48 protein-coding genes and 1 tRNA gene are annotated in these 45035 nt (G+C 32.0%); 15 read left to right on the forward strand and 34 right to left on the reverse strand.

Features of this window, described 5'->3' with window-relative positions; translation table 11 throughout:
* Window positions 1–175 precede the first annotated feature (175 nt).
* The gene (gene ade / locus IAI56_RS06595) at window positions 176–1798 is read right to left on the reverse strand and encodes an adenine deaminase (protein ID WP_187657128.1); all 1623 of its coding nucleotides are present in this window, start codon (window positions 1796–1798) and stop codon (window positions 176–178) included.
* A 123-nt stretch (window positions 1799–1921) separates the two neighbouring features.
* Here ade and IAI56_RS06600 point away from each other — a divergent pair, with 123 nt between their 5' ends.
* Both IAI56_RS06600 and recJ read left to right on the forward strand, forming a co-directional pair.
* Entirely contained in the window at window positions 1922–2230 is a 309-nt protein-coding gene (locus tag IAI56_RS06600) for a hypothetical protein (RefSeq protein ID WP_187657129.1), read from the forward strand.
* Window positions 2231–2250: 20 nt separating this feature from the next.
* Window positions 2251–3939 (forward strand): single-stranded-DNA-specific exonuclease RecJ, encoded by a 1689-nt coding sequence (gene recJ / locus IAI56_RS06605; RefSeq protein ID WP_187657130.1) that lies wholly within the window; start codon window positions 2251–2253, stop codon window positions 3937–3939.
* 57 nt (window positions 3940–3996) lie between these two features.
* Here the strand turns inward: recJ and IAI56_RS06610 are convergent, their stop codons facing one another.
* The 4 genes from IAI56_RS06610 to IAI56_RS06625 are packed head-to-tail and all read right to left on the reverse strand — an operon-like array spanning window position 3997 to window position 6195.
* Complete coding sequence (locus IAI56_RS06610) at window positions 3997–4752, reverse strand: UDP-2,3-diacylglucosamine diphosphatase (protein ID WP_187657131.1); 756 nt, start codon at window positions 4750–4752, stop codon at window positions 3997–3999.
* A 9-nt stretch (window positions 4753–4761) separates the two neighbouring features.
* Window positions 4762–5214: a 6-pyruvoyl trahydropterin synthase family protein gene (locus tag IAI56_RS06615; protein WP_187657132.1), complete on the reverse strand. Its 453-nt coding sequence runs from the start codon at window positions 5212–5214 to the stop codon at window positions 4762–4764.
* 39 nt (window positions 5215–5253) lie between these two features.
* On the reverse strand, window positions 5254–5427 hold the full coding sequence (locus IAI56_RS06620) for a hypothetical protein (RefSeq protein WP_187657133.1): 174 nt from the start codon (window positions 5425–5427) through the stop codon (window positions 5254–5256).
* A gap of 3 nt (window positions 5428–5430) precedes the next feature.
* A complete protein-coding gene (locus IAI56_RS06625; RefSeq protein ID WP_187657134.1) occupies window positions 5431–6195 on the reverse strand; it encodes an enoyl-CoA hydratase/isomerase family protein in 765 nt (254 codons plus the stop codon).
* 101 nt (window positions 6196–6296) lie between these two features.
* Between IAI56_RS06625 and IAI56_RS06630 the strand changes: the two genes are divergently transcribed.
* The 7 genes from IAI56_RS06630 to IAI56_RS06660 all read left to right on the forward strand — a co-directional run bounded on the left by IAI56_RS06630 (window position 6297) and on the right by IAI56_RS06660 (window position 11960).
* Window positions 6297–6370, forward strand: a tRNA-Ala gene (locus tag IAI56_RS06630).
* A 251-nt stretch (window positions 6371–6621) separates the two neighbouring features.
* Window positions 6622–7878: a site-specific integrase gene (locus tag IAI56_RS06635; protein WP_187657135.1), complete on the forward strand. Its 1257-nt coding sequence runs from the start codon at window positions 6622–6624 to the stop codon at window positions 7876–7878.
* A gap of 85 nt (window positions 7879–7963) precedes the next feature.
* Window positions 7964–8803: an RteC domain-containing protein gene (locus IAI56_RS06640; RefSeq protein ID WP_187657136.1), complete on the forward strand. Its 840-nt coding sequence runs from the start codon at window positions 7964–7966 to the stop codon at window positions 8801–8803.
* 116 nt (window positions 8804–8919) lie between these two features.
* Entirely contained in the window at window positions 8920–9222 is a 303-nt protein-coding gene (locus IAI56_RS06645) for a helix-turn-helix domain-containing protein (protein ID WP_187657137.1), read from the forward strand.
* A gap of 296 nt (window positions 9223–9518) precedes the next feature.
* Complete coding sequence (locus IAI56_RS06650) at window positions 9519–10400, forward strand: transcriptional regulator (RefSeq protein WP_187657138.1); 882 nt, start codon at window positions 9519–9521, stop codon at window positions 10398–10400.
* Window positions 10384–11043 (forward strand): ATPase, encoded by a 660-nt coding sequence (locus IAI56_RS06655; RefSeq protein ID WP_187657139.1) that lies wholly within the window; start codon window positions 10384–10386, stop codon window positions 11041–11043. The genes IAI56_RS06650 and IAI56_RS06655 overlap by 17 nt, the downstream gene beginning before the upstream one ends.
* 254 nt (window positions 11044–11297) lie before the next feature.
* A complete protein-coding gene (locus IAI56_RS06660) occupies window positions 11298–11960 on the forward strand; it encodes a hypothetical protein (RefSeq protein ID WP_187657140.1) in 663 nt (220 codons plus the stop codon).
* 242 nt (window positions 11961–12202) lie between these two features.
* Here the strand turns inward: IAI56_RS06660 and IAI56_RS06665 are convergent, their stop codons facing one another.
* From IAI56_RS06665 to IAI56_RS06685, 5 genes are all read right to left on the reverse strand, one after another.
* Window positions 12203–15319: a TonB-dependent receptor gene (locus IAI56_RS06665; protein WP_187657141.1), complete on the reverse strand. Its 3117-nt coding sequence runs from the start codon at window positions 15317–15319 to the stop codon at window positions 12203–12205.
* A 109-nt stretch (window positions 15320–15428) separates the two neighbouring features.
* Window positions 15429–16112, reverse strand: a complete 684-nt coding sequence (locus IAI56_RS06670) for a peroxiredoxin-like family protein (RefSeq protein ID WP_094485805.1) — start codon at window positions 16110–16112, stop codon at window positions 15429–15431.
* Window positions 16113–16130: 18 nt separating this feature from the next.
* On the reverse strand, window positions 16131–16736 hold the full coding sequence (locus IAI56_RS06675; protein WP_187657142.1) for a hypothetical protein: 606 nt from the start codon (window positions 16734–16736) through the stop codon (window positions 16131–16133).
* Window positions 16737–16839: 103 nt separating this feature from the next.
* Window positions 16840–17310 carry a thioredoxin family protein gene (locus IAI56_RS06680; RefSeq protein ID WP_187657143.1) on the reverse strand — a complete coding sequence of 157 codons (471 nt, stop codon included), beginning with the start codon at window positions 17308–17310 and terminating at the stop codon, window positions 16840–16842.
* A gap of 81 nt (window positions 17311–17391) precedes the next feature.
* Window positions 17392–17817 (reverse strand): OsmC family protein, encoded by a 426-nt coding sequence (locus IAI56_RS06685; protein WP_187657144.1) that lies wholly within the window; start codon window positions 17815–17817, stop codon window positions 17392–17394.
* A gap of 522 nt (window positions 17818–18339) precedes the next feature.
* Here IAI56_RS06685 and IAI56_RS06690 point away from each other — a divergent pair.
* The 4 genes from IAI56_RS06690 to IAI56_RS06705 all read left to right on the forward strand — a co-directional run bounded on the left by IAI56_RS06690 (window position 18340) and on the right by IAI56_RS06705 (window position 20917).
* Window positions 18340–18939 carry a carboxymuconolactone decarboxylase family protein gene (locus IAI56_RS06690; RefSeq protein ID WP_187657145.1) on the forward strand — a complete coding sequence of 200 codons (600 nt, stop codon included), beginning with the start codon at window positions 18340–18342 and terminating at the stop codon, window positions 18937–18939.
* A gap of 197 nt (window positions 18940–19136) precedes the next feature.
* Window positions 19137–19832, forward strand: coding sequence for a helix-turn-helix domain-containing protein (locus IAI56_RS06695; protein WP_342354538.1), 696 nt, complete (start codon window positions 19137–19139; stop codon window positions 19830–19832).
* A 105-nt stretch (window positions 19833–19937) separates the two neighbouring features.
* Window positions 19938–20474: a carboxymuconolactone decarboxylase family protein gene (locus IAI56_RS06700; protein ID WP_094484993.1), complete on the forward strand. Its 537-nt coding sequence runs from the start codon at window positions 19938–19940 to the stop codon at window positions 20472–20474.
* 44 nt (window positions 20475–20518) lie between these two features.
* A complete protein-coding gene (locus IAI56_RS06705; RefSeq protein WP_094414344.1) occupies window positions 20519–20917 on the forward strand; it encodes a hypothetical protein in 399 nt (132 codons plus the stop codon).
* Window positions 20918–20961: 44 nt separating this feature from the next.
* Here IAI56_RS06705 and IAI56_RS06710 read toward each other — a convergent pair whose 3' ends face one another.
* The 12 genes from IAI56_RS06710 to IAI56_RS06765 all read right to left on the reverse strand — a co-directional run bounded on the left by IAI56_RS06710 (window position 20962) and on the right by IAI56_RS06765 (window position 32011).
* Entirely contained in the window at window positions 20962–21645 is a 684-nt protein-coding gene (locus IAI56_RS06710; RefSeq protein WP_129583031.1) for a hypothetical protein, read from the reverse strand.
* A 60-nt stretch (window positions 21646–21705) separates the two neighbouring features.
* Entirely contained in the window at window positions 21706–21987 is a 282-nt protein-coding gene (locus IAI56_RS06715) for a hypothetical protein (RefSeq protein WP_187657147.1), read from the reverse strand.
* Window positions 21969–22520: an RNA polymerase sigma factor gene (locus IAI56_RS06720; protein WP_094414350.1), complete on the reverse strand. Its 552-nt coding sequence runs from the start codon at window positions 22518–22520 to the stop codon at window positions 21969–21971. Before IAI56_RS06720 ends, IAI56_RS06715 begins: the two co-directional genes overlap by 19 nt.
* Window positions 22513–23835, reverse strand: a complete 1323-nt coding sequence (gene mptB, locus IAI56_RS06725) for a polyprenol phosphomannose-dependent alpha 1,6 mannosyltransferase MptB (protein WP_187657148.1) — start codon at window positions 23833–23835, stop codon at window positions 22513–22515. The genes IAI56_RS06720 and mptB overlap by 8 nt, the downstream gene beginning before the upstream one ends.
* A 2-nt stretch (window positions 23836–23837) precedes the next feature.
* Window positions 23838–25319: a cellulose synthase family protein gene (locus IAI56_RS06730; protein WP_187657149.1), complete on the reverse strand. Its 1482-nt coding sequence runs from the start codon at window positions 25317–25319 to the stop codon at window positions 23838–23840.
* Window position 25320: 1 nt separating this feature from the next.
* Window positions 25321–26010, reverse strand: coding sequence for a glycosyltransferase family 2 protein (locus IAI56_RS06735; RefSeq protein WP_094484987.1), 690 nt, complete (start codon window positions 26008–26010; stop codon window positions 25321–25323).
* Window positions 26010–26402 (reverse strand): toxin-antitoxin system YwqK family antitoxin, encoded by a 393-nt coding sequence (locus IAI56_RS06740; protein WP_094414357.1) that lies wholly within the window; start codon window positions 26400–26402, stop codon window positions 26010–26012. The genes IAI56_RS06735 and IAI56_RS06740 overlap by 1 nt, the downstream gene beginning before the upstream one ends.
* A gap of 37 nt (window positions 26403–26439) precedes the next feature.
* Entirely contained in the window at window positions 26440–28029 is a 1590-nt protein-coding gene (locus IAI56_RS06745; protein ID WP_187657150.1) for a 4Fe-4S binding protein, read from the reverse strand.
* A gap of 1 nt (window position 28030) precedes the next feature.
* Window positions 28031–29335, reverse strand: coding sequence for an NAD(P)/FAD-dependent oxidoreductase (locus IAI56_RS06750; protein ID WP_187657151.1), 1305 nt, complete (start codon window positions 29333–29335; stop codon window positions 28031–28033).
* Window positions 29336–29375: 40 nt separating this feature from the next.
* A complete protein-coding gene (locus tag IAI56_RS06755) occupies window positions 29376–30254 on the reverse strand; it encodes a transporter family protein (protein ID WP_187657152.1) in 879 nt (292 codons plus the stop codon).
* A 21-nt stretch (window positions 30255–30275) separates the two neighbouring features.
* Entirely contained in the window at window positions 30276–30986 is a 711-nt protein-coding gene (locus IAI56_RS06760; RefSeq protein WP_187657153.1) for a DUF547 domain-containing protein, read from the reverse strand.
* Window positions 30987–31156: 170 nt separating this feature from the next.
* Window positions 31157–32011: an anti-sigma factor gene (locus IAI56_RS06765; protein ID WP_187657154.1), complete on the reverse strand. Its 855-nt coding sequence runs from the start codon at window positions 32009–32011 to the stop codon at window positions 31157–31159.
* Between the two features lie 153 nt (window positions 32012–32164).
* Here IAI56_RS06765 and IAI56_RS06770 point away from each other — a divergent pair, with 153 nt between their 5' ends.
* The gene (locus tag IAI56_RS06770) at window positions 32165–33421 is read left to right on the forward strand and encodes a BamA/TamA family outer membrane protein (protein ID WP_094414367.1); all 1257 of its coding nucleotides are present in this window, start codon (window positions 32165–32167) and stop codon (window positions 33419–33421) included.
* Window positions 33422–33610: 189 nt separating this feature from the next.
* Here IAI56_RS06770 and IAI56_RS06775 read toward each other — a convergent pair whose 3' ends face one another.
* The 12 genes from IAI56_RS06775 to IAI56_RS06830 all read right to left on the reverse strand — a co-directional run bounded on the left by IAI56_RS06775 (window position 33611) and on the right by IAI56_RS06830 (window position 43036).
* The gene (locus IAI56_RS06775) at window positions 33611–34333 is read right to left on the reverse strand and encodes a DM13 domain-containing protein (RefSeq protein ID WP_094414369.1); all 723 of its coding nucleotides are present in this window, start codon (window positions 34331–34333) and stop codon (window positions 33611–33613) included.
* Between the two features lie 61 nt (window positions 34334–34394).
* On the reverse strand, window positions 34395–35234 hold the full coding sequence (locus tag IAI56_RS06780) for an AraC family transcriptional regulator (protein ID WP_094414371.1): 840 nt from the start codon (window positions 35232–35234) through the stop codon (window positions 34395–34397).
* On the reverse strand, window positions 35235–35927 hold the full coding sequence (locus IAI56_RS06785) for a TIGR04283 family arsenosugar biosynthesis glycosyltransferase (RefSeq protein ID WP_094414373.1): 693 nt from the start codon (window positions 35925–35927) through the stop codon (window positions 35235–35237).
* Entirely contained in the window at window positions 35920–36675 is a 756-nt protein-coding gene (locus IAI56_RS06790; protein ID WP_094414375.1) for a DUF547 domain-containing protein, read from the reverse strand. Before IAI56_RS06790 ends, IAI56_RS06785 begins: the two co-directional genes overlap by 8 nt.
* A gap of 54 nt (window positions 36676–36729) precedes the next feature.
* Window positions 36730–37602 carry a sterol desaturase family protein gene (locus IAI56_RS06795; RefSeq protein WP_187657155.1) on the reverse strand — a complete coding sequence of 291 codons (873 nt, stop codon included), beginning with the start codon at window positions 37600–37602 and terminating at the stop codon, window positions 36730–36732.
* A gap of 5 nt (window positions 37603–37607) precedes the next feature.
* Window positions 37608–38714: an inorganic phosphate transporter gene (locus IAI56_RS06800; RefSeq protein ID WP_187657156.1), complete on the reverse strand. Its 1107-nt coding sequence runs from the start codon at window positions 38712–38714 to the stop codon at window positions 37608–37610.
* 18 nt (window positions 38715–38732) lie between these two features.
* Window positions 38733–39701: an arsenosugar biosynthesis arsenite methyltransferase ArsM gene (gene arsM / locus IAI56_RS06805; protein WP_187657157.1), complete on the reverse strand. Its 969-nt coding sequence runs from the start codon at window positions 39699–39701 to the stop codon at window positions 38733–38735.
* A gap of 12 nt (window positions 39702–39713) precedes the next feature.
* Window positions 39714–40529, reverse strand: coding sequence for a purine-nucleoside phosphorylase (locus IAI56_RS06810; RefSeq protein WP_187657158.1), 816 nt, complete (start codon window positions 40527–40529; stop codon window positions 39714–39716).
* A 2-nt stretch (window positions 40530–40531) separates the two neighbouring features.
* A complete protein-coding gene (locus tag IAI56_RS06815; RefSeq protein ID WP_094414383.1) occupies window positions 40532–41131 on the reverse strand; it encodes a TIGR04282 family arsenosugar biosynthesis glycosyltransferase in 600 nt (199 codons plus the stop codon).
* A gap of 2 nt (window positions 41132–41133) precedes the next feature.
* Window positions 41134–42189 (reverse strand): arsenosugar biosynthesis radical SAM (seleno)protein ArsS, encoded by a 1056-nt coding sequence (gene arsS, locus IAI56_RS06820; RefSeq protein ID WP_187657159.1) that lies wholly within the window; start codon window positions 42187–42189, stop codon window positions 41134–41136.
* Between the two features lie 14 nt (window positions 42190–42203).
* Complete coding sequence (locus IAI56_RS06825) at window positions 42204–42539, reverse strand: arsenosugar biosynthesis-associated peroxidase-like protein (RefSeq protein WP_094414387.1); 336 nt, start codon at window positions 42537–42539, stop codon at window positions 42204–42206.
* An 11-nt stretch (window positions 42540–42550) separates the two neighbouring features.
* On the reverse strand, window positions 42551–43036 hold the full coding sequence (locus IAI56_RS06830) for a rhodanese-like domain-containing protein (RefSeq protein ID WP_094414389.1): 486 nt from the start codon (window positions 43034–43036) through the stop codon (window positions 42551–42553).
* Window positions 43037–44318: 1282 nt separating this feature from the next.
* Here IAI56_RS06830 and IAI56_RS06835 point away from each other — a divergent pair.
* Window positions 44319–44741, forward strand: coding sequence for a DUF6943 family protein (locus IAI56_RS06835; RefSeq protein ID WP_187657160.1), 423 nt, complete (start codon window positions 44319–44321; stop codon window positions 44739–44741).
* Window positions 44742–45035: the final 294 nt, after the last annotated feature.

A 45035-nucleotide genomic window follows, 5' to 3' on the forward strand; every position in this document is an offset into this window, starting at 1 on the left:
AAAATGAAGTTTAAAACTTTGGAATAGTTTATTTCCCTAAAAACTATTCTATTTCCAAATCCGTAAACGCAAAACTTTTTCCACTAAACAAACCTTTATCTGATAATTTCAAATCAGGAATTACCAACTCTGTCAAAGTTTCAAACTTTGACAGAGTTTTTCATTTCCTAAAAAATTATTCCACTTCCAAATCTTTAAACGCAAACTGTTTTCCACTAAACAAACCTTTATCCGATAATTTCAAGTCAGGAATGACAAGTAACGCCATAAATGACAATGTCATAAACGGTGCTTTTAACGAACTGCCTAATTCTTTTGCCATAGCGTCAATTTCTTGATACAATCGTCCAGTTTCCCAACCGTTTTGGTCGCTCATAATTCCGGCAACTGGCAAGGCTAATGATTTTTTCTCGTTACCGTTTACCGCACAAATTCCGCCGGTATTTTCGATTATTAGATTTACCGCGTTTAAAATTTCTTCGTCAGATGTGCCAACAACTACAATATTATGACAATCATGTGCAACCGAACTCGCAATCGCACCTTTTTTCAATCCGAAGTTTTTGATGAAAGCTATCGCTGGTTCCGCATTGGAATACCGATTAACAACCGCCATTTTCAACACATCATTTTCCACATCGGAAACTAAGTTACCATCCACAATTTTTGGCGTGCAATGAATTTCATTCGTAATCAATTGTCCTTCCAAAGCTTCAATCACGCGAATAATTTTTGCCGAACTTTTTACTTTAAAATCGTTTAAACCTTTAGCGGAAACATTGAAATTATTCGGTTTTTCAAAATCAACATGTTGAACAAATGATTTTCCGTTTTCAGCAACTAATTCGCCGTTGATATACGTTTGTTTTACTTTGAAATCGGTTAAATTTTCTACTACAATAAAATCGGCAGTATCATTTTTTTGCAACAAACCAACATCCATTTTGTAATGTTTCACCGGATTGACACAGGCAACTTGTAATACTTTGAAAACATCAAAACCTTTGGCAATTGCTCGTGCACAAAGTTGGTTGATATGACCAACAATCAAATCGTCAGGATGTTTATCATCGGAACAAAACATCATATTTTCATAATTTTCGGGAAGCAAATCGATTAAGGCATCAAAATTTTTGGCAGCGCTTCCTTCACGAATGATGACTTTCATGCCAAGCGATAATTTTTCGGTAGCTTCGTCATACGAAAAACATTCATGATCGGTAGAAATTCCTGCCGAAATATATTTTTTTATCGGTTCGCCACGCAATCCTGGCGCATGACCATCAATGGGTTTATTGAAATGTTTTGCCCAAGCTATTTTTTTCAAAACTTCTTCATCGTCAAATAAAACACCTGGATAATTCATCATTTCTGCCAAATAATAAATATCGGGATGTGCCATTAATTCCTTGATTTCTTCAGAATCAATCACAGCTCCAGCAGTTTCAAAAAACGTAGCTGGAACACATGATGGTGCGCCAAAATGAAATTTCAACGGTACTTTTTTACCATTTTCAATCATATAATAAACGCCATCTTTCCCCAGAACATTAGCAATTTCATGCGGATCTGAAATGGTCGCAACCGTTCCGTGTAAAACCGCAATTTTAGCAAATTCTGATGGAACCAACATCGAACTTTCAATATGAATATGCGAATCGATAAATCCGGGAAGAATATAATCTCGGATGTTGTGTTCTTTTTCGATTATGGAACTAATTTTTCCGTTTTCAACAGTAATTTCACCCGAAAAAATTCGTTTGTTTGGAATATCGACAATTTGTCCTTGAATTTGCATTTGAAACTATTTTTATTCAAAAATAACAAATTATAAATTGAAAACACTTGTTCTTTTTTGTAGTGTTTTTTGTATTTTTGGTAAATGAACAAGGTTTATAATCAAGAAATATTTGCTTCTCTGATGAAAGAATTTCTTTTTCTTCAGCTTGTCGTTGCCATTATAATTTTCTTTATATATAAGTTATATGCTAATGGTTTAAGAAAAGGAAAACTAATTCTTTTAGTTAATTTACTTGTCTATATAGCTTTAAATCTTTGTATGGTTTATCAAATTTATAATGAACCTGATTTAAGAATTGGCGGAATAAGTTTTGCTTTTGAAATGTATAGTTTGTTTTTATCGCTACTTTTTATTGTTGCTTTATTACTTGAATATGTTCTGTTGAAATTTATAGTTTTTAAAGTTTTCTTCAAAAAATCTAATATCTAAAATCCGAAATCTAATATCAAATGCGCTGGACTTTAAAACCAAAACCTTCTCCCGAAAAAGTAAAACATTTAGTTGATGAACTCAAAGTGGATGAGTTGATTGCAACACTTTTGGTGCAACGCGGCATTGAAACTTTTGAGGATGCGCGACAGTTTTTTCGTCCGAGTTTGGAGGATTTGCACAATCCGTATTTGATGAAAGATATGGATAAAGCGGTTTCTCGCATTGAAAAAGCGATTGCTGAAGGCGAAAATATTTTGGTTTTTGGCGATTATGATGTAGATGGAACAACGGCAGTTTCATTGATGTCAAGCTATTTGAAAAGTTTTTATCCAAACATAGCAACATACATTCCAGACCGATATGATGAAGGTTACGGCATTTCGTATAAAGGAATTGACTTTGCCGAAGACAATGGTTTCTCGCTGATTATTGCGTTGGATTGTGGAATAAAATCGATTGACCATGTCGCATACGCAAATGCCAAAAACATTGATTTTATCATTTGTGATCACCATCGACCAGGAGAAACTTTGCCTGAAGCCATTGCAGTTTTAGATCCAAAACGCGATGATTGCAGTTATCCTTATGATGAACTTTGTGGTTGTGGCGTTGGCTTTAAACTAGTTCAAGCGTTGGCGCAAAACAGAAATCAAACCATTGAAGATTTAATTCCTTATTTGGATTTGGTTGCTACGGCAATTGCAGCAGATATTGTTCCGATTACGGGAGAAAATCGGGTTTTGGCAAAATTTGGATTAGAAGTTATCAATTCCAATCCGCGTCCGGGAATAAAAGCATTGGTTCAAAATTTGAAGAAAAAAGTACTCACAATAACCGATGTTGTTTTCATCATTGCTCCACGAATTAACGCTGCGGGAAGAATAAAACACGGTAACGAAGCGGTTGCATTACTCACGGAATATGATTTAGACCAAGCGGAAATTTTTGCTTCCGAAATTGAACAACATAATTCGGATAGAAAAGATTTGGATAAACAGATTACGGTTGAAGCGCTTTCGCAAATTGAGGAAAATAACGAACAAAAAAAGTTCACAACTGTTGTTTATAATGAAAATTGGCACAAAGGTGTGATTGGAATTGTGGCTTCTCGATTGACCGAAACCTATTATCGTCCGACGATTGTTTTTACGAAAAGTGGGGATAAATTGGCTGCTTCGGCACGTTCGGTGAAAGATTTTGATGTTTATAATGCTCTCGAAGCGTGTGCGGAACATTTGGAGCAATTTGGTGGACACATGTATGCTGCAGGAATGACTTTAAAAGAAGAAAATTATTTAGCATTCAAAAATGCTTTTGAACGTGTTGTTGAAAAAACCATTCATCCCGATTTATTACTTCCAGAAATATCCATTGATGCTGAAATCGAGTTATCCTATATTAACGAAAGATTGATTAGGATTTTAAATCAGTTTGAACCTTTCGGGCCACAAAATATGACACCGGTTTTTATGTGTAAAAATGTAAAAGATACAGGTTATGGCAAAACAATTGGTCAAATTGATGAGCATTTAAAATTGTTTATAAAACAGAATAATTCCGAAGGTTTTGGTGTAATTGGTTTTGGATTGGGAAATAAATTGGAACTAACCAAAAATCAAAATCCGTTTGATATCGCATTTTGTATCGATGAAAATGAGTTTAATGGAAATGTTACCGTTCAATTACGATTGAAGGATTTGAGGTGATTTTTCACGTTGAACTCTATCAGAGTTTCGTACTCTTTTAGAGATGAAAGTTTAATTCTATTTGTACTCTTTCAACTCAAATGTTGAACCATCAAAAACCCCATAAGTGAAATAACCAATCCAATCGCCAAGATTTACATATTTAGAATTCTCGCCAACGTCTAGAATCATTGGTAAATGACGATGACCAAAAACAAAGTAATTGTAGTGTTTGGTTTCTAATTTTCGTTTAGCATATTGTACTAACCATTCGTTTTCTTCGCCAAGGAATTTGACATCAGCTTCACCGGAAATCAATTTGTTTTTTACGGAAAGATATTGTGCTAATTTCACGCCAACATCGGGATGCAACCATCGGAACAACCATTTTGAAAACGGATTGGTGAAAACTTTTTTCATGCGTTTATAGCCTTTGTCGCCTGGACCTTTTCCGTCACCGTGACCAATTAAAAACGTTTTTCCGTTAAAAGTATATTCCTGATTGTCGTGATATACCTGAATGTTGAGTTCTTTTTCGAAATAATCTTGCATCCACAAATCATGATTGCCTACGAAGAAATAAATCGGGATTCCGCTGTCGCGAATTTCGGCTAGTTTGCCTAAAACTCTCACGAAACCTTTGGGAACAACGGTTTTGTATTCAAACCAAAAATCGAACAAATCACCTAATAGAAAAATGCATTCTGCATCTTTTTTTACTTCATCAAGCCAGGTAACAAATTTTTGTTCGCGAGGAAAACTAGCTTCGGCAGTTGGTGCGCCAAAATGCTGATCGGAAGCGAAGTATATTTTTTTATTGGGTGAAATCTGCATGAATGTCGATTATAAATTATCCGAAGCATACCATTCGGCGAATGAGGTTTCGGTTTCTTGTAGTTTTAAGGAATGTAGTTGGATGTCTTTTGGTAATCTGCTTTTAATTTTTTTGGCAAAATCGATGACCATATTTTCGCTTGTTGGTTGATAATCAACCAAAATCACGTGATGACCGCGGTTTTTTAGTTCGGCAGCTAGTTCAATATGTGGCGTGTTTTGGTTGAAAACAGTGGCGTGATCAAAAATATCGACAATTTCTTCTTTTACAATTTTTTTCAAATCAGAAAAATCGATAACCATTCCAAATTTTACGTTGGAAGTATCGGTTATGGGTTTTCCGATTACGGTTACGGATAATTTATAGCTGTGTCCGTGAACATTTTTGCATTTTCCGTCATAGCCATAAAGTGCGTGTCCGGTTTCGAAAGTGAATTGTTTTGTAATTCTGATGTTACTCATGGAAGAAATTTTTACGGTGCAAATTTAGTAAAATATAATCTAGTCGTTGTTTTGTCTTTTTTTGGCACGAATGTACATCCACCAAGCTAATCCAACTAAAACCGCAAACGGAAGAATGTTTCCAATCCAAACGCCAATTAAGTAACCGTTGTCTGGAGCATTTTGAATTTTTTCTTCGATGTTTGTTTGTTGAAAAAGAGAAATTAGAAACATAATTTATTTTTTAAATTCGTTTAACGCTTTTTTAGTGAAATCGGATAGGACTAACTTTCCCGAAATTGCGGCACGTTCATAGAGCAATTCATCCCAATGTTCGGTATTTTCCCAAAGAACTTTTTTTATTTCAGATAAGGCTTCAGGATTGTAGGTTGCTAATTTTTGTGCAAATGCAGTTGTGTTTTCGCTCAATTCTTCCTGATTTTCAAATACGTTGGCGAATAATCCTTTTTCTTTTGCCCAATTTGCCGATTTCCAATCGGTTGGATTTAGGGTTAATTCAGTTGTGGCGTTTTGTCCTATTCTTCGCGAAACGACTGGTTCTATTACAAATGGTCCAATTCCGATAGCAATTTCAGAAAGTTTAATCGACGCATCTTGATGTGCAAAAGCATAATCGCAAGCTGATGCTAAACCAACGCCACCGCCAACAGCTTTGCCGTGAATTTTACCGATGATGATTTTGGAACATTTGCGCATGGCATTAATAACATTGGCAAATCCGGAAAAGAATTTTTTTCCAGTTTCAAAGTCGTTAATGGAGAGTAGTTCGTCAAAAGATGCTCCGGCACAAAATGTTTTCCCAGTACTTTGTAGAATAATCACTGATACCTTATTATTATGGTGTAAATTTTGCAATTCATCAGTAAGTTTTTGTAATAGTTCACTTGGAAATGAATTACTCGCTGGATGACTAAATGTTATAGTTGCAATATTGTTTTCGATTTGAACTTTGATTGATCCATTAAAATTTTCGGCAGACATAGTGAAAATGTATTTGATGTAAAGATAAGAAATCTGAAAAAAGATTATTTCATAATTTCGTATTTGTTTTTATAAAATGATATATTTGCTTAATAATTTTTGGGGATGTAGCTCAGTTGGCTAGAGTGCTTGACTGGCAGTCAAGAGGTCGTGGGTTCGAGCCCCATCTTCTCCACAAAAAGTCTTTCAAAACAATTCAAAACCCTTTAAAATGTTGATTTTAAAGGGTTTTTATTTTCCTCAATTCACCAATTTATTCAATTTTGACCAAGATGGAGGGGCACAATTCGGGGCACAACGTTTTTTAAATAAATTGTGCCTCTCGAAAGCTCGAACTACCAGTATTTACAAGCTGTTCAGCTTTTAAACATCTTGACTTTTGATGTTAGTTTTTCGAAATTTAATTAACACTAAAGGTTACCAAAAATGAATGCAACAATCAATGTGCTTTTTTATATCAAAAGAGCAAAAATCAACAGCAATGGACTTGTTCCTATTTTTATCCGAATAACAGTTGACGGAAAACGTATTGATAAGAGTACTGGTAAATATGTTTTGCCAGATAAATGGAGTGTTGAAACTTCACGTTTAAAAGGTAATTCAGAAGAAAGCCGTTCACTAAACAATCATCTTGATTTATTAAGAAATGGAGTTTTTGAAATTGAGAAAACAATGTTATTGAAAGGTTTGGATTTGAATTTTGAAAACTTTAAAAATGAATATTTTGGTATCGAAAGCACAAAACGTTATTTAGTTCCAATATTTGAAGACCATAATAAAAGAGTAAAAGAACTCGTTGGAAAAGAATACGCTATTGCAACTTACAAAAGATATGAGACTTCACTTCGACACTTGAAAGAATTTTTGGATTACAAATTTAAAATATCAGATATCGATATTGAAAAAATTGATTATGCATTTATAACCGACTATGAATTCTTTTTGCGAACAAAAAGAAGCTGTTCAAATAATACAGCTATTAAGTATGTGAAAAATTTTCATAAAGTAGTAAATATTTGTTTAGCTAATGGTTGGCTTGGAAAAAGCCCCTTTATGAATTATAAACCAAAAATTAAAGAAGTGGTTCGCGACTATTTACTAGAAGACGAAATCAATGCCATTCGAAACAAAAAAATCACTTCTTATAGATTAGACTTGGTTAGAGATATTTTTCTTTTTAGTTGTTATACTGGGTTAGCTTACATCGATGTAAAGCAACTTAAAAAATCCAACATTTCAATTGGAATTGATGGCGATAAATGGATTTTCAAAAGTCGTCAAAAAACAGATGTTAATTCAAAAATTCCAATTTTACCACCTGCATTGGAAATTTTAGAAAAGTACAAAGAACATCCAAAATGTTTAAATGAAGATTTTTTACTCCCAATTCTATCCAACCAAAAAATGAACGCCTATCTAAAAGAAATCGCAGATATATGCGGAATCAATAAAGAACTAACATTCCATATTGCCCGACACACTTTTGCAACAACAGTGACACTAAGTAACGGAGTTCCAATTGAAACCGTAAGTAAAATGTTAGGACATACCAATCTAAAAACAACACAGCATTATGCTAAGATTTTAGATAAGAAAATTAGTGAGGATATGCAAATTTTGAAGGATAAATTTAAAAGTTTGAACAAACAGGAAAACAAAGAGAACGTAAGTTTGACTTTATAGGAAAACTTTTATTTTTTTAACATTTTGCTTGCAATATTATTAATAGATTTTAGTTTTATTTGACAAACTAAAATCTATTTTTTTTATGATAGCAAGTATAAAAAACAATTGTTTGGTAGATTTTGAACACGAATTAAGTCTAATCCTTAACACCTATTCCAATGAAGTAGAAAAAGCAAAAAAAATTATTATTTTCATTGAAGACATTCTAAAACAATTAACCGACTGGCTAAAAAATCATGTCTTCGAAACCACTCAAGAAGAAATCAAATTTTTCAAAGAAATCAAATCGAATATTGTGGCCAAACTGATTTTCTACAAAGAAATACTCTCATTAGTTGCTACATTACCTTTAGCCAGAAATAAAAGAGTAAAACACTTTGAAAAAAAGTTGTATGCAATCAACCAATTCCACAGAAAAAACAGAGAATTCATCAAATATATAAAAACCCATTCCACCCATTTTGATGAATTGTACTTTACTAGGAAAAAGTACAAAGACTTGTTTTTGAATGATTGTTCAGTCATAATTCATGATGCAAAATTATGTACGTCTTATGATTATTTACTAGCTGAAGTAATCGCTTTTGAATTACTTGCGCTACACATTGAAAATCGTATCGATAATTTAAACGAATCATGTGCAATATCTACAAACAAATTTAATTCCAACCTACACTGGACAGCAAAAAAAGTCGATTTAATTGAATTGATTTATGCGTTACATGAAGCTAAAGTTTTTGATAATGGTGAAGCTGATATTAAAGAAATCACCCACGTTTTTGAAAAAGCTTTTCAAATTGAATTAGAAGACAAAGTTTACGGAAGCTTCGGAGATATTAAAAAACGTAAAACTAACCAAACTCGATTTTTAAGTCACTTACAAAAGGTTTTGGAAACCAAAATCGAAAACGATTATAAATAAAGACAACTAAATTCATTCAAAAAGTATAAAAATCGTTCCCAAGTTGGTACCAACTTGGGAACTTTTCTTTTTCAAATGCAATTGTTTTGTAACAAATAACTTCAAAACATAGCATTATGAACTTCAATCACAAAGCCCTGTTCCCTGAAACAGACAACATCGAACTACTAAACCACCAAGTGGTAACCAAAAGAGATTTACTAAACTTCGGTAATCTTCTACTTCGTGAAATCAAAAACGCCACTACTCAAGAAACACTGCCCAAACCTTGGCTAAAATCAGCCGAAGTGCGCAACATCTTAAAAATCTCTCCAGGCACTCTCCAAAACCTCCGCATCAACGGAACACTAAAATACAAACGCATCGGTGGCATCATCTACTACAACTACGAAGACATCTTAAAAATGCTAGAAAAGTAGCATGGAAGAAATCACTAACACCTGCAACGGCACCTGTGAAGTTTGCACCTGCAAGCCAACAAATGAAGTTAACCGAAATGTTGTCATGTCGAGCGCAGTCGAGACACTTACAAAGTAGGCTAACCCTTGAACATTGTTCAAGCCAACTATACAACCTATGCTAAGTAAAACGCCTAAAAACAAAACCTATGTTTCTATGTGGTAAAACCTAAACTACAAAGTAGTCCAAACCTTTAAAGCGCAGCTTAAAACCACAACTTTTAAACTTCTAAACTCTAAACTTTTAAACTAAAAGTATGAACTACATCAAACACCTAACCGGCTTCTTCGAAAAAGTAAGTGCCGATTACGACCTCAACCCAACCCACATAAGCCTCTACATGGCCATATTCCAACTATGGAACCAAAACCGCTTTCAAAATCCAATCAGCATTTCTCGTAACGAATTGATGCGCATAAGCAAAATAGCTTCAACGGCAACCTACCACAAATGCATGAAGGATTTAACTGAAAGAGAATACGTGATTTACAAACCATCTTTCAATCCATTTAAGGGTTCGATTTTGGAAGTCTGCAACTTAGATTTTTACACCAAACCAGTGCCAAAAAAAGAACTAAAAAAGCTTTCAACCAAGTCAAAAAATGACCAAGTCATTGAACAGGTTAATGAACAGGTTATTAAACAAGCTCTAAACAAGCATCAAACAAGCTCTAAACATGTACCTTATATAAACAATATAAACAATACAAACATTTTAAACTTAGCTAAGCAAGAAATTTCAAAAAATGAAAAAAATTCAATTTTTACAAATTCAATTTTTGATGAGGTTATAGAAACGGATTTAAAAGAAGAAAAAAAGTTGCGCGAAAAAAAGAAGAAAATCGAAATAAGTAAAGCAACACCAAGTTTCGAAGAAACCCAAATCTACTTCCTAGAAAAAAACTTTCCCGAAATCGAAGCACAGCGTTTTTTTAACTATTTCGAAAGCAACGGCTGGCTAGTTGGTGGAAGAACCAAAATGAAAGATTGGAAAGCAGCGGCAAGAAACTGGATGCTTAACACTAAAAAGTTTGGAAACAAACCGAATAGTTCTTTTCAAACAGAAACCAAAACTATAAACCTTAACCCAAACCACCTTCACGTAACAAATCAAAAAAATTATGGAGAAGCACTTTAACACCGTCAAAGACACTTTCGTTATCCAAAACGGAATCAAAGTCTACAACTTCAACTGGTGCTTAAACTACATTGAGTACCAAGGCAAACTAATCTACGGTCGTTATTTCAAAATTGAAACCATCGACCATCAAACCATTCTCAAATTGGTAATTTATGCCATTCGAGACGAAAAAATGGCTTTAGAACTTAATTTAGACCTCAACAAAGGTATTTTATTATCGGGACCAATTGGTTGCGGGAAAACGTCAATTATGGCGTTAATTCGACCATTTTTTTACCACAAACACGACTACAAAATCAAGACGTGTAGAGAAATATCTTTCGAATTCGCAAAAAACGGCTTCGAATCACTCCATCATTACACCCAAAAAGAACACACACAATCGCGTTTAACCGGTTACTGTTTCGATGACTTAGGAGCCGAACAAAACATCAAACATTACGGCAACGACCTCAACGTCATGGCAGAAATAATAATCTCACGATACGAAGATTTCGTGCAAAATCATTCCATCACCCACATCACCACAAACCTCTCCGCAAGCGAAATCGAAGCCCTTTACGGCAACCGCCTCCGCTCAAGGATGAGGTCAATGTTCAACCTAATCACCTTCAACAATGAATCCAGAGATAAAAGATAAATTCCCCATCAATCATGACAATGATTGTGTCATTCCGAGAGTAACTAGGAATCTCCTGCAAAGCAGGCTTTCTCTTTTAAGCGCAGATTAAACAACTTAACATCCTAAGCAAAGTAAAACACCTAAAAAAACCTATGTATCTATGTGGTAAAACCTAAACTACCCAGTAGTCCAAACCTTTTAAGCGCAGCTTAAAACCACAACAACAAACAATTAACAACAAACAATTAACAACAAACCATAAACAAAAAAAAATGAACAAACACCTAAACCCTCGCCAAATAAAAACCATCCAAAACTTCTGGAACTGGTTCCAAGATAACGAACAAGCCATCTACAACGCTTGCAAGCTAGAAATCAACAAAGACGAAGTACTCTTTCGCCTCCAAAGAAACCTCAACTACGTTTCCAAACGAATTGAATATTTCATCACAAACCACCCACAAAATGAAAACAAATTAAAAGTATTTTTTACAGCTCACGGGTACAAAAAACTATTCCCAAAAATGAATGAACTAGAAGAAAAAATTCCAAGTTTACAATACTTCGCAATTCAAGTTTACATAACACCATTAAATCTTGAAAACCCTACAATATCAAGCGATTTAGCAGAATTAATCCAAAACACTAAAATCAAACTTGAAGACTACAACACAGCAAGCAAAAAAATAATTTTATCAGTCTATTTCAATGAGCAAGATTTAAACGAAAACAAGAGAAAAATTGAGATAAAAGCTTATCGTTTATTACTCTTCACACTAGGCGAAGTAAAATACAAAAAACACATTGCAAATTTCAATTGCGAAACAATACCACCAAACTTTAATGGCTTACTCACACTATCAAAACTCCCAGAGTTCATAGACTACCTTGCAAAAATAAACTATAGCAGGAAACTAAAAATTTTCTTTGAATGAGGATAAAAAACTGAATTTAACTTTTTTTCAAAATATCTAGTAACAAAGCCATGATTAAAAGCATCGAACAAAACAGTAAAAAAGCTGTTATCAAAAAAGTAAACAGCTACAAACTTTTTAAATTTTTATAAAAAATTGATTAAGCAAATAGTCGATGAGGTTTTAATGTAAATTTTAAGTATTAAAGTGGTACGAATCACAAAAACACATTAGTAATTAATAAATAATAGTTTATAAAAAATCTAAAAATAAAAACTCAAACCTAATTGCGCTTGCCATTTCGAATTTATAGTATCTACTAACCAAGGCTTACTATTGGGATTATGAAATTGATAAACGGGTTGTTCATTCGCAATTGTAACAAAGTCTAAAAGAGCATATCCTGAGTTGTTAATATTAGGAACATAGTATTGTGTTCCTAAATTTTTATGTATCAAATTAGCCACATTAAAAATATCAAATGAAATTTCAAATCGCTTATTTTTAAACTTTTGCTCAAAAATAAACTTTAAATCTACCTGATGATTCCAAGGAGTTCTTGCTCCATTTCGTTCAGCATACTTTCCTCTTCTTGATTTTAAATAAGCATCACTATTAATATAAGCATCTAATTGATTCCATTGATCTTGGGCTGTAACCAAAACTCCCTCGCTATTGATAAAATCTTGTAAAACTATTTCAGATTGGTTATTTGGTACATAAAATACATCATTCTTTGCAGAACCATCTCTATTCACATCGCCTTCATAAACATAAGAAAAAGGACTCCCCGATTTTCCATTGTAAATAATACCAACCTTAAATTTCGATTGTTTATAAGGCATTTCTATAAAATGATAAGAACTAATTTTATGTCTTAAATCAAAATTTGAAAAGGAAAGTTTCGGACTATTAGCAACCAAAGCTTGATTCCATTCAAAATTAGCCGCATGAGAGTTTCGTACAGTACTACTAATGTCTTTACTCATCCCATAAGTATATCCTAAGAATCCTGTATAAAAATGGTTGGATTTAGAAATACTAACGGTACCATTGTATCGATACCCTTTATTGGTGTTGGTCAATAAAAATACATTGGTAAAATTGGGGTTGATTTTTACATTATCTCCTGTTTGTGTGTAGTAAGGGCGATTATCAGCACCATCAAAATTGGATAACGCAGATTCTTTTCTATTAATCGACTGAAAATACAATCCTTCTACAACCTTTGAATAATTAAAATCAAAAGATAAAATTGTATTATTCTTAAACTTTAAGTCCAAATTCAAATTGGTCTTCCAATCTCGTGGCAAATTAAACCCATTATCTACTAAATTAATTTCAGTTAAAGGTCTTGATTGCAAACTTTCTAAATCGCTTAGGTTTTCAGTAATAGGCAGATTTGTTGTGGGTCTATAATCAATATTAAAATATTTAGTTCCAGAGATATAATGTGAATAAGCATACCAAACAAAAGGCATACGACCTGTAAATAAACCCGAACCACCTTTTAGGGTTACCTTTTCATTTATCGCATAAGTAAATCCAACTCTTGGATTAAACTGAGGTTTACTATTAATTTTATTTTCATATTGAGCAAACTCTGGAGTATTTTTTATTTCATCACTAATAGGAAAATCACCGGGATGAAATTGAGTATCAATTCTTAAACCCGCCATCAAATTAAACTTATCAGAAATTTTGATATCATCTTGAAAATAGATGCCCGATAAAATAACATTGTAATCGGCAGAAGGATTATTTTTATTAAAATCAAAATCATTATTCTCAACATTGTAAACACCTCTTACACGATTTGGTCTGTCATTTAAAAAGTCATCAACTGATTTATATTGCCATCTACCATTAAATGCTGTTAAAAACCGATATTCAATGGCATTAATTTCTGTTGAAGTACCTAATGTAAAAGTATGATTGTTCTTAATATAAGTAACATTCTCTGAAATTTGAGTAGTTTTTAAATTCAATCCATAAACGGCTGCTTCTCTATAAGTACCTGCAAAAATGGTATTTGATGTATTATCAATAATCTCTAAATGTGGAAAAACGCGTCCATCATACTTTCTATCATCATTAACCGTTGAATAAGAAACAATAAGTTTGTTATTCCAATTGGAATTAAAATTACTTTTTAGTTCACCAACCAAACTGTTGGTAGTGGAATTATGACGATATCCTTGATTACCAAAATTAAATACATTAGCCGTCCATTCTAAATTATCAGCGTAAGCAGTAACAAAATTATTTCGTAAGGTTAGTTTGTGCTTGTTTGAAATGGAGTAATCAAAGCGTAAAAATAATTTAGTGCTTTTACGTTCTAAATCAACATTTTGAAAAGCCCCTGGATCATAATTATATTGAGAAATTAATTTATCTCGAATAGAATTTACAGTAGTTAATGATATATTAGAGTTGGTTGAACCTGGAGCATTCAAAACAGGCTCTTTTCTATAGGAGAATTCCGCATTAAAAAAATAAAACAATTTGTCTTTAAGCACAGGTCCACCAATAGAAGCTCCAATTTGGTTGTCAAAAAAAGTAGATTCAGGTTGTTTTACTCCATCTGCATATTGTCCAGTTATCCATCTGTTTTTTGTGAAATTATAAGCATTTCCTTCTGTTTTATTTTTTCCGTATTTAGTTACGGCATTAATACTTGCCCCAGTAAAATTTCCAAGAGTAACATCAAATGGAGCGGTTTTAATAGACAAAGCACTTATAGCTCCAAAACCTATAGGTTGAGTTCCCGCAAGACCTCCAGGTGTTCCCGATGCAACAGAACCAGCTGCACCGCTTGAAGGCTCTTGAAAACCCAATACATCATTAGTGGCACTTCCATCAATACTTAAATTATTAAAACGATAATTAGCGCCACCAAAGGAATTCAAATTAGCATCTGGTAATAAACGAGTGGCATCTTGAATACTTCGGTTTAGAGAAGGCAAATTATTGAGCAATTCCATTTTTAACTTCTGTTCATTCCCTTTTTTTTGAACAACGGTACCAGTTACAACAATTTCATTCAAGGTTTCCGTTTTTTCAATTAATTGCACATCTAAGCTAACAGATTGACCTAATAAAATAGTTAAATCATGCTGCATAAAATCCTGAAAACCTATGTAAGATATTTTGATTCTATAATTTGTATCGGGTGGAAGTTGATTGAATAAGAAAAATCCGTTTTCTTGACTTGTGGTATGGAATGTATTTCCTGTATTTTCTTGTACAACTTCAATATGAGCAAATGCTATTGGAGTATTCTGTTGATCTTTAATTTTCCCTTTAAGAATACCTGTAGTTTCTTGAGCAAAATTTTGTACTGTGGCTAATAATAAACAAATGGTAATTAATTTCTTCATTCTGTCTGATAAGATTTAGTGTATAGACGCTAGTTAATTCTAATCCTGACAAAAAAAGCATCACAAAATGTGATGCTTTAAAAAAACCAAACTTTAAAACAAACTAAATTTATTTTGGTAAATGAGCTAAAATATCTTCAATAGTAGCTCTGTTTTTATAATTAGGATCAAATTGCTTGTAAACAATTTTTCCGCTTTTATCTATTATGAAAGTAGCTGGTACTGGCAAAACGCCTTCCTTATTTGCATTGGTTTCACTTATAGAAGCATTTAATTTCTCTTGAATCATATCTTGATATTCTTTTGTAACTTCAAATTTGACATCAAAAGCTTTCATAATACTTCCATCTAAATCCGATATAACAGTAAAATCTATTTTATTATTTGCAATGGTTTTCGTTGAATTTTCATAACTCTCAGACGATATCGCAATGATTTTTGCTCCCGCATCTTCAATACTTTTTGCTTTTTCTGCAAATTCAGATAAATATTGATTGCATATTGGACACCAATACCCACGATAAAAAATGACTACTATAGGTTGCTTTTCATAGAAATCTTTTAGCGTTACCGTTTTGTTATCACTTGTAGTCATGCTAACAACAGGTGCAACATCTCCAATTTGTAATCCTTTTGGAATGGCGTTGGTTTCCATACCTAAAGTGTTGTAATCAACCGAAATTTCTTCTGTTACAGGCTCGGTTTCTACGGGTTCATTTTGAACTTCTTTTTTTACTTCTTGACAGCTATACAATAATACAATTGACAGCAATCCCAATACTTCTTTTCTCATAATTTCTACTATTAAAGATTATTTAATTTTATAATTTACAGATAATATTACGATTCCCATCCATCCTTCACCAACGTTTTCTCCGCGTGTAATTACATTTATTTCCCTACCAAATCCTAACGAACCTCCTGCATTCCATTTTTCACTTAAATCAAATAAATAGCCACCATTTATCCAAGGTTGAATGACTAAATTATACGTTTGACCTTCTGTTGTATTGGACGTATTTAAGCCATCTTTCCAGTCTGTCCACATACTCCAGGTATCAACTGAAGCGCCAATTATAAAGTTTCCTTTACCATAAGGAAAATAACGAACTACTCCAATTGTTGCACCAAAACCAGAAGCAACTTCATTATCATTATACTCACTAAAATCTTGACGGTCTGCAAAGTTACCTCCAATTCTAAAACGTAAAGCCCATTTATCATTTAGAAAAACATTAGAGGTAATCATAGGCATTACTCCCGCAGGATACAATTGAAGCTCTGCTCCTATTTCAATCTTTTTTTCATGGTCTAAAGCAACTTCATTAACATCATTTTGTGCATGTGAGAATGATAAAAATAATAAACCAAAAAAGAGTAAAAGTTTTTTGAATGTTAAAAATGATTTTTTTTCCATGTTCAATAATTGTATAAAATGATTAAAAACTAAAAGCATTAGTTAATTAACTAACGCTTTTAGAACAAACAGCAACTAATTTGAGGCAAAAAGGTCTATTTGATTATGGAACAATTCTTTTTCCAAAATTTATTAAAATATATGGTTTTTGAAACCCTGTGGTTCTGGTTTTTACTTCTCCTTTACTATCTAAAATAAGTAAAGAGGGATAGGAACGAATATTATATTTTCTTATTAACTCTTGACCTTCTTGCGTTTCTCCATCTATAGCAATATTAATAAAGTTAGCATTGAAATAGTTTCCAACCGCTTCATCTTTGAAAGTTGTTTTTTTAAGTTGTTTACAAGGCCCACACCAAGTAGCATGCACATCAAGAAAAATAGGTTTATTAAGCTCTTGCGATTTTAATAAAGCTTGATGAAAATTTCCATCAAAAAATTCAATTCCTTTATTGCCTAAAGTCACTTCAGCTTTTGGTTTTTTGAAACTATAAATTCCAAAAACTACGATGGCAATTATTCCAGTAAAAATTAATGTTTTCATATGTTTAAATTTTATTTTTAGCGGTAACATATGGTATCACCTTTTTTAATATAGGTGTTTGCTTTTGCAAACATTCTGTTAATGGTGATTTCATAGGTCTTTATTTTTAATTTATACAAGTTCAACTTGATTTAAAATGGTGGCTTTTTCTATATTCCAATCCCCTTCAATCATTCTATGAACATAACAAGCATCAGCTTGATTTAACAATTCGGTTTTCTGTTCTTCTGTTATATTACCTTCAATGGAAATAGCAACTTTAATGGTGGTTAAAAGCTTTCCGTTTTCGCCTCTTTTTACCACTTGGTCTAATTCCGCATCCACGTTACCTATTTCCCAATTATTTCTTCGAGCAATGAAACGAACAGTTGCTACTTTACACATAGCAATACTAGATAAAATTAAGTCGATTGGTGAAAAACCTAAATCGGTTCCTTTACTTGTAATAGGCTCATCTCCTAAAATACTATGTCTTCCATTACTAATGATAGTTTGATATCCCGTAGGCAAATTTTTAATTTTAATGTTTGTCGGCATTTTATTTCTTTTTAATTAACAATTTATAGTTTAGACGAAACAATTAGTAAATCCTGACAAAATATTTTTGACAAAACTTAAAATCTTTTAAATGAGTTTCTCAATTATATTTTGAGTTAAAAATTTTATAACCACTTACATTTAATTCAAAAACGCCCTTTAAAACAAAATAAATATCTGATGTTTCTCCAAAATCACCCCAAAATAATCAAGGAGTTTAAAAATATTGTTTTCTGTTTTTTTAATAATTGAAAAAAGAATACTTGTATCATTCAATAGTTTGTCTAATTTTAAATAGTGTAAATATTATTCTCTTAATCTTATAAATAATGATGTATTATTTTTTTAAAAAAACTTTTCAGTACATTTAAAAAAATAAATTAGCTCGTCTTGTTGAATCTTTTCTTATTAATTAAATTAAATACAATTCTACACAAATCTTTATCAATTATTCCTTTTAATTTTATTCTGACAAATAGTTTGCTTTAGTTTGTGAATGATAACATTCAAAAAACAAATAAAATGCTTAATCCACTTGTAAGTCCTCTTGAAAATCCTAATGATGCAGAGCTTCAAAAATTAATTACCTTTTATAATGAAACATTAGGATTTTGCCCTAATAGTATAAAAACAATGTTTCGTAGACCTGAAATTGCATATGCTTTTATTAATTTGAACAAAGCGGTTATGGATAATAAAGGTAATGTTACCAGTGATTTAAAAAGGTTTATTGGATTCATTTCTAGTCATCAAGCAGGTTGCCGTTATTGTCAAGCTCACACAATAAGAGCTGCAGAGCGATATGATGCCGCTCAAGAAAAGTTAGAAAATATTTGGGAGTTTCAAACTCACCCTGCTTTTTCAGAAGCTGAGAGAGTTGCTTTGGAATTCGCTTTAAAAAGCTCAGCAATTCCAAATCAAGTAGATGATGAAATTGCTACTAAAATGCGTTTATATTGGACAGATGATGAAATTGTTGAAATTTTAGGAGTTGTCGCTTTATTCGGATTTTTGAACCGCTGGAACGATAGCATGGGTACACCAATAGAGGAAGGAGCAAACGAAAGCGGTTTGATTTATTTAGAGTCCAAAGGTTGGAATGCTGGAAAGCATACTTACTAACCATTATAATTTATTCATTTTTGAATATTAGCAACTAAAAATTACAATCATTATTAAATTCCATTTAAATTATGTTTTTTAAAGGACAAAATAACGAACATTTAATTGTAAAGGAAATTAACAGCAACGCTTGCTATTTGCAAAAGGAGTCATCCGAGAATGCCTTGACTTTTCTTTGGTTCCAAATGAATAACAATATGATTACGATAGATGGTATAGATTATTCATTTGAAAAAAACCAGCTAGTCTGCCTAACAGAATTACATAAAATTGATATTTCAAAAGTTTGTAACGCTAAAATGCTACGTTTCAATAGGTCGTTTTACTGTATCATTGATCATGATAGTGAGGTAGGCTGTAAAGGGATTTTATTCTTCGGAGCTTCACAACTGCCTATTATTACAATCCCAGATATAGAAGTTGAAAAGTTTCATATTATTTGGAGAATGATTGAAATTGAGATGGAATCTACAGATAATTTACAACTCGAAATGTTACAGTCAATGCTAAAAAGGTTTGTCATCTTAAGTACAAGAATTTACAAAAACCAAGAACCATATAACAAAATTGATAACAATCAGATTGATATTGTTAGGGAATATAATTTTTTAGTTGAAAACCACTTTAAAACAAAGCATACCGTAGCAGAATACGCTGACTTACTTAATAAATCACCTAAAACACTTTCTAATCTTTTTTCAAAGCTTTCTAAAAAATCACCATTACAATATATTCAAGAGAGAAAAATGCTAGAGGCAAGAAGACTTTTAAAGTATACAGACAAAAGTATTAAAGAAATTGCGTTTGAAATAGGTTTTGAAGAAATTCAAACTTTTAGTCGCTTTTTTAAAAACTACGAAGGCGTTTCTCCATCTGATTTCAGAGAAAAATAGCAAAAGGGAAAAATTACCTACTTATCGGGCAAAGTTACCTAACATTACCCTTTTTTATTGCCACATCTTTGCATTGTTAAATTAATAATCATAAAATTATAAACAATGACAAAATTTTCAGTTCCCACCCGAGGAGATGTATCGGAAAACAATCAAGCCATTTTTGACAATCTTAAAAATGCTTTAGGTTTTGTACCAAATCTGTATGCTTATTATGCTAAAAACGAAACAGCATTAGGCGACTATTTAACTTTTCAAAACAGAAAGAGCACTTTAAAAGCTAAAGAAAGAGAAGTTATCAATTTGATTACAAGTCAAATCAATGGATGCTTGTATTGTCAGTCGGCACACACTCTAATTGGTAAAATGAATGGCTTTACAGATGAGCAAGTAATTGAACTTAGAAAAGGAAGTGCCTCATTTGATTCAAAATTAGATGCCTTAGTAAAATTTGTAAAAGCAGTGGTAGAAAATAAAGCCAAAGTAAATCAAGAGGTAAAAGATAATTTCTTTGCAGCTGGTTATAGCGAAGCAAATTTGATTGATGTTGTTATTGTTATTGGAGATAAAGTAATTAGTAACTATATCCACAATCTTGCCGGTTTTGAAATTGACTTTCCACTTGCACCGGAGCTTTCTTAATCTTTAACTATTCATAAATTAATAACATTTAAAATTAAATCAAAATGAAAAAACAATTTTTAACTTTCGTATTAGTAGCCGTTGCTACACTATTTTCTTCCAACATTTCTTTTGCTCAATCAAAAGAGCAGAAAGTAACCGTGATTGATTTATCTCAAACAACGGGTGAATTCAATGTTAAAGGCTTACAATTAAAACCGGGTAAATATCAGTTTAAAGTAACCAACATAGATGTCAACAAAGAAGTAGGTTTTGTAATTCAAAAGGCTTCAGACAAAAATATGGATGTAATGAAAACGGCTTTAGAAAACTCTTTTACTACTGCATTAATTAAAAAAGGTGATACTCAACTTACAGGAGTTGTTGAGTTAAAAGAGGGGGAATATGTTTACTCGTGTCCTTTAAATCCTACGCCGCATTATGCTATTAGTGTGAAGAAGTAATTACAGTTTGTTTACAAAAAAACAGCGTATTAAAAAGAGATTTTCTATAACAGAGAATCTCTTTTTGCGTTGATTCTTTTTTTGTAATTAACCACTAATTTAAAACATTGCATTAGTGTTAAACCTAAGAACAACACTGCAAAAATACTATTGAAATAAGCATTAATTTTGAAATCACTTTGTTGAATAAAAAAGTGTGAAGTGTGAGCAAATACTAACATTCCTGTAAAAGTACCTACTAAAACACCGACTATAAAAATAGAGTTGTTGTGCTTGTTCGGATTTAATTTTTTTGTTCTGAATAAATAGATAAAGATGCCTGCCCAATACGGCCATTGAATAAAATTCAAGACATTAAGAAACAAACCCAGCAAAAAAGGATAACTGGATAACGGAAATTGCGAAAGTGAAGATGACGTTACATTGTAATTTGTAAAGAAATAATAGCTCAGTAAAGCAAAAAACAAAACGGTAAAAACGTCAATAAACAACATTAAGTTTTTTTGTTTCACCAACCATTTGGCACCGATGCTCACTGATTTTAACATAAAAAATTGAATAACAACAATACCGAACACAAATAATACATGACTAATGATTCCCTGTTGAAGTAAGATTTGTAGTCCAACCACATTAATATAACCCAAGGGTAAGGAACCTAAAAGACTGATGAAAAAGCCAAGAAATATTGGATTCATTTTTGGGAAATAGGTATCCAATGATTTCATTTTGTGAGCGGTTGAGTGAGACTGTTTTTAAGTTTTCAGTAGTTTACATCTTTTTCACTACTATTTGAAATTGCTTTTTAAAGTAGAAATAATTGCTGCTTTTTTCTCTTCAGATAAAACAGTTGTTTCTTCATTTGAAGTTGAAAGTGAATTTTCAATAATGTCGTTTTGGTACTGATAGTTATGGCACGCTTTGCAAATCAATTTATGATATTCCAATATAAACTGTTCTTTTTTAGTGCGTTCCGATGGATTAATACTGATAATGGCAGATACTCTTTTGCAAGAATATAACAAATAAGGTAAAATTTTTCTAAGATTTATCATTTTGACTCTACGCATTTTTTTAATAGTAACTTGGCTCTGTGAATAATCTGCCAATAATTAGACGTAGTGATTCCTAATTCCTGACAAATAACTTCTGTTTTTTGATTGGAAAAATATTTATAACTGATAGCTAAATTCCATTTTTCAGGTAAATTGGATATACATTCTTTTAATTTACTTTCTACTCGCTCAACGCTACTCTTATCATTTTCATTCCAAATTTTTTCATCCAGTTCATTCAACCAAAAATTTTCATTGTCAAACATTGTATTGGTTAAAGTGATTCCGTTTTTTTCAATGGAAGTGAATTTTGTGGAATAATTGGCTCGATGATGGTCAATAATTTTATTATTTAAAATAGCAATTAGCCAGGTTTTGGGCGAACTTCTATTCTCAAATTGATTGATTTTTTTTAAAGCTATGATAAATGTTTCTTGAACCAAATCTTCCGCAATTTCTTTGGAATTTGTTTTATGGAAAGCCCAATTATAGAGTATATCACCATATAAATGAACCCATTTTTCCACTATTTTCAGGTGATCATCCATTGCTGATAATTTTTCTAGGTGGGATTAATTCGTAAAAAAGAATAGTAAAAACAAGCCCATATTCAATCAAAAGTAAAATATAATTTTCTTTAAATGGTGTATTTGAATAGGCAAAATAACTTAAAATGATTAAATACGACCAAAAAACAGGAAATTTAAATCTTGTAAATAGTGATAGAAAAACAACGTTAATAATGTACCAAGGATGCACAGTGGTTGATATAAAAAAGTAGATGGATAGCGCAAAAAGAGCGTTTGAAAAAAGGTGTTTAGCAGGTTTGTTTTTTTTGAATACAGCAAAGTATAAAAAGACTAGTAAAGTAACAAAGGGTATAAACTTTCCGATGGTTTGAATGATGTTGTAGCCTTTAACATAAAAGCCTATTTCACGAATAATATAGTAAATACTGGCGTTAAACTCAAAATTGGTAAACCAAAGTCCAATAGTTTTTGAATAATTTGAAACTAATACTGAAGAATAAAAAGGCAGAAAAGTTAATAATACAATACTCAATACAACACTGTAAAAGTAGCTACTTTTTTTAAGACCAAGTTGGTGAAACAAAAAAGGGAGCAGTAATAAGGTAAGTAATTTTGTGGCTATGGAAAGAGCAATGAATAGTGCGGCAACTACAATTTTTTCTTTGAAGAAATAATACATTCCTAACGTAAAAAGGAAAAGCATTACGCCTTCAAAATGAAGGTTTGCTGTAAGCTCGATAATCACTAATGGATTCAAAAAGTAAAGAAATATTTTCTTCGGATTTTGATGAAGATGAAGCAAAATTTTTCTACCAAAATGGTATATTCCAATGTCGGATACTAAAATAATTAGTTTTAGAATTAAAGCATTACAAAAAATTGAATTAGGACTTAAATAACTTGAAATTCCAAAAAGAAGCTGATTAATTGGCGGATAATTGGAATAATGAGCGGCACTTAATGCTCCCATTTTGTTGTACAATTCTTGAGCATTAGGTATAGAAATGCTGTTGATGATTTGATTAGGTGTATTCAAATACGGATTAAATCCTTGACTCACTAAATTACCATCCCATATAAAACGATAAAAATCTTGTGACCAAAAGGGTATCCCAAATAGAAAAAGCGCTCTAAAAAAAATCCCTAAATAAAAAAGCTGTTTTTCGGTAATCGATTCATTTTTACAGAGTGCAATAAAACTAAAAAAGGCTACACTATAGCATCCAAATAAGGCAATAAAATTTTCTCTAGGGAAGAAATAAGCGATGGCTAAGTAAGCTATTATTGAAGCAATACTTGCAAAAGAATACACATATTTGGATATATAATTCAAGGTTAGGTACTTTTAAACGAATTAAAAAACACATAACTAAATCCGAAAAAGAGCATTAAGTGAAACGGGTACAATGCAAAATCATTTAAATGATATCCTGCAACTAAACCAAATAAAAAGTAGAGCATTAGTAAACCTTCAAAAATGGTGTATTTTGATATTTTTTTTGAAATATAACTGTTTTCTTTCCACTTTTCTTTGAAGGCTTCTATGTTGAGTTTTGGCGTTCTGATGAATTCACTTTTCTTGCCTAATAATCCTTCCAGTACAGCAATTGAGTTTTGAAAAGAAAATCCCATCGCAATACTGTAAAACGTAAAAAATAGGCCCGTATATTTTGAAAAATTCACAAAACCTTTGCCTTCAATAACTTTATAAGTATTCCAGTAACAGATAAAGAATATGATTGAAGTGACTACAAAAAAGACCATGATATCAAAATATAAACTGATATGACTGTACTGATTTTTAATAAACAAAACCGGAATACTCAATACGGCCATGGTAAAAATGCACAAAAACATGGAGCTGTTGAGCAAGTGCAATAATCCGTGTAGTTTTGTTTTTAATGGAAGGGTGGTAGCACCCATTACACGGCGTTTCATTTTAACAAAATTCTCGGCTCCACCTTTATTCCATCGAAATTGTTGGGAGCGAGCAGCACTTAAAATGGCTGGCAATTCAGCCGGTGTAACCACATCTTCCAGAAAAATGAATTCCCATTTCTTTAATTGTGCCCGATAGCTTAAATCCAAATCTTCGGTTAAGGTATCGCTTTCCCAATTACCGGCATCGAGGATGCATTTTTTTCTCCATATACCGGCTGTTCCATTAAAGTTTATAAAATGCAGTTTAGAATTTCTACCTACTTGTTCCAACGTAAAATGTGCATCCAACGCAAAAGCTTGAATTTTTGTTAGGATTGAATATTTTTTGTTAAGATGACCCCATCTCGTTTGAACTACGCCAATTTTATCGTTTTTAAAATAAGGAACCGTTTTCAGGAGCCAATCTTTTTCCGGTAAAAAGTCGGCATCAAAAATGGCGATGAATTCACCTTTGGCTATTGCTAAGCCTTCTTTCAATGCACCGGCTTTAAAACCAATCCTATTGGTGCGGGTGATATGTTTGATAGCAATGCCGGTTTGTGCAATTTGATGAACCAACTTTGATGTTTGTATAACACTGTCATCAGTACTATCATCTAAAACTTGTATTTCCAGTTTATCAGATGGATATTGTAATTTTGAAACTTGAATTAGCAACCTTTCCACCACATATTTTTCATTATAAATAGGCAGTTGAATGGTGATATGCGGTATTTCGTTTGGATTTGTAAAATCGAATTGCTCATGTTTTTTCCTTGTTTTTTTACTTTTCAAGTAATTAAAAAGCAAGTTAAGCTGTGCCAAACCATACAAGAACATTAATAAAATGGCAATGCTGTAAATAATTAAAATTATATAAGAAAGTGTGCTGATCATCTTATTTGAATGCGTATTTGAAAATCCAACCTATTATTTTTATTCCTGCCATGATGGTTCCTTTGACTGTACCCGATACTTTTGAAGTTCCAATTCTGTTTTTATAACGAACAGGAACTTCTACATAACTCATTTTTTGTTTCATTACTTTTAATTGCATTTCCACAGTCCAACCATAGGTTTTGTCCTCCATTTTTAGTTGCCTCAATTTATGGTATTTTATGGCTCTAAATGGACCTAAATCTGTAAATTTAGCATTGAAAAATAGTTTCATTAAAAAACAAGCCAGCCAATTACCAAAAATTTGTTGAGGTGTCATAGCTCCTTTTTCACGTAACTGTTTTACTCTGGCTCCAATTACGAAATCAATCTTATGGTTAATTATGGGTTCAATTAAATGCGATAATTCTTCTGGATAATCGGAATAATCGCCATCTAAAAAAACAACTATTTCGGGTTTTATCTCCAGCTGTTCGATGTATTCCAGGCCTTTTAAACAGGCGTAACCATATCCTTTTCGATGTTCTGAAAGTACTGTAGCACCAGCGTTTTTGGCAACCTCTTCCGTTTTATCAGTTGAATTGTTGCTAATTACAATGATTTCATCGACACAATCAGGAATTTCTGCAATTACTTTAGCAATTGCATTTTCTTCATTGAAAGCCGGTATGATTACTTTAATTCTATTCACTAAAAGTCTATATTATCTTTTTTAAATTCATTTAAATCGGTCCACGTTTTTACTTTTTTTCCATTGGTGTATTTTTCTGCTTTTGAAATTTTTCCTTTGGAGTACACTATCGTTAATCCGTTCAATTTATTGTTTTTGTGTTCACATTTTTTTACAATGGTTCCCTTTTTATCATAATATACCCACCATTTCGTTTTTTTATTATCCAAATAATGACCTTCTTCTTTTTTGTTTCCGTTTTCATAATAGTAAAACCAATAATCTGTTTTTTCATCATTCAATATCCAGCCTTCTGCCTTCATTTTGCCGTTTTCAAAATACAATTTGACATATTCTTTTTCGGTAAAAGAAGTCAGTAAAATCACTAAAATAAGCAGTTGTATTTGTTTCATTTCAATTGTTTTGAATCTATCCTTGCCAAAACTGACTTTATTTTTGATTAATCAAATCAAGTAAATTCACATCATTTCCCAGTAAAATGTCATTTGAATTGATTCTTCCTTTTTCGGATGCATTTTCTAATTTTAAAACGCCACGTGGACAAACAGCAGAACAAATTCCGCATCCTACACAGGATGAACGTACGATATTTTCGCCTTTTTGGGCATAAGCTCTTACATCAATTCCCATTTCACAATACGTTGAGCAATTTCCACAAGAAATACATTGTCCGCCATTGGTAGTAATTCTAAATTTTGAAAACAATCTTTGTTGAAATCCCAAAATTGCTGCCATCGGACAACCAAAGCGACACCAAGAACGACTACCTAAAATAGGATAGAAACCGGTTCCAATAACACCCGAAAAAATAGAGCCTATGTACAAACCATAAGCGGAACGCAGCGTACTTCCTTGAATAAAAAACACTTCTTGGGTAGTTCCTGTAAAATGAAGTACCAACAAGAGTAGGATTACTACAAAAAATCCAATAGCACCTATTTTTGCATCTTTACCAAGTTCTTTTCCTTTAAAATAGAGCACAATACCAAAAACAACACTTAAAAATGCAATGACAGCCATGATGAATACGTCACGGGTTAACCAAAAATTATTGCTATCATAACCTAAATAGGTATAAACCATGGCCACAGTCATCACCACAGAGAAAACCAAAACGATATGAACCAACCATCGTTCTAATTTCCAAGCCGATAATTTCTTTGATGAGAGTTGACGAAAAGAATCACCAGCAGTCTCGGCCAATCCGCCACAACCACAAACCCATGAACAATACCAGCGTTTGCCATATTTATAAGTTAAAATGGGAGAAATGACAAAAATAGAAAGTATTCCAAACAAAATAAGTCCTAAACCAATTGTGCCGTTAGATAAAAATCCATTTACAGACCACTCGTCAAAAATATAGTAATTGAGTGGCCAAATGGATTTTAGATCATAGTAAGGCAAATCACTATTCATTACATACATAAATTCTGGAATCAAAAAGGCAAAACCTAACTGAAAAAACATGACAGAAAGTGTTCGAACTTGTTGGTAACGATTATGTTTGTATTTTAACATAAACTTGTAGCCAAATATAAAAATAGCAACAGTATAAAGTGTTCCATATACAAACCATTGACTGGCATTCCTTCCACTCAATAATTGGCTTAACGGATCAAACAAACTGATGAGACCCGAATTTGGATTGCCATTTTCACCTAATCCTAAATACGTTGGAAGGAAATAAAGTACAATATAAAATGTAGTTAGAATAATGCCAACAATCCAACCCCAAAGACCTCGAGAAGAAATGGACTTAAACCAAACGCCATCATTTTTTATACCTTCTAACTTATTCAAATAAGCATCTCTTGCATAAATAACTGTTCCGATACTGATGGCAGCTAATGATAAACCTAAAGAAACTGCTCTATTAGGAAAATCAAAATTCAAAAATGCCAACATCATGATAAATAGACCTATAATTCCGATAGCTAATGCTACTTTTTGTTTCGTTGAAATGTCGGTAGCATCTGGTTTTGCCAACGACATACTATGATTGACTTTAGTACTCATTTTATACGATTTGAAGTTGGTGATTATATGCTTCTAAAATTTCTCTTTCATAATGTTTATAAAATTCGGGATCAAAATTAGCTTCTGATAAATGCTGTATTACATAATCTATTTCTCGTTGCTCTGTTAGCCATTTATCAAACGTTTCATGACGCATACGAATTCCAAAAGTGTTGATACCTAAAAACTTCTTTGTTTCTTTATGATAGGCAACCGTGATACATTTGGTATCATCTTTGTGTTTCCAATGAAAATGCTCTTCAAATTGGGATTTCATTTTTTCACTAAAAACCCAACCATACGTTTGGTATTCAATAGCAAAAAATTTAGCAGAATTAAACCAATGTCCGGGATTATATTGCATAGGATTTCCGCAAATAGTTTGTGCTAAAGTTTCACCCATCATCCTTCCTGTGTACCAAACAGCTTCAATTGGACGTCTTTTTCCTATGGCTTCATGTTGTTCGGCACAGTCACCAATAGCATAAACATCTTTTATATTGGTTTCTAAAAAACGATTTACTTTCACGCCACGTCCCAATTCAATTTTAGAAGATTTTAAGAAATCAACATTAGGAGATACACCCGCTGTTAAACCTACTACATTACAAGCAATCTCTTCACCAGTATTCTCAATTGTAACCGATTTTACAAAACCGTTTTCATCTGCATTTATGGATTTTAAATTGGTTGACAAACGCAAATCAATGTGATGGTTTTTGATATGACGATTAATCATTGCACTTTCACCTTGTGGCAAAACACCATTCCAAAAACTATCTTCACGAACTAAAAATGTCACAGGAATATTTCTGGAATGTAACATTTCCGCTAATTCAATACCAATCAATCCACCGCCAACGATTACCGCTCTTTTACAAATTTGATTGTTGGGAGCATATTTCTCTAGGTTTTCTAAATCTTGTTTGTGATACATACCCATTACGCCTTTCAAATCTTGACCTGGCCAACCAAATTTACTGGGTTTTGATCCCGTTGCGATAACTAGTTTATCATATTTTAAAACTTCTCCTGAAGAAAAAATGACAAGTTTACTATCCGTATCTACATTTTCTACAAAAGCTTTTTTTAGATCAATACGATTTTTTTTCCAAAACCAATTTTCATAAGGTTGTGTATGTTCAAACTTCATGTGTCCCATGAAAACATACATCAAAGCTGTTCTTGAAAAAAAGTAATCTGATTCTGATGAAATAATTGTAATCTTTTTTTCTGATTGCTTTCTAATATGCCTTGCTAGAGTAACTCCCGATATACCATTGCCTATTATTACAACATGCTCCATTTTGATCTTATTTAAACTTAAAAGAGGAATTTAGTTTTATTTAGAAAATGGCTCGTAGCCCTAAATTAAATGATTGACCCAGTCCACTATCACTGCCTCTCACAAATTTACTATATAAAACTTCTACATTTAATGTTTTAGTGAGTTGGTATTTTGAACCGGCTCCTAATGCAGAATAATTTTGTTCAAACTCATTCCCTAAGTCTACCAATTGAGCATGTTGAATAAAACCCAAAACTGTGAATTTTGATGTTGGGAAATAACTCAGGAAAACACCAGGAGCCAATTCAATGCTATTGTTTGCAAAACCTTCGTCTTTGTTGCCCAAAAATAAACGGGTTCCAATTTCAGAGAATAATTGAAATTTATTGCCCGGAAAAGTGTAATCATAAAAAAAGCGGTTTTGCCAAATAAAACTTTTTTGTGCCAGGAAACCGTTTTCATCACTCTCTTTGTCAAAAACCGGAATGAAAAATGAACTTTGAATAGAAAATCTAGGAAGCGAATTAAAAGGAGCTATTTTAACTGACGGAGCAATATGACCTAACCCACTTCTTGCTTCACCTGTTTCATTTTGAAAAGAGAAGACACTACCCGCACTTTTGTCCGCGAAAGAATTTGAACGATACTCCACAATTAAACCAACATTAAATTTCTTGTTGTTACTGGCTCCAGTGAAGACTTCAACAGATGTTGTAAAAAAAGTAGATCTCGGTACTTCAAATGTTTCGCCATTTCTATCTTCTTTGGTTTGTGTGTATAAATTATTAAACCATTTGATGTCCCATTTTCCTTTTTCTAAAAGTTTTGAAGGAGTATAGGTTTGAATATTGGATTGTTCTGTTTCTTCAATTTCTTGTGAAAATGAGAATTGAACCAATAAAATACTAACTAGTATTGATAATTTTAGTGATTTCATATGCATCATGTTTGTTCTACATTAATGTTTATTTAAGCTCCAATCATAGTTGTAAAAAGTTACTTTAAAATTGGCAGGAATTGGCTCTGATTTGTATTTATTTAAAAAATCGATATACGAACTTTTAGTGGAGATGAAATCTTCTTTGTACCATTCAAATATTTGGGATATTTCCACTTTTTTGCTTTTTACATTGACTTTGATAAAATCCGGATTATTGATAGCCAATTTGGTTTGTTGTTCCAATTGGTGTTCTAAATTTTCAGCAGTGTAAGCAAAGTTTGTTATCGGTGGACAACCATTTGCTCCACACACCAATACAAAATGAATTCTAGCATCTTTGTATTTTTCCCGAATCATTTTATTTTCAATATCATTTAGCGTTAATTTGGTTCCTGCAACAGTATATTTTGTTTTATCAAAAACACCGGCTATGTCCATCGGTGAATTTATAGGATATTTTTCTACAATGGCATTAATCATTACGATATTATAAGCATTAATAAAAAATGCTTTATTGACTTTTGAATCATTGGAAAGTTTAAAAGATGCAATTTGTAGCATTAAATCTTTTAAAGTTTTGTTATCTTTTTTAACAGCCTCATAATTTACTTTTTTACCATGAACATGTTTATTTAAAAAACTGTCTGTAGTTGAAAAAAAAGAAGTTTCTTGAGCAATTGATGTAGTGCTATGTAAGAGAACTACCATTAAAAATAGTATCTTTTTCATTATATTTAATCTTTTGTTTTTTGGGAAAATATTGGATTTGTGTTAAAAAGTTTATTTCTCAAATAAATGATTTTGTCAACGCTCTAATGATTTTAACCTTATTTTTAAAATGGAGGCTAATGTTAAACCTCCATTAAAAAAAATTAGGCTATATTTAGAGAAAACTAATGTTATCTAGAAACCGTTCCTGTTGGAAAAGACATTAAACTTCTTTCCATACTTATGGTTGTACCTGTTATTGCTGGATTTGCAACATTATGAGACAATGGCTTTAATGTAAACGGCATTGGCGAATTATCTGGAAAAGGCTCAACCGAAATTACCAAAGTTGCGCCACTCAAATTAGCAGGAAATGTTAATCCAGCAGGTGCATTTAATAAGAAGTCTTCACCTGGAAATGGTGGAGAAGGCATCATTCCAGAATAAATGGCAGACATGTCAGGGCCATTCGGATTTGAGAATGTACCTGTACTTAGTACAACACCATTGCTTACCACCCAACCTTCATATTTCCAGCCTGCATCTAATGTTGGCAAACTCAAACCTACACTTGGTCCGTTCCCATTCATAAACCAAACTCCAGCGTTTGGATTTGCATTACCATTGGTAGGTGTACCTAGTACATACTTCCCTGTTGATACACTAAAATCGCCAATAATTCCTGAAGTTACAGTAGCTGTTACTCCATTAAATGAACCTGCAAGGTATTTTGTGTTTGATGGAGCTGGATCAGGGTCGTTAGTTGGCTCAATACTAAGTACAAAATCTGTTGCATTTCTTAATTGATTCCTATCAACGTCAAACTCTGTTTTGGATAGCATTCCTGCATCATTAACTGTAAATGTTCCTGTGGTAATTGGTGTTCCATTTACTACAATCCAACCTTCATAAACAAAATTAGCCCCAAGGTTTTCTAAACCATTTAGATTTAAACGTAAGGTGGAAGTTGAAGTAGCATCGTCATCAGAACTACATGAAATTGTAAAAGCTGTCAATAAGACAAGCGGGTAAAAAAACTTTTTCATAGCATTTTTTTTTAAGTGTTAAGATTTATTTTTTGTTAAACAAATTTTGATTTTTTCGTTCAATTAGTTATTTACTATTTTTCCTTATTATTTGACAATTTTACTAAAAGCGTTAAACGTTTAAAGATTTCTGTAGATATTTGTGAAAAAAACATGAAAAACAGCCTTTTTATTCTTTTTCTTTCGTGTAGTTCACTCTTTGCTCAAAAAGATAGGGTAGGACTTATATCTTGGAATGGTGTAAAAAAAATGAACGTTAATTTCATGACTGAATTTATTGAAACGAAAGTGAACGAACAATTGGATTCTTTAAAATTAGACAATGATGTTGCGGCATTAACTCGCTTGAATGGTGTTTCCAACGTAACTTATACGGTTACAAAGTCAGCAGATGAAACGTTTAATGTTACTTATACGGTAATAGAAAATTGGAGCATCTTACCTAATCTTCAACTATGGACAACAGATGAAGCAGAAGCCGCTTATCGAATCGGAGTATTTGATTATAATTTTTTAGGAAGAAATAATACTTTAGGAGGCTATTATCAATCGAATGGTATTTCTTCATTCGGATTATTCTTTTCTGCTCCTTTTTTGTTTTCTGCAAATTTTGGGATTGAAAGTAGTTATCAAAAATTAGCCAGCATTGAACCCATTTTTATCAATGCATTGCCAGCCCGATATGAATATAGCAATACAGGAGTTGAGATATTAGGTGTTTATCGATTGAATTTCAGGAATTCTGTTAAATTCGGGGCTACTGTTTTTTCAGAAAAGTATCAATACCGTTCCGGTTCAACTGCTGAGAATGTGCCGCAATTTTTTGAAGTTGATAAAATTATGTTGAAGTCGAACTATACTTTTGATAACTTGAAATATGATTTTTATTTGGTCAACGGATTTCGTAGCAACTTTTTTGGTCAATATGTTTTTAGTTCCAATGCCTTTCAAAATGAATTTATTATCGCTTGGAATGACTTTTCCTATTTCAAACGAATAGGAAAAACAGGGAATTGGGCCAGTAGATTGCGATTAGGATTATCTTCCAATGATGAAAGTCCGTTCGCTCCGTTTTCTTTAGACAATAATTTAAACATTCGCGGTGTGGGTAATATTATTGATCGCGGAACCGGAGTGCTGGTTTTTAACACGGAGTACCGAACAACGATTTATGAAAAAAATTGGTTTGTTTTACAAGGTAATGCCTTTATAGATTCCGGTAGTTGGCGCCAACCTGGCGGAAATTTCAATGATTTTATAGATTCAGAAAATTTTAGAATTTATTCTGGAATTGGGTTGCGATTTATACATAAAACCATTTTTAATGCCACATTTAGAATTGATTATGGATATGGAATAACAAGAAATTCTTCAAGCGGAATTGTATTTGGTATAGGACAATATTTTTAAATATTACTGATTTGTATCTTTTATTCCAATTATTATTATAAAATCCAAGATGGAATTTTTTCAAATTTATATTGATTTTTCAGCTTAAGCACAAGTTGTAAAATAAAAATGTTTTATAATTGAAAAATGCGGTGAGAGAACACACCGCATTCAAAGCTTAAATTAAATATACTAAACAAATTAAAATCATTAATTATCCAGACTAATTTTTTTTATAGAAGTATTATTATTGTAATCGGTAAAATAAAGAAAATAAATACCGCTATCTAAATGCGTTAAATCTAAACTTGTTTTAGATTTAAAAGTTTCATTTATTTCAACAACTTTTTGACCTAATGATGAATATATTTGAAATAACTTTATTTCGGTAGATTCATCAATGTCTATCGAAATAATACCTTTAGATGGATTGGGATACAATTTGATATTGTGGGCAGAAAAGGATGCAGTAGATAGAGTGGTACAATTAGAAGCCGTAAATGGCATAAAACTTCCAAAGTCCCAAAAAGCATTAAACTGTTGGCAATAAAAATAAATTGTATTGAAATTAGAGATATTGAATCCGTTGGGAATTGTTTGTGTAAAACTAGCCACACCATTTCCAGTAACTAATCCCATTTCAATTCTAGGGCGCGATAAAAAATTATTGGTTATTCTCAGCTGGGCATTTGTAAGTGTTCCTCTATCAACTAAAAAAATCCGAACATCAGGACCAGACGCAGTAGAAAAATTGCTGCCTAAATTTACTGTAACAGTATTGTTTTCATTTAGTACTACTGAAACCATTCCTGAAACATTATAACTTGGAATACTAGTATTGTTTCCAAAACCTGTTCCGTTAGCAGTGCATTGTGCCTTTGCTGAAGCAAAACAAAGTAAGCCAAAGACATAAAGTAAAATTTTCTTTTTCATAACATTTTATTTATACAAAGTTATAAAAATCAAATAATTATAATTATACAATTTTTCCTGATTAATTGTCAATTGTTCTGTTTTTGTCTCTAAATTCTGTTGGAGATTGCCCTTCTTTATTTTTGAAAAATCGACTAAAGGAAGTAACATCTTCAAATCCCAATTCAAAAGCGATTTCTTTCACAATTTTTTGGGTAAATAACAATTGTCTTTTAGCTTCTATATGAATTCTATCTTGTATCACTTTTAGTGGTGTTTTTTCTGAGTGCAAAGTAAAAAGATTAGTCAACGACTTTGCTGGTTTATTCATTAAATTAGCATATTCAAAAACGGTGTGCATTTTTTTATAATGCATTTCAACCAATAAATTAAATTCTCTAATTGTATCTAATTTGTTAACATGAAGTCTTAATGATTTGTTTTGTTTTTTATAGATTCGGGTAGAAAGAATTAAAAAACGTTTCAAGAGCATCAACAACATTTGACCGTGTAAATTGTCTCGCGATTCAAACTCGCTTAGGAATACCATCCAAAGTAATTTGAATTTAGGTAATTGTAATTCATCCAAATCAATAACTGGAATCTTTTCATTGGCAAAGAATAGCACACCATTGCAACCAATTTCTTTATCAAAAAACTCAGAACTGTAAAATTCTCTGTTAAAACGGATTAGGTTAATTTCATCCATTTTTGAAATGACAATATCATGCATGTCAGTTAAAAACAAAATTTGATTAAGTAACAAGGGATATTCTACGCCATCAATAATTAATGTTGTGTCTCTTTGATCATTCCAAAAAATACGCAAGTAATCTCCTTTATATTGATTTAACCAAACTGCATCCTCTTTTTTGATGGTTGCAATATGAAAATACTCATTTAATGAACCTTTGTATTCCATTTAACTAATTTTTTTTTTATAATAATTTAACATGCTTTCATTAGAATGCCCTAGCTTTTGCTTTAAATGAATTACTGTAAAGTGATATTGTAACTTCCAAGCACCATTAATTCGATACCTTCTAGCTGAAGTAATGAGATATTTTGGAATAACTACAAATTGTTTTTCTTGATAGAGTCGCTTGATAATTTCATTGTCTTCATAAATAATATAGCTTTCATTAAAACCATTAATTTTATCAAATAAATGCTTAGCTACAAATAAAGATTGATCCCCACCTCGACATGAAATATGATTAAATCTTGTAAACCACTGAGAAACTAAAAGTACAGGATGATTGTAATCAAATTTCATACGAAAGCAACCTGCTAAATTACCTTTATCAACTTGTTTTATTATTTCTAAATCAAAATCTGTAGGTGGAAAACTATCACAATGCAAAAAATACAAAATAGAACCTTTAGCAATTTTTGCTCCAGCATTCATTTGTTTTGCTCTTCCCTTTTCTGTCTGAACCAAAATGACATTTTTGATACCTTGAACGAGATTTTGAGAACCATCTGAACTACCACCATCTACTACAATAACTTCATATGAATAGGTCTTTGAAATCGTTTTTTCTATATGCAACAAAAGCCGATGTATGGCATCGACTTCATTGAGAATTGGAATTATTATAGAAACTTTAATCATTTAAACTCCAGTTATACTCTTTATATTTAACCTTAGCATTCTTATTAATCTTAACAGCACTGTATTGATTCAAATAATCGATAACAGTTCCTTTTGTTTTAAAATCTCCCGAAAACCAATCAAATATTTTTGATATTTCAATATTATTAGCAGTAATTGTGTTTTTAGTTTTATCATTTATAAATGCTTTTGCTCCAGCCTCTAATTGACTTTCTAATTTAGCTTCTGTATAAGCTTGATTTGATAAATTTGGACAAGAGAAAGAAGCACAGTTTATCGCAAAATGAATTCTTGGTTCGTTCATTTTTCTCAATATTTCATGCTCAATTTCTTCTAAACTATATTTTTTTGTTCCTAAAGTGAAAAACTTTTTACCCCAAGGATCTTTAATATCTTTTATACTTTTTAAAGGATAATTATCTAAAATAAGTTTTACTGTATAGGCATTATAGGCATTTATCCAATAAGCTAAAATCGCATTTCGAGACCATGATTTTTGAGGTACATTTGCGGCTAATTCATCCAAATAAACTTGTAATGCTTTTGCATCTTTCTTAAATCCTTTGTAATCTACATTCCCTTTATCTGTAACATATTTTTGCAATAGCACATGCCACTTTTGATGATCTATTACTTTAATTGAATTTTGATTTTCTACTGCATAAGCCCATTCTGGAATGCTATTTTCGTTTGAATTTGCACACGATAAAAAAGGCAATAAGGCTATTATAAAAATTATTTTTCTCATTTTTATTTTATTTAATTTTAAGAATAGTCGAAACTTTTACGAATTCCTGACAAACTATTTTTTAAAAGGATAAAGTTCTTGTTGCAAAAAGTCTTGAGGAAATTCATCTTCATCTGAAAAACCTAATTCTATATCTCTTCCATCGCTCGGTATATGATGGGTTTTAAATATATAATCCCAAACACTCAAAGAAATACCAAAATTTGCCCCATACTTAGAAGGTAATATTTTGCTATGATGCCAAATGTGCATTTTAGGATTATTGAAAATATATTTTAAAACACCGTAATCCCAACCAATATTAGCATGATTCAAATGACCAATAGTAATGGCAATAAAATGCACAACAAACACATCTTCAAGAGCAAAACCACCAATTAATATTAATGGAATATATTGTATGGATTTGTACACTACTGCTTCCATCCAATTATAACGAAACTGAGTGGCAAAACCCATTTGCTTAGGAGAATGGTGCGTTTTGTGAATGTTCCATAAAAAAGGAATGCGATGCAGCAAGCGATGTATATTCCATTGTACAAAATCACTCAATACAAAAAACAAAAGCAATCCAAATGGTTTTGGCAATTCTGATAAAGAAAACAATTGAATTGAAGTCAATTGAAGATCAAAAAGACTTAAAAAATCATTAAATAATGCTTCTGTAACGTTGGATAATGCAATCAGTAAAAGTAAATTCAATAAGAAAAAATTGAAAAACATATAAAACAAATCCAACCAAAAATCTTTACGAAATATCGGTTGATTTTTTCTCCATGGAAATACAATTTCTAACAACCAAACACCTAAGGAAATAAATAATAAACCATAGAAATAATTATCCCATTTCCAAAATAAAATTTCGGATTTTAAGTAGTTAAAATAACCACTGTATGAATTGGTAATAAGTTCTATATACTGATTCATTTTTGTTATAATTTGAAAGTATAAAAAATAAAACCACTTATAATAGCAGCAATTGGCAAAGTTAAAACCCAAGAAGTCACTATCTTTAAAATAGTTTTATAATCGGCCGATTGATTAACTAATCCAATTCCAAAAATTGACCCAACAGAAACATGTGTTGTTGAAACTGGAAGTCCATTAAAACTTGCTGTAGAAACTAATAAACTTGTAATTAAATTTGCTGTAAAACCTTGTCCAAAATTCATTGCAGATATTTTATTACTCATTGTATTTGCAACTTTTTTTGCGTTTAAAATTCCACCAATCGCCATTACTAATGCTATCGCAAAAAGGGACCAATTTGAATTAACCGAAGTTATGATTAGTAATATTCCAGCAATTTTTGGAGTATCATTTAACCCTCTTGCAAATCCAACTGCTCCAGCGCTTATAAAATGAAAAAAATTGACAATTTTCTGACTTGAAACACCTAAAATTCGATTTGAATAGGTTTCTGATACCGAAGTGCAACTTGAAATCGTTAATGAACTTTCAATTTTTACATCTGAGACAAAACTATTACAGTTAATTTTAGCGTAACTGTCTTCAATTAAACATAAACAACTTTCCTTTTTTATTCCAAGTTTTTTTCGTGTTGTAGAAAATAAATAATATAAAACTACAGCGCATAATGAAGCTAACAAAGGACTTGTTAGTAACGGAACAATAAAAGCGTCAGTAAGTTTTTTAAAATTAAACTCATTGCCTACAGCCATAAAACCAACTCCAAATAAACTTCCCACCAATGCATGAGTAGTTGAAACTGGCATTCCACTCTTCGTTGCTATAAAAATTGTTAAAGCCGCACCAATAGCAATTGAAATGGGAAAAATAGGGTTTAATAACAATACATCGGGTACCAATCCTTTTCCGGAAAAATTTTTCAATAAACTTTTAGCTAAAAAAATTGAACAAATAGAACCCGAAATCGTTGTTGTTGTAGCCCAAAAAAGTGCTTTTTTATATGATACTGTTTTACTGCTATACAATGTTGCCACACCTTTGAAATTGTCATTTGCACCATTATTAAAAGCTAGAAAAAGAACCGCTAAAATTAAAATTAGATTAATCATTTAAAAATTGATTAAGTTTTAACAACAACCTCCTCCGTTGTAATGATAGGTACTTTCGCTGATAAAAATATCTTTTCTATTCAATGAAGCTATAGCAGCAGCCGTTTTATCACAAATGGCTAATGGCTGATTTTTCATTAAAATATGACCATTCTTATCATCAAAATAATCTTCCTTTCCATAATAAATGGCAGCTTTACCTGTAAAAACACATGGACCATCTGCTGGCATTGGATCTTTTATGGCACAAACTTCTATACTTTCAATATAAATTAACGCTTCAGTGGGATAGTTCTCTGTATCTAATATTCTATAGGGGCGTCTGCCTCTTATTTCAATAGTACCAAAACCAACATCTGTTAACGCTTTAATATAATCAGCAATGGGAATACTACCACTTAAACATAAAGCTCGTAAATGGTCATCATTTCGTAAAGTTTCATTCATTTCTTGTTCACATGTTGGGTCACTCATAACCAAACGTCCGTGAGGTTTTAAAACACGATACATTTCTTCTAATGCTTTTTTTAAGTCCTCAGCCTTAAAAATATTAAAAAGACAGTTTTGTGCAGCAACATCAATACTTTCATTTTCAATAGGTAAATTCAATGCATCTCCTTTTCTCAACTCAACAAATTCACTTTTAAACCATTCATTTTCTTGTTCGGCAATTAAAAAATTCTTTCGAGAGGCTTCTAACATTTCATCCACCACATCGACACCTATAACTCCTGCTTTCTGTCTCGAAAAATAAGAGAATTGTAGCAATTCCATACCTCCGCCAACACCCACATATAAAATCTTCGGATTATTAATTAAATCTTGTGCCGAAATAGTGCTACCACAACCATAATTCATTTCCTGCATAATTTTTGGAATTTCTAATCCCGGAAATTTCCAAATAGGTGTTGTGGTACAGCATAAACCAACATCGGGTGTTAATGCAGCATTTTTATATAAATCGTTTGTAGCGTCTAAATAACTCATAGTGGTATTGTTTTAAATATTTTTAATTAATGCTTTAAATAGTGTAATCATTTTAGGTTCTGCTTCTCCAGCAATGGCTATAATGTCAGGAATGTTTACTGGTTTTAAATCATCAGGATTACACTCATCAGTTAATACAGAAACAGCTAAAACTGGTAATTGCAAATGATTTGCCACTATTACTTCTGGAACTGTACTCATGCCTACTGCATCAGCTCCAATAATTTTTAAGTAGCGATATTCAGCCTTGGTTTCTAATTGTGGACCAACAACGGCAGCATAAACTCCTTTGTGTAAAGTAATATTCTGATTTTTAGCAATTTCAACAATCGAATGACGTAAATTCAAATTATAAGGTTCGCTCATATCGGTAAAGCGTTCGCCAAACTCGGAAACATTTGCAAATGCCAATGGTGAACCTCCTTGTAAATTGATATGGTCTTCAATAAGCATTAAATCTCCTTTTTTGAAGTCTAAATTTATGGCTCCAGCGGCGTTTGAAATTAGTAATTTTTGAATGCCCAATGCTCTTAAAACTCGAATGGAAAATGTAATTTCTTGCAAAGAATACCCTTCATATAAATGAAATCGTCCTTGCATTACAACTATTTTTTTATTTTCAAATGTTCCAAAAATCAATTTACCAGAATGAAATTCAACTGTCGAAACTGGAAAATTTGGAATATCAGCATAATTTATTTCACATTCGATAGTTAAATGATTCACTAATTGTCCAAGCCCAGTGCCTAATACAATACCAATTTCTGGATGGAGAAACCCTTTTTCTTTAAGAAAACTTGTAGTGATGTCTATTGTTTTTGCATTCATTTCTATAAATATTTTTGAAATTCAGGAATGTTTTTAATGTCTTCGATAGTGTCAATATCATTCTTCATTTTTATAAATGCTGTTTGAATATGCGATAAATTAGTTAAGGTATCTGCTAAAACACTGTTAGTGCCCCAATTTTTATTTTCGAATATACCATTCGGAATTGACTTTAAACCCAAAAGATAATAACCACCATCTTCAGCTGGACCAATAACTACTTCATTTGTATCTAATAACAAAAAAGCATCTTCAATATCTTTTGAATCAAGCGTTGGCAAATCAGAACCTACAATAACAATTTTATTGAAGCCATCTTCAAATCCTTTTTCAAAAGCATGCTGCATTCGCATTCCTAAATCGGTTCCTTGCTGAATGTCTTTCTCAAATGTGGTATTATCCCAAATATCATGTAAAGTAATGGCTTCAGAATATAATACACGTTTAGTGGCATTGACTTGTGAGATGCAATTTTTAGTGTGTGTTAATAAATACACATAAACTTCAAGAGCATTTTTTTCGCCAATAGTTGCTGCTAATCTGGTTTTTACTTTTCCTAATTCAGGATTTCTAGTAAAAACTAAAACTAATTTCTTTTCCATGATTATGCTACCGTACCTTGACAACTACTTCCTGATCCTGCGGTGCACCCATAACAATGTTGAGAAATTACAATGTCACGATCACTTAATGATGCCTCATTATATTCCGAAATATGCTGCTCTTTTGAGGCTACTTTTAAGCCTAACATTTGGTTGAAATCACAGTCATATAAATAACCATCCCAACTAACAGAAATGGTATTGGTACACATCACATTACCAACGGCTTTTGGATTAAATGCTTCTACTAAAGCATTCATATAATCTTCATAATTATCTGATGCTATTAAGTAATCTAAAAATCTACTAATTGGAATATTCGTAATGGCAAATAGATTATTAAAATCGATATCAAAATCTTCTTTTAAAGCTTTCTTGAAATCTTTTTCAAGTGCCATTTGATCTGTTGGAAGAAATGCTCCAGAAGGATTATATACTAAATCTAATTTAAGTGGACTTCCTTCTTTTCCATAACCAACATCATTAAGCATTTGTAATGCTTTGATTGATTTATCAAAAACACCATCACCTCTTTGCTTATCTGTTTTTTCCCTCTTATAAAAGGGTAAAGATGAAATAACATGAATATTATGTTTAGCAAAAAACTCAGGTAAGTCATGATATTTTTTATTCGCTAAAATAATGGTTAGATTAGAACGTACTATAAAATCTTTTACGCCTAATTTAGAAGCTTCTTCAACAAACCAACGAAGATTAGGATTCATTTCAGGAGCACCTCCAGTTAAATCTAATGTATTGACAGAAGTTGTTTTTAATACATCCAAAATGTGCTCCATGGTTTCGATAGTCATAATTTCTTTCCTATCTGGACCAGCATCTACATGACAATGTGCACAAACTTGATTACACATGTAACCTACATTAATTTGTAAAATCTCAATTTTATTTGGGCGTAAAGGAAATTGGTCAATTCCTTTAAGTTTATTGGCAAAAGTGGGTAAAGATCCGTCTTTAAAAAAACCATTAGATAAAATTTCTAATTGTTTTTCCGTTTTTGAAAGCTCACTTTTTTTTGCTTGTAATGATTTTGCTAACATTCACTCTAATTAAATTACATTGATAATTTGTCATACTTGTTCATCATTTGGACACCATGCACTAAAGAAGCACCTCCTCTAATGGCTGCCGCTACATGTAAAGCTTCCATCATTTCCTCTTTAGTAATTCCTCTTTTCAAACCATCTCCTGTGTAAGCATCAATGCAATAAGGACATTGAACGGTATGAGCAACTGCCAATGCAATTAATGATTTTTCTCTTGCTTTTAAACTTCCTTCTTCAAAAACTTTCCCATAGTATTCGAAGAATTTTGAACCTAATTCCTCATTCCATTCTGATATTTTTCCAAATTTTTTCAAATCTGATGGATCGTAGTACGTTTTTTCCATGATGCTATATATTAATAAGTTTGAATTCCTTTTTTTAGATATTTACTCCATTCTTTACTATACGTATGTACATATTCTGTCTCTTGCTCTGAATGATTAAATACTTTATAACCATTATTTTTCCATTCAAAAATGCCTCCATAAAGATTAAAAACATTAGAATAGCCTAACTTCAATAATTTTTCTCCAATTTTTTCACTTCTTACACCAATAGAACAATAAACTATAATTGTTGTATTCTTATCTTTTATTTCTTCTAAAACTAATTTTTGATTGAACTTGTTATAACCTACATGTATAGCTCCCTTAATATGGCTCGTATTATATTCAATCAATTCTCTTGCATCTAAAAAGACTACAGGTGACTTAATCGAAGCTTGTTTAACATTTATATACGAAACACGCTCTGAATTGTATTTTTTTAATACTTCAGGAATAGTTTTCTGACCATAAATTACAGTAGAAAAAAGGAAAAGAATAAGGAAGAAATGTCGCATAATTACATTTTTATCTAATTTAGACGAAAACATTTTGAATTCCTGACAATTATTTTAAAAAAAAAAAAATCAACAAAAAATAAAAATCTTTTTTTTCATTAAAGGAATTCCCTAAACACTCGCAAATAATTTACCATCCTATACGAAGTTAATTAATGGTAACCAAAATAGATAATACTCCACAAAATCTTCTATGCTAAAACTATCATATAGAATTTTATGAAGCGAAATCCCGAAGCGTCGGGATCGGGCATTCTTGGTTTCCATATTCCCGCTGTCCGTTAAACACGGTATCACTCCCATCGGGTCTAAAAAGTAAGCAAATGGCTTTCTTGTTTTCTTTGTTTTAAATAGGAACGCTTCGCTAAGTTATTTGCGCCCACCCAGTCCAACGCTCCCTACCGCACTAGTGGTATTTTGTGTGTTTTTAGCACTTGTTTTACCCAAAGTAAGTCAATAAAAAAAGGCTCCCTGTTTTCCCAACCCCTCGCGCACAGTCCGCCTTTTTTTATCCACTTACACCCAATCCAAAAACAAACGCTAAAAACACACAAAAACCACTCCCAAGCTATTATTACATAATAAGTGTTATAATGCCTTCCATCTCCGAATGCTACGCCAACGGCAGTCATAACAGTTATTATGTAAAATATCCGCTCCCAGCCGCACCCACCCGAAAAAGAATAGGAACGCTACCGCTAACGTAATTTTCATTGTTTTTTGAAGATGCTTCCCATTTCCAGTTCACGCACTCCACTGACCACTAAAAACTGACCACTGAACACTTTCAAAGCATCCTCAAAAATCAAACTATCACAAGAGTGTGTTTTTCTTTTTTCTCATCTTCACAAAGAAACATTGTCAAACCGAGCGAAGTCGAGGTCGTCTAGCAAAAAAAAGAAAACCACACCCTTGTTCACGAATCCTGATTGAACACCCCTAAAACCCCAGTTCACAAGAACATTTGGGGTAAACATTTTTACAAAAAAAAGGATAAAAAAGAAGCCAAAGGTTTGTTCCGGGTATTCAAAAAAGCAAGTTCAAGCCGTCCCGGTTATTTGAATTTTTTTTTCGAGTAATTCCTTCAAAACGAAACGATCAAACAAGAAAAAAAAATTCAAAAAAAACTTGCTTTTTTGAAACCCTCCACAAGGCAAGAGGGCTTTCTTTTTTTTCCTTTTTTCTTTTGCAAAAATGTGTGTGGGGCATCTCGGTTTCCAATCACATTTCGGGCAATTACGAAGGAAAGACGAAGGAAGTTAACCTGTTAAATCCTTGTACTATGGACACAATTTTTATTAAAACCCACCAACCTGGGGCGCACTATGCCAAACCGCACTTTTTCGTATTATCAAAAGGACTGAATAGCGGAAAACCAAGCAATGAACCTTTTACAAACAGCTTTGTACTTGTATTTCAAACCGAAGCTCAAAAAGAGGACATTTTTTGGATTGCCATGAGCCTATGGAAATCTAAATTCTGGATGCCTTTTCTTCGCGGTTCGGTTATTCCGTTCTTATCTCTCTATGAATTCAAAAAAGAGTTCAATCCAAAAGCAACCCGATTAATGCGTGAACACGAGCTGCACCACAAAAACATCCAAGCACTCAAGCTGCTGCAAGAACAAGAAGCACACCACGCAAAAAACATCCACTTAATCAACGAAATCAAAAACGCTATTTTGATGAGGTATAGAAATAAGTAAAAGTAAGCCTGGATTAAATGTCTGGGCTTTTTTGTGAAATGTTAAATTTAAATTAATGTTTTTTTTAACATTTTTTTTCGTTATATATTTAAATTGGTTCCACTCTTGAAAATTCTTACAAATATGAATACCAACTATAAAATCATCGCTTTAGACCTCCAAAACGCCACACTTGAAAATCTAAATCATTGGTTTATTACTTCTGATTTTATAACTGCTGAAGCAACCAAAGATTACTTGCGTTATCGAGTAAAAGATGAGGAAAATACTATTCATTTAATTTATATAATTAAC

Origin of the sequence: Flavobacterium macrobrachii (assembly GCF_014486675.1) — a bacterium.
GTDB classification, from domain to species: Bacteria; Bacteroidota; Bacteroidia; order Flavobacteriales; family Flavobacteriaceae; genus Flavobacterium; species Flavobacterium macrobrachii.

Coding starts and splice junctions, on each gene's coding strand:
- IAI56_RS06615 (WP_187657132.1), bottom strand. CDS start 5,214: ATGAGTAACATCAGAATTACAAAACAATTCACTTTCGAAACCGGACAC.
- IAI56_RS06610 (WP_187657131.1), bottom strand. CDS start 4,752: ATGCAGATTTCACCCAATAAAAAAATATACTTCGCTTCCGATCAGCAT.
- IAI56_RS06685 (WP_187657144.1), bottom strand. CDS start 17,817: ATGCCGACAAACATTAAAATTAAAAATTTGCCTACGGGATATCAAACT.
- IAI56_RS06620 (WP_187657133.1), bottom strand. CDS start 5,427: ATGTTTCTAATTTCTCTTTTTCAACAAACAAACATCGAAGAAAAAATT.
- IAI56_RS06655 (WP_187657139.1), top strand. CDS start 10,384: ATGGAGAAGCACTTTAACACCGTCAAAGACACTTTCGTTATCCAAAAC.
- IAI56_RS06775 (WP_094414369.1), bottom strand. CDS start 34,333: ATGAAAAAGAAAATTTTACTTTATGTCTTTGGCTTACTTTGTTTTGCT.
- IAI56_RS06710 (WP_129583031.1), bottom strand. CDS start 21,645: ATGAAATCATTGGATACCTATTTCCCAAAAATGAATCCAATATTTCTT.
- IAI56_RS06785 (WP_094414373.1), bottom strand. CDS start 35,927: ATGATTAAAGTTTCTATAATAATTCCAATTCTCAATGAAGTCGATGCC.
- IAI56_RS06625 (WP_187657134.1), bottom strand. CDS start 6,195: ATGTCTGCCGAAAATTTTAATGGATCAATCAAAGTTCAAATCGAAAAC.
- IAI56_RS06815 (WP_094414383.1), bottom strand. CDS start 41,131: ATGGAAAAGAAATTAGTTTTAGTTTTTACTAGAAATCCTGAATTAGGA.
- IAI56_RS06650 (WP_187657138.1), top strand. CDS start 9,519: ATGAACTACATCAAACACCTAACCGGCTTCTTCGAAAAAGTAAGTGCC.
- IAI56_RS06790 (WP_094414375.1), bottom strand. CDS start 36,675: ATGAGAAAAATAATTTTTATAATAGCCTTATTGCCTTTTTTATCGTGT.
- IAI56_RS06780 (WP_094414371.1), bottom strand. CDS start 35,234: ATGGAATACAAAGGTTCATTAAATGAGTATTTTCATATTGCAACCATC.
- IAI56_RS06690 (WP_187657145.1), top strand. CDS start 18,340: ATGCTTAATCCACTTGTAAGTCCTCTTGAAAATCCTAATGATGCAGAG.
- IAI56_RS06640 (WP_187657136.1), top strand. CDS start 7,964: ATGATAGCAAGTATAAAAAACAATTGTTTGGTAGATTTTGAACACGAA.
- IAI56_RS06705 (WP_094414344.1), top strand. CDS start 20,519: ATGAAAAAACAATTTTTAACTTTCGTATTAGTAGCCGTTGCTACACTA.
- IAI56_RS06795 (WP_187657155.1), bottom strand. CDS start 37,602: ATGAATCAGTATATAGAACTTATTACCAATTCATACAGTGGTTATTTT.
- IAI56_RS06760 (WP_187657153.1), bottom strand. CDS start 30,986: ATGAAAAAGATACTATTTTTAATGGTAGTTCTCTTACATAGCACTACA.
- IAI56_RS06730 (WP_187657149.1), bottom strand. CDS start 25,319: ATGATCAGCACACTTTCTTATATAATTTTAATTATTTACAGCATTGCC.
- IAI56_RS06740 (WP_094414357.1), bottom strand. CDS start 26,402: ATGAAACAAATACAACTGCTTATTTTAGTGATTTTACTGACTTCTTTT.
- ade (WP_187657128.1), bottom strand. CDS start 1,798: ATGCAAATTCAAGGACAAATTGTCGATATTCCAAACAAACGAATTTTT.
- IAI56_RS06675 (WP_187657142.1), bottom strand. CDS start 16,736: ATGGAAAAAAAATCATTTTTAACATTCAAAAAACTTTTACTCTTTTTT.
- IAI56_RS06765 (WP_187657154.1), bottom strand. CDS start 32,011: ATGAAAAAGTTTTTTTACCCGCTTGTCTTATTGACAGCTTTTACAATT.
- IAI56_RS06700 (WP_094484993.1), top strand. CDS start 19,938: ATGACAAAATTTTCAGTTCCCACCCGAGGAGATGTATCGGAAAACAAT.
- IAI56_RS06695 (WP_342354538.1), top strand. CDS start 19,137: ATGATTACGATAGATGGTATAGATTATTCATTTGAAAAAAACCAGCTA.
- IAI56_RS06755 (WP_187657152.1), bottom strand. CDS start 30,254: ATGAAATCACTAAAATTATCAATACTAGTTAGTATTTTATTGGTTCAA.
- IAI56_RS06680 (WP_187657143.1), bottom strand. CDS start 17,310: ATGTTACCGCTAAAAATAAAATTTAAACATATGAAAACATTAATTTTT.
- IAI56_RS06600 (WP_187657129.1), top strand. CDS start 1,922: ATGAAAGAATTTCTTTTTCTTCAGCTTGTCGTTGCCATTATAATTTTC.
- IAI56_RS06660 (WP_187657140.1), top strand. CDS start 11,298: ATGAACAAACACCTAAACCCTCGCCAAATAAAAACCATCCAAAACTTC.
- IAI56_RS06800 (WP_187657156.1), bottom strand. CDS start 38,714: ATGATTAATCTAATTTTAATTTTAGCGGTTCTTTTTCTAGCTTTTAAT.
- IAI56_RS06645 (WP_187657137.1), top strand. CDS start 8,920: ATGAACTTCAATCACAAAGCCCTGTTCCCTGAAACAGACAACATCGAA.
- IAI56_RS06720 (WP_094414350.1), bottom strand. CDS start 22,520: ATGGATGATCACCTGAAAATAGTGGAAAAATGGGTTCATTTATATGGT.
- IAI56_RS06770 (WP_094414367.1), top strand. CDS start 32,165: ATGAAAAACAGCCTTTTTATTCTTTTTCTTTCGTGTAGTTCACTCTTT.
- arsS (WP_187657159.1), bottom strand. CDS start 42,189: ATGTTAGCAAAATCATTACAAGCAAAAAAAAGTGAGCTTTCAAAAACG.
- IAI56_RS06670 (WP_094485805.1), bottom strand. CDS start 16,112: ATGAGAAAAGAAGTATTGGGATTGCTGTCAATTGTATTATTGTATAGC.
- IAI56_RS06750 (WP_187657151.1), bottom strand. CDS start 29,335: ATGGAGCATGTTGTAATAATAGGCAATGGTATATCGGGAGTTACTCTA.
- IAI56_RS06745 (WP_187657150.1), bottom strand. CDS start 28,029: ATGAGTACTAAAGTCAATCATAGTATGTCGTTGGCAAAACCAGATGCT.
- recJ (WP_187657130.1), top strand. CDS start 2,251: ATGCGCTGGACTTTAAAACCAAAACCTTCTCCCGAAAAAGTAAAACAT.
- IAI56_RS06665 (WP_187657141.1), bottom strand. CDS start 15,319: ATGAAGAAATTAATTACCATTTGTTTATTATTAGCCACAGTACAAAAT.
- IAI56_RS06830 (WP_094414389.1), bottom strand. CDS start 43,036: ATGCGACATTTCTTCCTTATTCTTTTCCTTTTTTCTACTGTAATTTAT.
- IAI56_RS06835 (WP_187657160.1), top strand. CDS start 44,319: ATGGACACAATTTTTATTAAAACCCACCAACCTGGGGCGCACTATGCC.
- IAI56_RS06715 (WP_187657147.1), bottom strand. CDS start 21,987: ATGCGTAGAGTCAAAATGATAAATCTTAGAAAAATTTTACCTTATTTG.
- arsM (WP_187657157.1), bottom strand. CDS start 39,701: ATGAGTTATTTAGACGCTACAAACGATTTATATAAAAATGCTGCATTA.
- IAI56_RS06635 (WP_187657135.1), top strand. CDS start 6,622: ATGAATGCAACAATCAATGTGCTTTTTTATATCAAAAGAGCAAAAATC.
- IAI56_RS06810 (WP_187657158.1), bottom strand. CDS start 40,529: ATGAATGCAAAAACAATAGACATCACTACAAGTTTTCTTAAAGAAAAA.
- IAI56_RS06825 (WP_094414387.1), bottom strand. CDS start 42,539: ATGGAAAAAACGTACTACGATCCATCAGATTTGAAAAAATTTGGAAAA.